The organism is Planococcus sp. S3-L1 (assembly GCF_030063085.1).
Lineage (GTDB): Bacteria > Bacillota > Bacilli > Bacillales_A > Planococcaceae > Planococcus > Planococcus kocurii.
The window spans coordinates 1-57,671 of sequence record NZ_JASISN010000002.1; the positions used below are offsets into that span (position 1 = coordinate 1).

A 57,671-nucleotide genomic window follows, 5' to 3' on the forward strand; every position below is an offset into this window, starting at 1 on the left:
ATAAACAGCGCGCCGCAGTGGAACGCGTCAACGCTTACTTGAAGGAGTATTTCGATTTGAATAATGTTCGACACCGGACAGGCAAGAAAGCGAAAGTCCATTTTGAACTCGTTTCGTTGATTTACAACGCGTCCCGATTGGCGAGCGATCGTTTGAAAGTCGCTAGAAACCGTACTTTAGCAGCCGCTTAAATTTTAAAAACAGGAAAAATGGTCCGAAAAACCGTCTACACTTTTTTAAAAGGGCGATTTATGAAATTGATTCATACAGTAAAAAAGTTCAATCAGTTATTGATTGAACTTTTTTGTATTTTATTTTGTCCGTTGTTGTAAACTGATTGGACGAAGCGTCCCCCAACGAGAAACGTCTATAGTCACTTGCAAGTCACGCGCTGCTTCAAGTTGAGGGCCCATTCCTTGTTCGACATAAAATTGTTCTAATTGTGGTGCAGTGACGTTACCATTGTAAACAGAACCTTTAATGGCCCCGAAGAAAGCTTCATTTTCAATACGATCGATAACCGCATAGCCATCATCTGCCGATTTTAAAGTAAAATAAACAGAATCGTCATTATTGATAGAAGCTGACTGCAAATCGGGGTATTGCAGCGCAACATATTCACCGTAAAATGGATCAACTGGATCAAAAGGTTCAGCCCTTAACACATACTGCTCGCCGAACCATGATGCTGCGTAATAACTAACTAGTAGAATTAAGACGACGGCTGTTTGGACGATTGGGAAGAGCCAGGTTTTCATGACGTGACACCTTCTTTCCGGCGATTGATCCACCAGGCTACAGCTGATAACAGGAACAACAGTAAAGCGCCAAGCAAGAAGAACAGCGACATGTCGAGGCGTTCCCATGCATAAATGATATAAATAACAAACTGTACAACGATGAAATAGACAAATCCTAGTCCAAGAGGTTGATTTTGGCGCTGGGCCATAATTAAGTAGGCAAGGCCACCTAATTCCGCAACAACTGCAAGGCCAATCGCTGTTTCGTCATAGAGCAATAACCCAATGGTGCCAGGAAGTGCAATCCACATGAGAGAACGGAATTTGAAAAAACTGAAAAGCAGAACGGCGATACCAGCAAAAGCTAGAGCGACGGCTTCTGCAAAATGACTTTTATCAACCAAACCAATGAACGTTTGTCCGCGAATCGCTAAGTATACGACGATTAGCATACCTGCTGTAATTAGATAAAGCGGCCGCATCATTCGCTGCTTGTTTTCGGGAATAATGGCGAACAACAAGACGAGCGCAAACAAAGTCCAAATTGGCCATAGTGTACTGTTGTAATCTACTAGAATCCATAGCATAAAACCAGAAGCGAATAGCAACATCCAACTGAATGCCAAAGAGGCAAAGGTTCGACTAAAGTAAAACCAAGCTGCTGCAATAACAATGAAGACGCTCCATTCTAGCCAACCGATTTCAGGCACAAATGAGATTAAAACAGCTGCTCCAAAGAAAAATCCGAGAACAGAATAAATAACATGCCGCCAGTAAAAGTAGTGAGCGATTGCGGCCAAAAACAGCGCCCAAGGCAAAAAGGAATTTGCCAGTGGAAAATGGAAAGTTTGTGCCACTGTCAGCAAAGTAGCACCAAACATGGCGAGACCAATGACTCTAAACAGCAGAGGATAACCAAAAGCTTGTTTCTCTGAAAAATAAGCAACACTATAAAATAACCACATTAATGACAGCATCAGCCCGACTTTAGCTCCATCAGGGATCAACTGCCAGTTTGCTGCGATAAAGCTAAAGACGGCAAGAGAGAAGAAAATGAACCCAATCATCAAAAGTAACGGTAATTTTTTAGGAGCAGGTTGACGTTTCTCGAATGCTAAAAGTCTGTCTACCGTGTCTTGATCTATTAACGAAGCTTGTTGCCATTGCTTTATTTTTTTCTCCGTATCCATAGCTAATCCCTCCGATACTCTTACTCTGATTATAGTCCTGAAATAGTAGAAATGACAGTTGTGAGAGAGGAATAAGATACATGTACCCCAAAAAAATAATGGGATGTTCAGCAAAATTAAGTTTGAGAAATTGCCTCAAATAGATTTCGGGAAAAGGACATTTTTTTAGAGTTGGCTAAGTTGAAAAGAGGACTTGGTAACCAAATTAAGAGTCAGTGAATTTTTAAAAAAGTGGTTATGCGAAAAAATTTTCAACCGAATACTTAACGTGACACTAAGTCTCTTTATAGTAAAGATTTTTCTCGCTTTCTAAAATCGCTAAGTTAATAGCTTCAAGGGGTTTTTCAATCATTTGCCCATGTCCAACTGCGAGCAACTGTGGGGTTAGCTGGAGAATTTTCTGAGCACTTTCAAGAGCTACTTGTTTGTCCCAAGTCGCAAAAGCAGGAAATGGAAATAATACGTTGACTGTAGCGGAAACGGCGATACCGCCGCGTGTTTGGAAAGCGTCACCGGCAACGAGAAATCGGTTGCGCGTATCAATTAATGAAATGGAACCAGGTGTACTTACGACTTCGAGTGAACCAATCGTGTCACCTTCTTCGAGAAGGCGGTCAGGCGGCGTTTTGATCGTTTTCGGAATGCCACCTTTTATCGGTGAATTGGGCTCACTAGAGAGCAGGCTAGTGTCATCAGCAAGCAGGCGAGCGTCGCGCGAAGACATACTAACGACAACGTCAGGCCATTCTTGCTTGATAGCATCAAGTGCACCCAAGTGATCGATATGTGCATGGGTAATGACAATCTGGGTTAACGGTTTTTTCATGACCTTGATTGATAATAAAATCTGTTTGGCAGTAAATCCTAAGGCAGCATCAATTAAAGTTAACTCTTTTCCTTCATCTACGACATAGCAATTTATAGGGGAAAATCGGGGCATAAACGTTTATTGCTAAATAGGTCTTTTTTTGGTCATCTGCATTTTCGATTCGCTCCTCCTGAATCAAGTATAGGTCACTCTATTTTATCCTATTCAGAGGGTTTGGACAGTAAATGACAGAACTTGGACAGTATTCTATCTGAACTGGACAGTATTTCGCCAGTTTGGACAGTATTTTAAGAGAATCGGACAGTATATCCATAAAATGGTAATATCGAAGTACTGCACAATGGGATTCGTTGAGAAAAACTGACTTTTCTTATTTTTCTCATTATAATAATGAGGAAGGAGATGTTCTTATGAGATATTTTGCGGTATTATTGCCCATGAAAGACGCTAACAAAAGTCAGGAGTTTCGAGCGCAGCACTTGGCATTTCTAGCAGCTCAGCGCAACAGTGGACAAGTAGTAGTCAATGGGAAATTTGTAGATGGCTCTGGCGGACTTGTTATTTATCGAGCTGAGTCATTTGCAAACTGTGAAGCATTGGTGAAGGCAGATCCGTACATCGTAGAAGGTGCTAGAAAATACGAAATCTTTGAATGGGAAGCGGTTTGGGCGGATAATGGTACGTAAAGGGATGGCAACAATTTGAGGAGGAAACCTGGTGCATGAGTTAAAAGGCGTTTTGCCTGTTTTGCGCAATATGAAAGAATTTGAACGCTTACTAAATAGCGATCATGAGTACATCATTTTTTTGGAAATACGGTTGGCGCAGTTAAAGCAATTGGTACAAGTCGCCAAAGCAGCGAATAAAAAAGTGATTTTGCATGTGGATTTGATTCAAGGACTGAAAACAGATGCTTATGGATTCGAGTATCTGGTTAGAGAAGTGAAACCAGATGGTGTCGTTTCAACACGAAGCAATGTTATCTCCTTGGCGAAGAAGAATAAGCTGCTGACGATTCAACGTTTGTTTTTGCTAGACAGTCAGGCGCTTGAGCACAACATCAAGTTAATCAATCAAGTGAAACCCGATTACATCGAAATTTTGCCGGGAATCATTCCTTCTGTTATCAAGGAAGTTTTCGATAAAACGGGGATCCCGGTTATTGCGGGTGGACTGATTCGGACAAAAGAGGACATTCAACTTGCTTACGATGGCGGAGCAAAAGCCATTTCCACATCACAACCAGAATTATGGAAAATATAACGGTTGACAGCGTTTTCATTAACTGATAACTTTATACTTACAAGTTAAGAACTGTGTTGGAGAAATGGAGACCCGCACTGAAGCAAGCACCTTTAAAAAAAGAGTGTCTGGTTCAGTGTGGGTCTTTTTGTTTTCTTCTAATCCGTTCTGAAGCTAAAAACAAAGGGGTGTAAAACGATGACGGAATTTTTAGCAGAAGTAATTGGTACGATGATTTTGATTATCTTTGGTGGTGGCGTTGTGGCAGGTGCAGTTTTAAAAGATTCGAAAGCGGAAAATGGTGGTTGGGTTTTGATCACGCTTGCTTGGGGTCTAGCGGTTACAATGGGTGTCTATGCAGTAGGGAATTTTTCAGGAGCGCATTTAAATCCGGCAGTAACACTTGGTCTTGCGTCTGTTGGTGACTTTCCTTGGGCAAAAGTACCCGTTTACATTGCAGCACAAATGCTCGGTGCCATTTTCGGTGCAGTTATTGTTTTCTTAAATTATTTACCGCACTGGAGACGGACTGAAGACAAAGCTGCGAAACTAGCGGTTTTTGCTACAGGTCCAGCGATTCGTCGACCATTCTCTAACTTAGTTAGTGAAATTATTGGTACAGCTGTATTAGTAATGGGCTTATTGTTCATTGGTGCTAATGACTTTACTGAAGGCTTAAATCCGTTAATCGTTGGTGCATTGATCGTTGCAATCGGGATGTCGCTAGGGGGCACGACAGGATACGCGATTAACCCTGCGCGTGACTTAGGTCCACGTATTGCACACGCTTTGCTGCCAATTCCAGGCAAAGGAAGCTCTGACTGGTCATATGCGTGGGTACCAGTTGTCGGTCCTGTTTTTGGTGGTATTTACGGAGCATTGTTTTATAAAGCTATGTTTACCGGTGCATACGATTTACCATTTTGGGTTATGAGCGCCGTCTTATTGCTAGTATTATTTGGAGCAGCAAGTGTAGAATTAAAAAAAGAGCATACAACTGCAGATACAATCGAAGAAAAACTTTCATAACTTATAATAGGAGGAGATCATTTTGAGCAAAGATTATATTTTATCCATAGACCAAGGAACGACGAGTTCGCGTGCAGTATTATTCAATCATAAAGGTGAAATCGTTGAATCAAGCCAGCAAGAATTTCAGCAATTCTTTCCGAAACCAGGCTGGGTAGAGCATGATGCCAATGAAATCTGGACTTCCGTACTGGCATGTATGGCGGAAGTACTACGCAAATCAGACATTAGCCCAAGCCAAATTGCAGGCATTGGGATTACCAACCAACGTGAAACGACAGTCGTCTGGGACCGTCATACAGGTAAACCAATTTATAAGGCGATCGTTTGGCAGTCACGTCAAACAGATGGTATTTGCACCGAATTAAAAGAACAAGGGTTAAACGAAGTGTTCCGTAAGAAAACCGGTCTTTTGATTGATGCTTACTTCTCAGGAACGAAAGTAAAATGGATTCTTGATAATGTTGAAGGCGCACGTGAAAAAGCGGATAATGGCGACTTAATGTTTGGAACCATTGATACGTGGCTGGTCTATAAACTGTCAGGCGGTAAAGCGCACGTCACGGATTACAGTAACGCGTCGCGTACATTGATGTACAATATTTATGACTTGGAATGGGATCAGGAATTATTGGATATTTTGACAGTGCCAAAGAGCATGCTACCAGAAGTGCGTCAATCATCTGAAGTTTATGCCAATACGATCGATTACCATTTCTTCGGTCATGAAGTACCGATTGCCGGTATGGCTGGAGATCAGCAAGCTGCGCTATTCGGTCAAGCTTGCTTTGAAAAAGGCATGGCGAAAAACACATACGGCACAGGCTGTTTCATGTTGATGAACACCGGTGAAAAAGGTGTCGATTCGGAACACGGACTATTGACAACATTGGCATGGGGTGTTGACGGGAAAGTTGAATATGCGCTTGAAGGCAGTATTTTTGTAGCAGGTTCAGCAATTCAATGGTTGCGTGATGGTTTGCAAATCATTGAAAATGCACCAGAAAGTGAAAACTACGCGATGCAAGTTGATTCGACAGACGGCGTTTATATGGTACCAGCATTTGTCGGACTTGGAACGCCTTACTGGGATACCGATGCACGCGGTGCAGTTTTCGGTTTAACACGCGGAACAACAAAGGCTCATTTCATTCGTGCAACACTTGAGGCGCTCGCATACCAGACAAAAGACGTTGTAGATGTTATGATAGAAGATGCAGGGATTGAGTTAAAGACTTTGCGTGTGGATGGTGGCGCAGTTGCTAACGATTTGCTTATGCAGTTCCAAAGTGATATTCTAGATGTTCCTGTAGAACGTCCAGTCGTTCAGGAAACGACAGCTCTAGGCGCAGCTTATTTAGCGGGTCTTGCAGTAGGATTCTGGAAAGACAAAGAAGAAATCGCACAGCAATGGAAGATCGACAAGAGCTTTACATGTGATATGCCAGTTGAAACAAGCGAAAAGCTTTACGAAGGCTGGAAAAACGCAGTAGCGGCAACACGATCATTTAAACCAGCAAAATAACTTACAAGTTAATTATGAGAGATATATGGCCGGAGACTTTGAGAGACCAAGCCAGTTTAGCAGAAAAATTCTGCAACTGTGCCTGGATCTCTCTTTTTATATGGAAAAACGGGTATACAAGTTTGATAGGGAATAGATTGAACACACCACGTCGATCGGTAGGCCCGCAAGAACACAATTTTGGGGAATCGTAGCAGTAAAAACTCATCTAAAAAAAGGAGCAGATTAACTTATGAAATTTTCAAGCTTAAACAGAAATGAACGTTATAACCAGATGAAACAGTCACAATTAGATGTACTAGTCATTGGTGGAGGAATCACAGGTGCTGGGATCGCACTGGATGCGTCCGTACGTGGCATGAATGTAGCAGTTGTAGAGATGCAGGATTTTGCAGCAGGTACAAGTAGTCGTTCTACCAAATTGGTTCACGGAGGGTTGCGCTACCTAAAGCAATTTGAAGTGAAAATGGTTGCGGAAGTCGGCAAGGAACGCGAAATCGTTTATGAAAATGGACCACATGTGACTACCCCCGAATGGATGCTTTTGCCATTTTACAAAGGCGGAACGTTTGGACCGCTCAGCACAAATGTCGGCTTGCGTGTGTATGATTTTTTGGCAGGTGTTAAAAAAGATGAACGTCGTAAAATGTTAAGCAAAGAAGAAACATTGCGCCGCGAGCCTTTATTAAAGAAAAAAGACCTTAAAGGCGGAGGGTATTACGTCGAATACAAAACCGATGACGCACGCTTAACGATGGAAGTTATGAAAAAAGCGATTGAAAAAGGCGCAATGGCAATGAATTACGCAAAAGTCAAAAGCTTTATCTACGATAACGGCAAAGTAGTCGGTATTGAAGTAGAAGATCAAATCAACGGCACAATTCATGAATTATTTGCGAAAAAAATCGTCAATGCGGCTGGCCCATGGGTTGATACATTGCGCGACGAAGATCACTCGAAATTTGGCAAAACTCTTCAGCTAACAAAAGGCATTCACTTAGTTTTTGATGGTCGTAGATTCCCGTTAAAACAAGCCATCTATTTTGATATGCCAGATGGCCGGATGGCATTTGCGATTCCGCGTCAAGGCAAAGTTTATGTAGGAACAACGGATACGGTTTACAAGCAAGATATTGCACATCCAACGATGACGTTAGAAGACCGGAATTATGTCTTGAAAGCGGTCGACTTTATGTTCCCAGAAGTCGCGATTACGGAACAAGACGTTGAATCTAGCTGGGCTGGTTTACGTCCATTGGTTCATGAAGAAGGCAAGGACCCCTCTGAAATTTCACGAAAAGATGAAATTTTTGTTTCGGATTCTGGTTTGATTTCGATTGCGGGTGGTAAATTGACCGGCTACCGTAAAATGGGCGAAAGCATCGTCAATCTAGTAGCAGAGCAATTGCAAAAAGAAGATGGAGTCAAATATCCAAAAAGTTCAACTAAACGATTGCCGATTGCAGGCGGAGAAGTGGGCGGTTCAAAAGGTTTTGAAACCTTTATGGCTGACCGCGTCCAACAAGCAGGCAGCATGGGCTTAACAGCTGATGCAATGCGTATGCTCGTAAGTCGCTACGGTGCGAATGTCGATAAAGTGTTGCATTTCTATACAGCTGGCCTCGACGAAGCGACAGACGCGGGTCTTGATCCATTAGTGTACGCGATGTTGCGTTATTCAGTAGAATACGAATCCGCCTATAAGCCAATTGACTTCTTTATCCGTCGTACTGGAGCGTTGTTCTTCGATATCCACTGGGTTCATGCACATAAAGAATCAGTCACTGCTTATATGAGCAAAACCTTTAATTGGACCGAAGAACAAACTACGGATTACCGTGATGAATTGGAAGGCTTGCTTTATGAAGCAACGCATCCAGTTGAAGTATCTTCTCAAAGCTTAAGCTAAAAAACAATCCCGCCTGAAATCCGTAAATGGATTGCAGGCGGGATTTTTATGTAGAAAACACCTTTTTTTCAACTCATGTTATAGTAAAATTAAAAGAAAGACTATTCTGAATTCTGGAGGAGCGATGAATATGAGCAACGCTGAATTAATGGAAACCTACGAAACGTCTTTACATCAATTAGCGGGGCACGGACCGAGAAACGTAGCAGTTTTAAAGGATGTCTTTGAGTCAATCGATGGCCACTTAAAGAGTGATAATTATGGAAGTGGTCCAGTTATTGAAGGTTTTCAAGAACAAATGGCGGAATTTTTAGGAAAACAAACAGCGGTGTTTTTTCCAAGTGGCACAATGGCACAGCAAATTGCTTTGCGAATTTGGTGTGATCAACAAGGCATCAAAAAAGTTGCTTATCATCCATTGAGTCATTTGGAAATTCACGAAGAAGACGGATTAAAGGAATTGCATGGTATTGAAACGATTCTTTTGGCTGATAAAGGCCGTGTGATTGAATTATCAGACGTGTTGTCTATGGATGAAAAAATTGCTTGTTTGTTACTGGAATTGCCGCAACGCGAAATTGGTGGTCAGCTGCCCAGTTTTGAAACACTTGAGGCAATTTCAGCATACTGTCGCGAACAAGGCATTAAGCTGCATTTAGACGGTGCACGTATTTTGGAGTGCTTGCCTTATTATCAGAAAACTATTAAAGAAGTATGTGATTTATTTGATTCTGTATATTTATCCATGTATAAGGGCATTGGTGGAATCGCTGGAGCCATTTTGGCGGGGGATCAAGACTTTATGGCCCTATCAAAGATCTGGAAAAAGCGTCACGGTGGCGATTTAATTTCATTGTATCCGTATATTTTGAGTGCAGAAACGTATTTCGCGCAACGCAAAGATCGCATGGCTGCATATTATGAGAACGCTGTTGAATTGGCTTCGTTTTTTAATCGGTGTACTGGGATTTCCACGATTCCAACCGTGCCAGTTACGAATATGTTTCATGTGCATTTTCAAGACACGGCAGAGCAAATCGCGCCTCTATTGAGTCAAGTTCAGCAGATGATGAATATTGGACTGACAAGGTATTTAAGGGCTGAAAATACAGGTTGTTCATTTGAACTAAGTATCGGAGATCAATACGAAAAAATTCCAAAAGGTAAAGTCATTGTCACATTCGAGTGGTTAGCCGAGAAAATGCGGAATGAATTTAACCAAAAGCTTTAAAGAAAGCTTTTTCTACTAATTAAACAGTAGGTGAAGTAGTCCTTTTAGAAACCCTCTACGGATTAAAAATTTAGAAAAAATGGCGGTGATCGGGTAATGTGGATTCAGCAGAAAAGTGGATGGCAAATAGCGACGTTAAGCGGAGCTTTAAGTGTCCTCATTTATATGGCTCACGTCATTATGGGCAGTGTGTTATGGGACGGTTACAGTCACGTCAGACAGACAATTAGTGAACTGACCGGCAACGGAGCACCAGACGCCGAAATGCTGAGGGTCTTTACCATTGGCTACGGACTGCTTGCGCTGCTTTTTTCAGTTACTGTCTATGTGTTATTCCGCAAATACCAAGTTCAAAAAACTGCGCAGTTGGGAGCTATACTTTTGATTGTGATGTACATAGCTTCGTTGATTGGCTTTGGGTTATTTCCATTAGAGCAAGGAGGCGATGTCCTGACTTTTGGCAATTTTATGCATTTGGCAATAACTGCGATCGTTTTGATTGCAACAGTGGGTGCTTTGTTTATGATGGGTCATGGTCTGTTGCTGACCAAAAACTTTCGCGGCATCGGACAGTTTACGCTAGCTTGTGCCATTGTAATTGTCTTAGCAGGCATCGCAACTCCATTCGTTTTAAACAGCGATTTTCCCTATCCAGGGCTGCTCGAACGTCTATTAATCTTCACTTTTCAACTATGGATGTTCGTCTTATCTATCTATCTCTTCAGATTGCCTAAAATTATGGATATGGAATTAAAGCGTGTCGGCCTTGTGGAAATTTACAAAGAGCGATGAAAGACTTTAGTGCAGCAGTAAAAGCAATTGCGTCCGAACGTTACAACTAGCGTTCACAACGATTTTGTAATCCATATCATTACTACTATTTCATGCACTCGGTCCTATTCGGAAAATTTACAAAAAGTTAAACAAATTTCACATAATGTCCTGCGATAATGGGTAAAGAAGTATATTGAATGGCAACGACAGTTTGCCAAGTTGAAACTAGGGGATGAGCAGATGAGAAAGATGAACCGAGGAATGATTACTTCATTAAGTGCGATTGCTGCGGCACAAGCATTAAAAATCGTCACTCACAAAACCGTAACAGGTCAATGGGATTGGAGACAGGCCTTTACAACAGGTGGCATGCCAAGCTCCCACTCAGCTGGTGTTTCAGCACTCGCCTCGTACGTAGCTGCCAATAAAGGCGCACGTCATACAGAGACAGCCCTTGCAATCGTATTTGGTGTCATCGTGATGTACGATGCACAAGGAATACGTCGCCATACTGGAGAAATTGCTCGACTAGTGAATGAATTAGAAGACAGCTTTGTGAAATTCTCAGGCGAATTTCCAAGCTTTGAATTTGTGGAGCGTGAAAAAGACTTGAAAGAGTTACTTGGTCACCAGCCGGTTGAGGTAGTAGCTGGAGCTGCTTTTGGAACAATTCTTGGCTTGGTGTCAGCCGCAATCGAGAACCGTGTACGTGAAATCGAAGAAAAAGAAAAACGTTCAAAATCTCAACTGGCATACGATGGTCGTGGCCGCAGATCGACAAGAGCATAGAAAAAAATACAGCCATTCCAGTGGAATGGCTGTATTTTTCTGTCCAAATTATGTGACCGCACCTCGGAAGGAGAGAAGCGCACCTCGGAAGGAGAGAAGCGCACCTCGGAAGGAGAGAAGCGCACCTCGGAAAGAGAGAACCGCACCTTGGAAAGAGAGAACCGCACCTCGGAAGGAGAGAACCGCACCTCGCCAAAAAACAAGAATAGGCGCGTAGCCTATTCTTGTTAGTTTGGAATCCGCGCTGTCCACCGTGACAAATCAGGATTGCTGACTTGAAGTGTATCTTTCGGGAAAATGAAAGTCCAAGGTTTTGTTGTATTAGCTTTGACAGTGAGCGGTGCTAGTTTAAAGGAGCCTTTTACTACGGAGGAGCCCGTTGCATCTATGATTTCCAAAGGCAAATTTTCTAATTCGATCTGTTTTGAATAACCGTTACGAATAAAAACGGAAACCGCTAAATTTCCATCTTCCGAAAAGCTTGTCTGAAACCCTGTAAGATTCAATTCCTGAGAATTTAACTTAGGGAGTTTTTGGACTAAATCTCTCAATACGGATTTTTTTTCAGCTGATAATGCCTCTTCCCAGGAAATGTCTAAATCCAACACATGTGGCACAAGAGATTGAACATTAAAAGCTAATGACCAATCGGCAGTTGGAACTTGTGCCGTTTGAATCGAATCTTTTTTGAATTTGAAAATCCAAGGGCGATTGGACAGAGCGGGAATTGATCCCAATTCCGATAAATCGAATTCTTGTGACGCAATGGTTTCTTTGTTGCCATCTTGCAATACCAACTCGGCTTTTTCCATCGTAAATGGACGTTCGAGCGATGAGCGGAAAAAGGCTTGGACGTTCCAATCGCCTGTGTATGGATCTGCTTCGATATCAATTCCTGCCAACGACAATTGGTTTGCTTGCAAAGGTGGGAGGTCATTTGATAGGAATTTTAGGACGTATTCTTGTTCTTTGCTAATCTCCCACTCTTGAGAAATGGATAAAGTAGGTGTCACTTCTTGTGTTTCTAAAGATGCTGTTTCGGAACTGGCTCCTAGTTCTGTAGAAGACACAATGGAATCTTTTCCAGTTTTCCCGGTTTTGTTGAAGAAAGAAAAAATACTCAATTTTTTTACCCCTTTTCGTGGCGATTCAAGTTGCGCAGAAATCCAAGTATCTCTGAAGCAACAGAATAACGCAGGTTCTGGAAATTCAAAGCGAATAGCTCAAGGCCTTCTTTTTGATAAATTCGCATAGGATCTTCTTGTTGATAAGAACGAAGTCCGATGCCTTCTTTCAGGTGAGCCATCGACTCCAAGTGTTTGATCCACATGGCATCAATTTGTGATTGCATAACGAGTTGAACAGTTCTAGCGACTTTAAGATCGTCTTGATTGGAGCCAATAAACTCGGAAATGCGGTGCAAATAAGGTTCGATTTCCGCGTCAATGACTTTTCGTTTGCTTAAATTTTCGGAAAGCGTGATGGATTCTCCTAATAGTTGTTGCAAGTCCTGTTTGATAGCAGCAAGATGAATCAATTGAATGTCGTCGTTTTCAGGAAGTGTTTCAGAGATGACATAATCAGCGGCGTCTCGAACCATGCCTTGCACGATTGAGAAGTTTTCTTGTCCGCTGAGCACGCGATTTCTAAGGTCATAAACGATTTTACGTTGCTCGTTAATGACATCATCAAGTTTCAGGTTATACTCGCGCATGGAAAAGTGAGAACCTTCTACAATTCGTTGCGTACGATCAGTTAGTTCATGAATGTCTTTATTGGTAATTTCTCCAATTTTCGACGTTTTCATTTTTTTCTCGAATTTTTCAACGTCTTCTTTTGCAAAACGTTTGAACATATCGTCTTCAAGAGAAATGATGAATTGAGATGAACCTGGATCGCCTTGACGACCAGATCGCCCACGCAATTGATTATCAATTCTCCGATTTTCATGCTTTTCGGTACCAATCACATGTAAGCCGCCAAGTTCTGCCACTCCATCGCCTAGAACGATATCGGTGCCGCGACCCGCCATATTGGTGGCAACTGTAATTTGGTTTAACTGACCTGCTTGCGAAATCAACTCAACTTCTTGTTCCATGCTTTTCGCGTTAAGTAATTGAAAAGTCAAATCGTGCTTTTTCAAATAAGCAGCAACGGCTTCTGATTGCAGGATGGATGTAGTACCAATAAGAACAGGCTGACCAGTTTGATGAAGCTTGCCAACTTCCTCAGCAACGATTTTGTATTTATGGTCCGCAGTTTGAAACACGCGATCAAGCAAATCGACCCGAATTTTCGGATGATTAGTCGGTACTGCTATGACATCCATGCCGTAAACTTCACGGAATTCTTTTTGCTGAGTTTTTGCTGTGCCCGTCATGCCGGAAAGATGCGGATACATCCGGAAAAAATTCTGTATCGTAATTTGAGCCTGTGCTTTGTTTTCTTCGGTAATTTCTACTTTTTCTTTTGCTTCGATTGCCTGATGCAGACCATCAGAAAGAGTTCTACCGTCTAAAGTACGACCCGTGAACATATCTACCAGAAGAATTTTGTCGTCTTTGACAATATAGTCGACATCTCGTATAAACATGACGCGCGCACGAAGTGCCATAATCACATAATGATAAAGCGTCTGGTGTTCGAGCTCATATAGATTGTCGACTCCAAATGCTTTCTCCACTTTTTCGATGCCTTTATCCGTCAAGGAAGTGGCTTTTGTTTCATCATCGTATTCGTAATCTTCATCTTCAATAAAACGCAGAGCCAGCAAGGAAGCAATTTGATGAAGCTCAGCGCTGACTTTCATCTTTCCAGCGACGATAAGAGGTGTTTTTGCTTCATCAATCAAGACACTATCGACTTCATCGATAATTGCATAATGATAAGGTCGCTGTACTTTTTCTTGCAAGCTGGGTGCCATATTGTCTCGTAAATAATCAAAACCAAATTCGGTGCCGACACCATACGTTATATCTGCTTGATAAGCTTGTTGTTTTTCATCGCTAAGCATCATTGGAAGGTTTAACCCAACCGTCAATCCTAAAAAGCGATGGATTTGGCCTATTTGGTCGTAGTCTCGTTTTGCTAAATAGTCATTGACAGTAATAATATGTACGCCTTTTCCTTCTAGCGCTCTAACATATGCAGAAAGGGAGGATACTAATGTTTTTCCTTCGCCGGTTGGCATTTCAGCGATATTTCCTTCAGCTAGTACTAATCCACCTAGTAACTGAAAATCGAAATGGCGCATATTTAGTACACGCTTTGAAGCTTCGCGAACGACAGCAAAAGCGTCTGGAATAATTTTTTCTATAGTCGTTCCTTTTAGTAGTTGTTCTTTAAAGATAGCCGTCATTTGCTGAAGTTCCTCATCGGACATGCCTTGGTATTTCGCTTCTAGTGCATTAATGGCTGCTACAATCCGATTGTACTTTTTCAACGGTCTTGTAATCGATTTAGTTGATCGCTTGAATAACGTTACCATGAATACTAATCTCCTTCTTCTCTCCAATTGCTACCTGCTTATTTTATCAAACTTTCCCAGTAAACTCCACATTACTTTGTATGGATAACCGTCTCTGCAACAAGATGGCCGCTTAAATTTAGCTTTTTTTAAAATGAATAAAACAAACTGTATCAGTAATAATATTTTGATTATATAAGAATTTTTCAGCTGAGGATAGTATAGCAATAAAACAGCTATGGGGCTCTGTAAACTTGTACTCAAGTCTATCCTAAATTGATGTAAAGCGTATATTAAGAAATTCTAAAGTCTTAGGAAAAGGTGTTGCCTCTATGAAAAGATAGGATAAGCTGACTGTAATATCTAATTAGTTTAAAGGAGGAGACACATTTGAGAACCTTGTTTTTGAAAATGTTCATTTCCATTCTTTTTATTGGATTGTTCTTGACCATGAATGTTGATAGCCATTACATGGCAGCAGAAGCTCCGGCAATAGACGAACAACAAACACTCAATGAACTAGAGGCTGAAATTACAGAAAAATTAGTTCCTTACGAGAAACAATTAGCTGATGTAGAAGAAGCACTACACCGTTTGATTGCAAAGCTAGAAAGACAAGAAACGATTAGTTTTGAACAATACCAGCAATATCAGTCGACTTTAGATGAGTTAATACGAAGACTAAATACTATATCTCAAGAAATAGCGGCCGAATCGACTCTTTTAAGCAATAAGTTTGAAGATTTATTGCGAGTACAAAAGAAAATAGACGAGATGGATGTGAAATAAAAATGGTAACCAAAGGGAACTATCTTAAAAGGAGTCGCCATCTGCATTGCCATCAGCCCTTGAGGATAGATCGATGAGGAATATCTATGGCAGACGCCAAATTGTGGCAGATAGTTTGTTCTGTCCTACAAAAGGCAATCGATCGTTCCGGTGAATTTACCTTGGAGATTTCGAAAAAGTGCACAACGACTTCAATAATGTGGGCATCAACTCAAAAAACAGAAAAAGAAAAGATTTCCTTTTTCTTAGTCCGTTTTAGGTTAGAGAGGTAGAAACAGTCTCTTAGGTGTTCCTAACATGTTTAGACTTTTAACTAAGTCTCTAAATTTTCCATATTTATCAGCACACGAAATTTTGTCACGCAAAAGATGTTTGGAAAAGTAGTTTGCGAAGCTGAGCTTATTTTTTCATGTGAATTAATTTACATATTCTAAAAAAATGAACATTATTTAAATATAAATATGATTTTCATGGTAACATTATGTTCTGAATAGATAGAATTATTACAAATACGAAGAGTTCATTACATCTTGCAACCCTGAGTAGTTGTTTGACGTTATAAGGTTTATAATGGAAGAAAATAAAGAAATTTATGCTAGTTCATCAAGGGGGTTCAGCTATGACGTGCAATAAATGTGGAAAAGAAAATGAAGAAGGCTCAAAATTCTGTAAGCATTGTGGGCATTCACTTATACAGAAAAGAAGTAAAAAGCAAAAAAAACGTAATTTTATTTATGCAATCGTACTAGTTTTGACATTACTCGGAGTTGGGGTTGGATCGGCCCAATTAATGGCAGATAAATCAGCTCAAGAAGATCAAACAGAACCACCAAAACAAGAAAAACCGGCTGAAAAAGAGCCAGAAGCAACAGAAGAACCAAAAACAGAAGAACCGGGTGTAGTAGAGAAAATTGAAGAACCTGAAGAAACAGTTCCAGCGGAAGAACAAGTCGCAGGTACTGTAACGAAAGTGGAAAATGTTGTGCCACCTTCTGAGCAAACAGAAAAAGTGGAACCGAAGAAAAAAGAGAAAACGGCAATCATTAAAGAATCACAGCAAAAAGTTTACACCATAATGACTGAAGGGGGACAAGGGTCGGGATTCTTGTTTTCTGACACAGGGATGGTTGTGACAAATGCCCATGCAGTAGCAGGTTTTACAGATGTCGTAGTTCGCAACATTAACGGACAAGATCATCCAGGCACAGTCGTTGGCATTTCCGCTGAATCTGATATTGCGTTGATCCATGTAGAAGCGTTTGAAGGCATCACACCATTGCCAGTTGAAATGGAAGCAACTGATGTAGGCACTGAAGTCATTGCACTCGGGAGTCCTGCGGGTATGGAAAATACCGCTTCAATTGGTTACTTAACAGGCATTGATCGCGACTTTTATCAAGAATTTACGTACGAGGATATTTACCAAATGGATGCGAAAATTGCGCCTGGTAGCAGCGGGGGACCATTAGTAGACGCAACGACCGGGAAAGTGATTGGCATTAACTCATTAGTAATCGAAGAAGGCGATTCAATTGGCTTTTCGATTCCTATGTATTCAATGCATGATCAATTGAGTCAGTGGGTTACTACGCCGATGTCCGCAGAAGAAGTAGCCGCTTTATTCAAAGTGTACGACGATTTTAGCGGGTACGAAGATGAAGATTATGAATACGATGTTGATTTAGAAATGAAATTCGATGAAACTAATTTAAGCGAGTTTATCGGTGATTTCCGTTATTATTATGAAACAGCTTTAAAAGAAGAAGACTTCTTTTATGTTCAAAATCTATTGGTTTATCAAAGTGATATTTACAATGGTATTTCTGAATACATTGCAGACATTGCTGGGCAAGGAATGGAATTTAACTTTACGAAGCTGGAAATTTCAAGTATCGAAATTTTAGACGATCATGCTGTTGTTCAAACGGAAGAGGCATTTGACTTTAAAGATGCAAGCGGCAAATGGTCTGTTCAAGAACGCAGCAAAACCTATACGATTGTCATGGATGAATATGGCTTTTACTATATTTCGGATATTGTCAATAAGGAGTAATTGTTAAAGCAAAAGACAAAAAAAGAAATTCCCGAAATTTGGGAATTTCTTTTTTTAATTGCTGGAAACGAGATCTGCTACTAGGATATATCGATCTGGAGCATACCCCACGTAATCGAATGGATAGCAGGTGGAAACAATTAAAGTGGCTCTTGGTTTTGGAACAATGACGGTTCTGTCGTCTTCATCCACAATTCGAACTTGACGTACTTTGTAGGTAAAGGTGCCTGAATAGGTTTCAACAATCAGCAAGTCTCCTTTGCCAACATCGCCAAGTTCTCGAAAGACCGTATCGCGATGTCCAGACAATACGGAATTATCATTTTCACCTGGCATCACGCTTTGCGCAAAATGCCCAACGCCCTGTTCAAGTTCGTCTTCATCGGTGCCATGTATAATCGGTAGCGTGGCTTCGAGCTTCGGAATAATCAATTCTCCCATTAAGTCTCCGATTTCGGGCGTTTCTGGATATTCAGAATGGGTTGTTTCTTTTGATGTGTGTTTGTCGCTATATGCAACAAAAAGAGACTCAGGTTTACTGCTAAAGTCCGTTGCTTCAACGTTACCTGTTTTATAAAGCAGGTAGCCTTTTACGAAAGTGGCAGTGCTTGTCGTACTAAACCATAGACCCGAAACGATAAGGACGACAGAGAAAGTAAGAAAGAACCGTTGTATGTTCTTCTTTTTTTTCGGTTGGTTGATCAGCATTCATTTTTCCCTACTTTAAAGCGACGGAATAATGCTAAACCGCTTAAAAGTAGTACGAATCCAAAAATTGCTTGGGCTGCAAAATCAGAAGCTGTTGCGGGTAATTTTGCACCTTTTAAAGTTTGAGTAGCAGGAACTTCTACTGGCTTTTGAACGACAGATGGTGTTGCGATGATTGTTTCAACAGCCCCCAAGTCTTTCCCTGTATCTACGATTAAATCAGATCCGAACATGTCGGCAGTCAAAAGAACGTCAGCCAAAAATACATCTTTTAAATTATAAATTTCAATTAATAAATCAGCGCCTTCAGTTGATTCAAGCGTCATTAAAGTCGCTAATGAAACAGCTGTTTTTTGACCATCTTTTACAAAGAAATAAGCGGTTCTTAACTCAAATAAGTCAATCATGTCGCTGTAAATATCCAGAACTTCAGCAATTTGTTCAGCGGTTAACTCATCTGCCGATTCAAATTCTTCCATTGCCATCATGCGATCACTTAATTGTGTTAGTTTTTGCTCGAAAGCAGGATCTTCGAAATCCAATGTTTCAAGGTGAGCAACCAGCCGTTCTACTTCTTCGTCTGTCAAACCTAGTTCAGTAAAAAGTCCATCAAGTTCTAGTTCGTAATCATCCATTTCTGTATAAAAAACAATCGAAGACTCCAAGTCTTCGATAAAATCATAGTTTGAAAGAGAATCCGAATAGTTTTGCAAAAATTCTTCAAGTTCTTTTTCAGAGGTGAATCCGAATCTATCCATTAACTCTTGAAGATTGATCGCATCAATCGGAGTTCCTGCACCGTCATTTAGATAAAATTCAATGGAGTATTCAACATCCTCTATAAAAATTAAGTAAACGCCATCAAGAACATCTTGTCCATACTCGAGGTCACCGTATTCATAAAGAATTTCATTCAATTCTGCGCGAGTTAAGTCTAGTGTTGCAGTCAACAATTGAACGCCTTCTTCAGTTAAAGGGGTGCCTAATTCGTCAACTGTATCAAATTCGTCTAAAGACCAATTTTTGCTTTTTAAATACGCTAAATAATCTTGCTTCTCCCAATTGATGCCAGCTAAAAATTGTTCAAATTCAGCATCGTTTGATTTGATAGCAGATGCAGAAAGTGGCATTGTACTAAATGCAAATACTAACAGTAATAAAAATACAGCTAAACGTTTCACTTTTTTTCCTCCTGTATTAAAAAATGGAATATCCATATTATTATAGAGTTGCATTCATTCTATTAGAATAGGTATATATAACTTGTTATTTTAGACAAAAAAAGAAGCCGGAAAACAAATTCCAGCTTCTTTCTATCGTTGTGCCGTAACCTTCTAAGTTTTAACTCTGCTAGTTTGGTATCACTAGCACTTGTCCTACACGAATGGAGTTGACGTTCGTTATGCTATTGGCTGTTGCGATTTTTGCGACAGTCGTTTTATAGCTACGAGCAATACTGTAAAGCGTATCCCCAGCTTTGACTGTGTATTTAATAGAAGTAGCAGGTGGAGGGGTAGATTTTCCAGGAATCATTAATACTTGACCAACTTTGATCAAATTATAGTTGGTGATGTTATTAGCTTTAGCCAATGCGGAGACCGTTACTTTGTATGTTCTTGCAATGCTGTAAAGCGTATCCCCAGCTTTGACTGTGTATTTAGTTCCACTGACAGGTGCTGTAGGCAACTTCAGTAATTCAGAAATAGTAACAAATTTATAGCCTTTCGCTTTCAATTTGCTGATCATGCCGGGTAAAGCACTCGGAGTTCCAGATGCTCCTGCGCCCGTATGCATCAAAACGATGGATCCTGGTACGATGTTATTCATAACTTTATTGGTAATTTGTGTTGAAGAAACACCTTTCCAATCGACAGTATCAATGTTCCACTGGAGTGTATGGGTGTATCCTGCATTACCGACTGTTTTCAGGACGGAGGCATTGGATGCACCAAAGGGAGCTCTGAAAATGGGTTTGGTCGATTTTCCGGTAATGTCCTTAATGGTTTTTTCTGTTGTGCTAAGCTCGCTTGTTATTTTTGAGGCCGACAGTTTGGTAAAATCAGCGTGAGAATAAGAGTGATTGCCAAGCTGATGATTTTTTGCTGAAATATTTTTAATCCAAGACGGGTGATTTTTTGCTCCGGAACCTGTTAAAAAGAACGTCGCTGTGACCTTATTGGCAGACAGAATGTCTAGGATTTTATTGATGTTCGTGCCATCTGAACCGTCATCAAAAGTCAAAGCGACCACTTTTTCGGTCGTGTTGCCTTTAGTGATGTAGGCGGAACTCGCTGCTTGTGACTGACTAGAGAAAGACAAGACAGTAAACAGGATTAATACGAAGGCTGCTGAGACTTTAAGCCATTTAGAAAGCACCTTTCTCACCCCTTTAGTTGGTGCGCTGACTAGAGTCAACGTATGTATAGGGATCCGGGTGATAGAAGATTTTTCCGACAATACTATACACCTAATATACCATGAATAGAAATAATTTTCCTTGATTATAACTGAATATTAAGAAATTTTTATTGGGGAGCTGAATTAGAATTTAGTGGGAGTGAGGTGCGGTCTTTGCTGTTTGAGGTGCGGTTAGGAGCCTGCGAGGTGCGGTGTTGCCCGTTTGAGGTGCGGTTATCGGTAAATGAGGTGCGCTTTTCACCGAATAAGGTGCGGTCAGCCAAAACTCCGTAAAAAAACAGGCAGCTCGGGTTATGAGCTGCCTGTTTTGCTATTAATGTACCACTTAGTCGACGCGTTTTTTACGGAATTTCGATACCACTTCATAAACGATTGGCACGATAACCAATGTCAGTAAAGTCGAGCTGATCAATCCGCCGATAACTGTGATTCCAAGACCTTGGGAGATCAATCCGCCACCGCCGCCTTCTACACCAAGAGCAAGTGGAATAAGCGCACCAATTGTAGCTAAGGCTGTCATCAGAATCGGACGCAAACGTGTAACGCCGCCTTCTAGTAGAGCCTCACGTGTAGTCAATCCGGCTTTTTCCATATGGATAACGCGATCAATCAAGACGATAGCATTCGTAACCACGATACCGATCAACATCAATACACCGATCAACGCGTTGACACTCAATGCTTCTCCAGTGATCCATAATGCCACTAGAACGCCAATCACTGTGAATGGCAGTGAGAACAGAATAGCGAATGGAGCAAGCGCGCCGCCGAATGTGACGACTAGAACAAAGTAAACAATCGCGATGGCTGCAAGCATAGCCAAGCCAAGCTGAGTGAACGATTCGTTGATTTGTTCAGTGATACCACCATGATCGGTTGTGACACCCGCTGGCAAGTCAAGCTCTGCTACTTGCTCATCAATTTTTGTCGTGATTTCAGCGGCATTGTTACCGCGTACATCTGCAGTTAGAGAAGCAAACATTTGACCGTCTCTACGGTTAATTGTATCGGGTGATTTGCCTTCTTCTACTTCCATGACTTCGCCAACTGTGACAGTCGTGCCAAGTGCTGTTGGAATTTCTACAGCTGTTACATCTTCAATGCCAGCGTATTGTGTTTCTTCTGTTTCGATGTAAACATTTATGTCTTTTTCTTCATGAGTCACTGTCGTTAATACAGGTGCTTCAGCAACACTGCTTAGTGCCATGCCGACTTGTGCTGCAGTCAATCCATTTTTGCTTAAGCTTTGTTGACTTGCGACTAATGTGAATTGATCATAAGCTTCGGTTAAACTCGATTCTGTATTTTCCAGCCCTTGGTTGTCTTCCATAAATGGCTGAATTTGATCAATCGCCGATTGGATATCTTCTAGGTTGTCACCGTAGATGAACATTTCTAGACCACTTGCTCCTGTAGCAGCAAAGTCGAGACTCGCCCATTCACCGGATTCAGTAGAGCCGTTTAATTCGTCAATTAAATTAGTGCTTTCCTCACCGAAAGCTTCGAATTCATCCTCATACTCAATATAAAACAGTGCGGAATTATCTCCTCCGCCAGCCATTGCTGTCAGTGGGTTGCCACCGCCGAGTGAATATTGGTAAGATGTAACACCTTCACGTCCATCAATGGCACTTTCTGCATCTAATGCGATAGCTTCTACATCTTCACGAGTTTGACCTGGTTCAGGACTATAAGTTGCCATCACCATTTTTTGTTCTTCTTCAGGCAAGAAGCTGACACCAATAACAGGAATCAAGAACAAACTCGCCACAAGAACCGCTGAAGCACCACCAAATGTAATGATTTTATGGTTTAATGACCATTGTAAAATACGTTTATAGCTTGCTGCCATTTTACTTGGCTTATGTGCTTTTTTCGTGGATTTATTGGCATCCAAGTTTTGCAATTGTTTGCGGTACATCAAATGTGCCATCATTGGTACGATGGTAACAGCAACAAGCAGCGACGCAGATAACGCAAAGACAACGGCTAAAGCGAACGGCAAGAACAATTCGCCAATCTGTCCGCTAACAAGTGCAAGTGGTAGGAATACCGCGATGGTAACGACAGTAGATGAGAAAATGGGTACGAACATTTCGCGTGTTGCTTCACGAATCAATTCTTTGCCACGTAATTTCTCACCAGGCAAAGCCATCCGGCGGTAAATGTTTTCAATTACTACAATCGAGTCATCAATAACGCGTCCTATCGCAACAGTCAGAGCACCGAGCGTCATAATATTCAAAGTGATATCCAATTGGTTCAGTAGGAAAATCGCCATTAATAACGACAAAGGAATAGAGATAATTGAGATTAGCGTTGTTTTGAAACTACGAAGAAATAGCAAAATGATGACGACAGCAAACAAAATACCGAATAACGCTTTGCTGAGCATCGTTTCAACTGATTTCTCGATGGGTTCACCTTGGTCAAATGTAGAAGCCACGGTCAAACCGTATTCATCTTCAACCTCAGCAACGATGTCTTTTACGCCATTAACGACTTCAACGGTATTGGCATCTGGTGATTTGACAATTGAAATCCCAATCGATTCTTCTCCGTTCGTGCGCGAAATCGACTCTGCCTCACTAACAATTTCAATGTCAGCTAGTTCGCTTAAGGCTACAGTTGGAATCGCAGACGGGGTAGCTGGCGTTTCAACAACAGGTGTTTCGGCACCTGGTGCTTCAGTTCCAGGCGTACCAGGTGTTGCCGGTGTTTCACTTGGTGCAACCGGTGCAATTTGAGGGACAGCTGGGATTTGCAGGTTTTTCAAATCATCAACGGACGTAACGTCGCCGTCAATCACTAGATTTTTCAACTCGCCATCAAACTCAGTCAAGCCTAACGGGAACGTCAGATTGGATCCTTGAATTAGTTGTTGAATGGTTTCTTCAGTCAAGCCGTATGTTGCTAAAGCTTGCTGATCAAAGGACATGGTCACTTTTTGTACACGCTGACCAGAAACTTGAGCATCGGATAAGCCGGCTACTCCTTCAAGTTCAGGTAGCACGTTTTCTTCAACAGTTGCTGTTAGTTCTTCTAGTGAACTGCCAGAATCGCTGATGCTCAGTGACAAGACCGGGAAGGCATCTAAACTAAGACGCGAAACTTGAGGGTCATTCGCCGATTCCGGAATGGCTACTTGCGATAGCGCATCTTCTAACTCACGTGTTGCTTCATCCATGTCGACTTCAAAATCGTATTGAACTTGAATGGTTGACGCATTTGCTAGTGATGAAGAAGTCATTAGCTCAACGCCGTTCATGTTTTGGATGCGCTGTTCCATCGGAATCGTAATCTCTTCCATAACTTCATCGGGTGCAGCTCCCGGATAAGTTGTTACGACAGTAACTGCAGGTAAGGTAATACTTGGAATTGACTCTTGTTTCATCGTTAAGCCTGCGTATAAGCCTGCCACGACGACCATAATAGTCAAAATCCAAATCGCAAATTTGTTATTTAATGAAAAGTCGATAATTTTCTTCAAGTTGTAGACTCCTTTTTTATATAAAGTTTTCTAAATACGATACTTCGTTCTTAATAGAAGGATGTTGCTTCAAATAAACGAGTAGGGCTTCAATTAAAAATTCTTTTGACTCTTTATTGGCAACTTGTTCTTTCAACATATCCAGTGAGGCTAATAATTTATCAGGATATTCTTCGGACGCTCTAATTTTATGAGCGACTTGCTGAAAAGCTTCTTCAAGCGTTGCAGCGGGAGAACGTGCCTCAGTTAAAACTGGCTCCATGGTTTCTAAATTGTCCACTATGGCATCGATCGCACTCGTGATAAAAGTAACGAGCTTTGGAATTGGCACTTGTTTCTTTTCGAATACGAGTACGAAAATGTATTGCTGCATCAATCCTTCAAGTAGTGCTACTAAGTCAGGCAAAAAGGGTTCGATTTCTACACCATACGTGTCTATTAAAATGGTTTTGTGTAAAATCATCGTCGACTGCCTTAACTCCATGAACACCGATTTTAATTGTCCGCTTTCTGTCAGTGTGAAATCTTTGAAAATCATCATGAAAAATTCCTGATTAGAAAGTGTACGTTCAATTTCAATGGCTAATTTCTTCTTGAAAACGTCTTTGTTATTAGACCCTGGAGCATGCTGTGATTCGGAAATTTCTGTCGTGATTTCTTCGTGGTATTGCTTTAAAATTTCAATAAACATATTTTCTTTCGAATCAAAATGCTTATAAAAGGCTCCTTTAGAAATACCAACAGCTTCTGCTACTTCCTGTACAGAGGTTTGATGAAAGCCTTTCAATGAAAAAAAATGCACAGCTTGATTCATTATTTCTGTTCTTTTATTCATTTGGACCCTCCCGAACTACCTAGTCACTTTTAGTGACCGCTCAGTCACTCTTTTTAGATTATCTTTTAGTTTACCTAAAGTCAATTTGGAGAGATGTTGATTTTGTGACAATCAAGTGGCTTCTTTAATTTACCTAACACCTTTTCAAACAGATTTTAAAAGAGCTTGCGGGGGTATAGAACATATAGGAGTAGTTGTGTAAATTGTTCATAAAGGAGATGGTTGGATGGTGCAGAAGTATATCAGTGAACCATTTGTAGAAGAACGTACAGAACAGCCGTATGTAGGAATTTCTGTTCTTGCTGGTTCATCGGAATGGGAAGCAATTAACAGGCTTGTGGGGGAGTTGTTTGACTGGCTAAAGGTGAATAATAGTAAACCGGCAGGAGCTCCATTTTTTCGCTATTGGTGCATGGCTGATTCGAATGGCAACTACAAGATGGAAGTAGGTGTGCCAGTCAAACGAATGGTAACGGGAGATCATCATGTAGTTGTGGGATATATTCCGGGAGGGTCCTATGCGACGGCTTTGCATAAGGGACATCCCGATCATTTGGAAAAGTCGCTGATCGCACTAGAAGAATGGGCTGTGAAAGAAGGATTGGATATCGACAAACGTTGGGAAGGTAGAGATGAAATTTGGAACGGTCGTTTTGAATTTTACGTAACCGATGCGGACAGACAAACTGATCTAAACAATTGGGCAATCGAAATCGCCTTTTTACTCGTTCGCGATGATGCAGCTTAAGGTTATAATTCCAAGGAATTGTAAAGATGAAAAAAGACATCTCTCTCTGCACTAGCATTCTAGCTAGTGCAGAGAGAGATGTCTTTTTATAATTAGGACTTGTTTCTTTCGCGAACGTAAGTATAGAAGATGCAGGTGACTTCGTTGCTTTTGGAGGATACGAGTAGAGACATCAATTTCTACCAAGACCTTTTATTCATCAAACAGCATACGCAATCTGGATTACTAGATGATTTTGGGGGATATGCGGCCAATCGGTCTTTAGAGATGAGAAGTGTTATTTTTTGTATGAAGTCTTGTTGCTTTTACACGACCCTCATGCATAACTATCAATCAAGATCTGAACCGAATGATTGGAATAGAATAGACCATTTTTAGGCACAATTCCAGCCTTTTTTCCTTCCTTATTAAAATAATTTGTTTCAAAAAATACTGCTCAACCAATCAAATGATTATCATACGTCTCCATTATTTCAAGCTCTCCTTTCACAATACATGAAAATTCTACCACTTATAACTTTTAGAAAAAATATTTTTTGAAAATATATACTATTTTGACAATTAGATAAAATGAATAATTTATTTGTGATGTGTAAAGAGGGAATTTAAGTGAAGGAAACCGTTTGGTGGCCAACTGGCTACAATTATTTTTTTATTTTATTCTGAACAGACCCGGGAATTAACGAACGTTCAGAAGGACAAAACAATGAAAAACTTTGAAGAAGTTGCTGTACAGTATGCCCCTATGATTTCTGCGATGATTCGCAAACTTCATATTCATCGTGACTACGATACCTTTAAACAACTTGGCAATATCGCATTGTGGCAAGCATGGCAACGCTTTGAAGAGGGAAAAGGACATTTCACTCCTTTTGCTTATCGTAGTATTAGAGGAGCAATGCTTGATGAATTAAAAAGAGAAACGAAGAGAACAAATCAACTCTCTCTACTAGAAAGTATTTTAATAGAAGAAGGCATAGAAGAAGAGATGGAAACTTTGCCGGAATGGTTAATCCTAAACAAATTAGACGCAAAAGAAAAATGGTTGCTAGAGGCACTTTTTGTGAGAGGATACAGTCTTTCTTATTTAGCTGATCAACAAGGTATTTCACTTGCTGGCATGAAAAAGAGACGCGAACGACTATTGAAAAAGGTGAGAGATGCAATAGACCATCCATTTAAGACATAAAAAGTGGTAACATTAATGGAAATGACCCTATGAAAGAAGTGACAGAAAAGGATTAAACCTTACAAAAATGAGTGGCGCGGTGAATAGCGCAGGACTAAAAAAGGGGGTGACTTTCTTGGAAGCAATGATGACGGGTATGATTAATAATATCTTTTTTATTGTGTTTCCACTCATCGTTTATCAAATGTTGGCGACAGCAGGCCAACGAAATTTCTTTGTTAGTCATCGCTTTATAATGACTGTCCTTTTTTCAGTATCGCTTGTACTGTGTATGCTGTTTCCTTATCAGTTTATAACCGATGGCTATATTTTTGACTTGCGCCAAGTTCCAATGATCGTTGGAGCCCTATACGGAGGTCCATTGGTTTCAGCCATTTTGTTCCTTGTGGCTTCGATCAGTCGGATTATTATTGGTGGAGACGGAATGTACATCGCTCTTTTGAATCAATTTGTCATTGCGGTAGGAGTGCCATTTTTGCGACCGCTCTATATGCGCATCAATCGTTCTCGAAAAATTATGTTGATATTTAGCATTTCAATTACTTCACTCCTTTTCAATTTGTTCGCAGGTGCTTTTTTCTTTGGAAATCCGATTCACGATATTGTGGGTATTTGGATTATGTTAATGATCAATCAAAGTACCATTATTGCGTTAACGGCTTTAATGATTGAACATATGCAGCGACAAGAATACATGTATGAAGCTTTTCTGAAACACGAAAAAATGGAAACAGTTAGCCATTTTGCAGCAGCCGTTTCGCACGAATTGAGAAATCCTTTGCAAAGTATTAAAGGGTTTGTTCAGTTAATGAAGGAATATGAGTACAGTCGCGAAAGACAGATAGAATTTCATCAAACGATTTTGAGAGAAATCGAGGCAGCGGAAGAGTTAATCGAGGATTATTTAGTATACGCTAAGCCTACGTATGGTCAGCTTGAACCAATCATTGTCGCTTCAGAAGTCAGTCATGTGCTGAAAATTATGGTGCCTTATGCAAATGGAAAAGATGTAGAAATGCATACAGATGAACTGGACGAAAGTGCTGAAATTCTAATCGATCGTTATAAATTCCAACAAGCGCTAGTCAACATTATCCGAAACGGTATTGAAGCGATGCCAGAAGGCGGCAAGCTAGTCCTTACCGTCAAATCGTCTCCAACAAAAGTATGGATTCGGGTAACCGATACAGGAGTGGGTATGACAAAAGAACAAGTCAGACGTTTAGGGGAACCTTACTTCTCTAGTAAACTTAAAGGAACCGGACTCGGAATGATGGTGACTTATAGCATCATCAGTCAAATGGAGGGTCAAATTTTAGTAGACTCTGAAAAAGGAAAAGGTACCGAATTTACTTTGGAATTTGCAAATCTTGCTACAACGAAAAGTAAATAAAACAGCAGCCTGTATATAGGCTGCTGTTCAGATTGTAGACAAAGTCTTATTAAACTGAATAGTGATGTACAATCTCCAACTGGGCTGGCCACTTCGCTTTCCATGGGCTCAGCTTCAGTTTCCTCGTTACTAACGGGACCTGCAGCCTTCGTCGCTTTGCTGCTTCCACAGGAGTCTGCGTGGCCATACGGGTTGTCAGCAGGTGGCTCAAATCAGCAAGAGTACCCAACAAATCTACTTTTCATCAGTACTCTCTCAAGGATTCGGAGCGCAATGCGGCGACTCCTGCGGAAGAACGAAGTGATGAGACCCCGCAGGAGCTTGCGACGAGGAGGCTCAGCGCTTCGCGGAAAGCGTCCGCATGGAGTGCAGAATCCTGTATACCTAAGATGAAACGACTACTTATTCTTTAAGTTTGTCTACAGTGTAAACAGCAGCCTGTAAATAAGCTGCTGTTTTAGTTGTTCATTAATTGACGCACGAATGGCAGAACAGACTGCTCTTTCAGTTTAGCTTCGAACATGATATCAGCATCTATGCCGTTTAATTGTCTTATTAATTGTTGGAAATCGGATTCAGAAACCAATTCGTGATGGCGTAAATCTGTAAATCCTTCTTTGCCTGTACTAATATGAACTTTCGGTGTGCCAAAACCTTGCCACGTTTTTAGAATTTCAGAAAAATCAACGGGCTCACCGTCGGTATTGCAATTATGATGATGGATATCAAAGCATACAGGAACGCCACACATGCTGTGGACGTCTAAAACGTCTCTAACGGTAAAGGTTTTATCATCATTTTCCAAGCGTAACCACTTCCGAATGCTAGGAGACAGCGACAAATAGACAGCAGCGAAACGCTGTTTAGCTACGTCTTTATCCCCATAAGCACCACCGGTATGAAGGATGATATCAGATCCACCGAGCAATTGAATCAATTGGTCATGATACTCAAGATCTTCTATCGATTTGCGAACAACTTCAGGTCTAGGTGAATTGATGACGGTATATTGACCAGGGTGTACAGAGACTCTCATGTTATGTGTGTTAACAAACAAGCGGATTTCATCTGTTATGGCCAGCACTTCTGGATCTTCCCACCAGTTCCAATCATTTATAGGGTGAGTGGACAGCGGAACGATCGAACTAGAAGCTCGGTAAAAGTAAATATCGTTTTTTAAATTCCAGCGAAGAATTTCCAGTGTTGTCTCGAAATTTTTCATCGTCAATTCCTTTATTTTGCCGGTGCCTTCTGCCTCTGCAGTCGCGACACGTAAAGTTCTAAATACCGTTTTCAATTCAGTGTTCATACAGGCATAACCTAATCTCATGTTGTTCAGCTCCTTGCTATACGTATACCCTTCCAGCATAGCGCACATGCCTCGAAATTGAAAAAGCTGTGTGCGAATTTTGAGGGAGTAACTCGACTTCGTAACCGCGTTGTAAAACCAGAATTTTCTATAGTATAATAATACCAAGGAAATCTAAAGAAGAGGTGACTCAAATGACTCATTTAACGCTACATACAGGCTATCAAGAAGAAGATACGTATTTTATGAAATACAAATTAATTACGCACAATAAGAATTTAATTGATTACACGGAAGAAGAGAAAGTCAATTTTATGTTAAAAGATGAAGAAGAAAACATTCTGGGTGGACTTGTTGGACATATAGATTGGGAATGCTTTTTCGTTGATATATTGTGGGTCGACGAGTCACTGCGTGGTTTAGGAAAAGGGCAACAACTAATTCAAGAAGCTGAGGATTATGCACGCAAAAAAGATTGTCGTCTTATTCGGTTAGAAACATTCAGTTTCCAAGCACCAGCATTCTACAAAAGATTAGGATTTAAAGAGATGGGGAAACTCGAAGATTTCCCTAAAGGGTATACTCACTATTATCTATACAAAGAATTGACGTAAAATGTCGCAAGTTTCAACAGAATGTAAATTGATTTTGAATAGATGCTACAAAAGAGAAAGAGCACCCAAATGGATTCAGAGGGCGCTTTTTCTCTTTTTACTTTATCTTGAAATTGAAAAGACGATCCTCTTTAAACTGGCCATTTTCATAATTTCGTTCAGCAAATGTAAGGGTGTTGTCATGCGTTATTAAGACGATTGTTGAAGAACGAGTGCCGTATTCAGGAGTTTTAATAAATATCGGAGACAGCATTCGTTCTAAGTCCAAGCTAACACCGGTAGTGGGAAGAAGAGCGTCGTGTGCTTGTTCAGCATCTGAAAGTATCGCAAAAATTTCTTCCAAGTCAACTGTAGAAGTACGCGCCATATAAGAAGTGAGACTTTCTTTTCCTTTCGACACTTTTGGCCAAGGCGTGTTCAAAAAGTGATTGCTGAGTCCATGAGTACCCAGGGGAACTTCGTAAGATTTATTTTGAATATTGTTATAGTACATCAATTGTTCAACATCTCCTACAATCAGATTAAAACCCGCATAGTCTTTCGGATTGATTGATCGCAAATAGTCTTTAGGGGAAGTTGAAGCTGCTAAAAAATTTTTGACGACGGCTCCTCTAGAAAAAGTAGCTGCTTCTATATTAGTGGGATCGCGAAAATTTGTTAATGCAGCAATGCGTCCTTGCTTTGTGACACCTAACCACGTACCCATTTGTGTCAAGTCACGACCGGCTAGTATATGGGGCTCATCTTCCCAAAAATGAGCAGCTGCAGTAGGACGACTATAAAATTCATCTCGATTAGCAGCAATAATTAATTTGTAAGTTGGATGATTTCGAAATTGGAGGTTGATCAGGCACATAGTATTCTCCTTTTAGATTTAGTATATCCAATAGTTGAAGTCAATGGTAAAAATAGTTGCGACACGATGCTTTTGCTATTTTTTAGCCAATAATAGACGGGCTTGTAAGCAAGAAAGTACGTAAGAATAGCAAGAAATTCGAAGCTTTGTTTGTAAAAAAGGATTATTTGTATCAATTAAATAAAACTTTTGTAGGAAAAATATTTTTTTATTTAGGTATAAAGCTTCAATCTAATTTTATCTCTGATACACTATAAAAAGAGTTTTGAAAAGAACATATGTATTCTCAAGGAGTGGGGGGAGCAGAGATGGAAAGCGAAGTAGCTTCATTGTCTTTTGCGCGCGTATTAATGGAAGGAATTAAAGAAATGGTGTTTGTTGTAAGAGTTGATGGAGCGAATTCTTTTACGTATGATTTCCTTAATAATGCAGTAATAGAGAGGACTTCACTAGTTTCTGCTTCAGTTGGCAAGAAGTTAAACGAAGTCCATTCCACATCAATGACAACATTTTTAACTGAAAGATACAATGAAGTCGTTCAAACAACTCAAAGTATAAGCTATGAAGATTCATTTTATTGTAACCGAAATAAGTTGCTGTATTCAAAAACTGTTATGACACCTTTTTTAGATGAAAAAGGTATATGTACCCATATTGTTAGCTTAGTCAAAGATATAACGAATGAGAAAATAGCCAAACTAGAAAGTGAAGGAATTCGTGAACGCCTAGAAGAAAGCAACGCACGATATCGGTCCCTCTTTGATAATAACGCAGATGCTATTTTCACCGTTGATTTTAACGGACATATTACAGGAGGCAATTCCTCAGGCAGCATACTCAGTGGATGCGCTATGAAAGAATTAGCAGGTAAAAGCTTTTTTGACTTTGTTATTACGGAGGATGTAGAACGGGCAAAAAACTATTTTCACTTGTCCATTTTAGGTGACAATAAAGATTGGCGTTTTAGCATATCTAATAAGTCAGGTAAATCGATTGCTTGCTTAGTGAAGTTTATTCCAATAAGTGTGAAAAACAACATCCCGGGATTTTATATGATTGTCAAAGATATGACAGAGTTGGACAAAATTTCAGGTCTCTATGAAGCTGGAGAAGAGAATTTCCGAATCATTGCGGAAAATGTCCACGATGTCATTATATTAATGGACCAAGACAAACAATACCTCTATATGTCGCCGTCATGTGAAAATATTTTTGGCTTTAGAGCAGAAGGTATTATTGGAAAAAAACCATTTTATAATGTTCATCCTGAAGATACGTCAGTTGCTGAACAAGCCTTTAATCAAGCAGCAAAAGAAGGTTCTACGTTTCAATTACAAATTCGTCTTTTGCATAAAAGTAGAGGCTGGATTTGGACAGAAGTCAGTGGAATGCCGGTTTTTGGAGAAGATCAAAAATTTAACCGGATGGTTATGGTTGCAAGAGATATTTCGATTCAAAAAGAATATGAAAGTCAACTTCATCATTTTGCTTATTTTGATTCGTTAACCGAGTTACCAAACCGACGTTATTTTCAAGCGTATGCAACTGAAAAATTGGAACAGAATGACACAAGCCAAAGAAACTTAGCTATTCTACTTATTGATATTGATGATTTCAAGGACATTAATGATCAGTGGGGACATGAAATTGGTGATGCGGTTATTCAAGAGTTCGGTTATCGCTTGAACCGTTGTATGGTTGGAGAAAATATGGCTGCCCGTTTAGGGGGAGACGAATTTATCGTCTTACTGACGGATGCAGCCGATAAGGAAAAAGTATCAGAAGTTACAGATGCTATTTACCGTATCACGAAAGAACCAATCAATGTGCAAGAGTTATCATTGTACATCACGATTAGTATGGGTGTTGCATTAGCACCAACTGAGAAAACTTCCATTTCTACTATTATGAAGCGTGCAGATATGGCGATGTACAAAGCCAAGCAACTGGAAAAAAATTCGTTTTTCGTAAGTCCAACATGAGCAAATGCAGCTCGTGTTTTTTTGTGTTCAGAAACAAACCGACGATTTATCGTAATAAATCGTATATGTGGTATTTGAATTTTCAGAAATAAAATAAGTATGCTTTCAATTTAAAAAATGGTATGCTTTTGTCAAACCATAAATCCTGATTAAAATACAAAAAATGGTTCTCTAAGTAATTATATAGACCTTTAATGGTTATATTTTTTGGAAGCATTTAATAATAATATGTACTCTAGACTATCGCTATATTTTAATATTCTCTTATAATTCCCTACTTATTTGATTAGTTGAGGTGAGAAAATGAACAATTTCTACCAAAAAACTTCTATTAGTGTGAAAGTGTGTTGCATTTTCTTGGCGTTCTTTTTTTTGAGCGATACTGAAAAAATTGCTAGTACGAATGACAGCGAAAAAGTAGTGTTGTTAAGTGAAGAGGATAAGAAAAAGACGCTTTCAAAAAATCTTCAGATTCTTGAAGATGTAGAAGGTACGCTTAAAATTAGTGACCTGCAGTCTCCACCATACAGTTGGAAATTTAGTTTAAATGAAAATGGAATTCCGAATATGGGATTTTCATCTGATGTTTATTGGGTAAAGTTTACGATTGAAAATCATGCAGAAACTGAAGAATGGCTTCTTGAACTTGCAAATCCTTTTCTCGATCATGTCATTCTTTATTCACCAGAACCTTCTGGGGGATTTTCGATTACGGAATTTGGAGAAACAATGTCAGATTCGAAAAAACTTTATTCAAGCCGTTCTCCGGTTTTCAAGTTGCCTCTTCTAAATAAAGGTGAGAATACATTCTTTATGAAAATTGAGTCACAAGGAGTCCTATACTTTCCTGTGACTGTTTGGGAACACGCAGCATATGATGCTAAATCCCAGCAAATGACGGCGATGATTGGACTAGTAAGTGGAATAAGCCTGATGTTTTTTGGCTGGTGCATCTACTCATTTTTTAAGTATCGTCAGAAAAATTTTCTTTATTTATTAATTTTGGCGGTTTCGTTACTGTTTACTGCTGCTGAATGGACAGGTTTAAATTTCACTTATATTTGGCCGGATTTCAAATGGGGAAGTAATCAAACGATACTAGTAGCTTGTGGTGCAGCGAGTTTAATGACGTTCTTTATCCTTAAAGAATTGTTGTCAGGTGTTCTCAACATACACTGGCTTTCTATGGTTATTAAGTGGATGGTAGCGTGTGTCTTGTTTTCAGTGATGGTTTCTTTCTTTTCTTATTCACTAACAAGCCTGTTCAGCTTTGCATCTTCTGCTCTAACAATCGTCTTAACGTGTGTTCTTGCTTTTTCCGCTTGGCAAAAAGGAATTTCTTATGCTGCTCCATATACTGCCGCCTTGTTCGTATCGATAGCCATCCTCACCATTTCCTTTTTAACGGCTACGGGGGTTTTACCCTATATCGAAACTGTTCAATACGCCGTGTACGTTATCAGCTGGAGCATACTCTTACTTGCTGCTAAAGCATTGCTGAAAAAAGAAAAAATGAAGCTTGAAAAAACACAACAGTTGGAACGTCAAGCGAATGACCGTCAACTGCTGAAAGTCACAACGCTAAAAAATGACAACAAAAGAAAAGATGAGTTACTGGCGCTTGCATCAAATGGCTTGCGAACACCACTTTATGGTGTGATTGGCATTGCAGAATCACTTCAACAATCTGCTAGTGGTAAAATGTCTCCTCAGATGATAACCCAATTGGATGAACTGGTGACCAGTAGCAAAAATATGGCGCATTTGATCAATGATGTTGTCGATTTTTCAAAACAGAAGCCGTCTTCTTTACAGCGCCATACGACAGCGATTGCGCTTGATGAACTTTGCACGAATGTGATCGCAATTTATAAGCCACTTTTAAAAAATGAGGCCGTCAAGCTTTATCACACAGTACCAGCCTCGTTGCCAAAACCATGTGCAGATCCTGATCGACTGCGACAAATTTTAAGTAACCTTGTCAACAATTCTATTGAGCATACCCGTGTAGGTGAAATCGTGCTATCGGCGAGGATTTTTGAAGGAGATTTAGAAATTTCAGTAAAAGATACAGGAAATAGTATAGAGGAAAAGAAAATCCCAATTTTTTTTGAATGGAATATTCCGCAAGAAAAACCGTTGAGAAATCATGGGATGGATTTGAAAATCACTAAAAATCTAATTGAACTTCAAGGGGGGACGTTGAAACTTGAGTCTTTAAAAGAAAGTGGCTCTCTTTTCATTGTTACTTTACCCATTTGCACGGATGCATCTAATGCTCCGTTGCTAGGAGACTCTAAAAATCAGACGAAAGAATTGACCGCTTCGCAGTTAGCAGATTCCTTGTTAAAGCAGCGTCCTACTAAAAAAAATCTGCACGTTCTGGTGATTGAAACAGACGAAATCAATCGGCTTGTTTTATTGCGGCAACTGATATCAGCAAACTATCAAGCAGTCGGTGTAGAGGATGGCAAAGCAGCGCTGCATTTGTTGTCGCATCAATCAATAGATTTGATTGTGATGGATGGTAGTTTACCGGACATGACAAGCGATGAATTATGCAAACTTATACGCTTGGAGTATACATTAACAGAAATGCCGATTTTGATGTTATCGGATGCAGACAGTCTTCAAGAGAAAAAAGATGCTTTTACAGCAGGGGCCAATGACTATTTGCTAAAGCCTTGTGATAAAGAAGAGTTTTTGTTGCGTGTTAAGACTTTGGCAAATATGCGCAGCTTGACTCAAGAAATTACGAATCTGAACTACTTTCTTGAACGTAATGTGAATGAGCGAACAATGGCACTTGAAATTACCAATATGAATCTACTGACAGTGAACGATGAAATTCAAGAAATTGAAAAGTCTCGAAATGAAATGTTGTCAGCAATTTCACATGAGTTAGGTACACCCATTACGCTAATCCATAGTTATATACAAGCAGTGAAAGAAAGTTTAATCGAAGAAAACAACCCACGCTATCTGGATATGATTCATAAAAAACTACTACTGCTAGAAAGACTCACAGAAGATCTTGTAGAGTTGACTAAATACAAGTCTGGACATATGACTCTGCGTTTCTTGGAAAAAGATTCGCTCGTGTGGATCGCAAGGCTTGCAGAATCAATGGCTTCTGATGTTACTCAAAGTGGCCGTATTTTCGAATTTTTCGGTACAAAAAATCCCGATAATATTAGTCACTCGCTGTTAGTAATTGATTTAGATCGTCTTGATCAAGTAATTTCCAATATTTTATGGAATTCTGTTAAGCATACTTCTCCAGAAGAAGGCAAAATTACGTTATCTATGGAAATCGTCGCTAATAACAACGACAATGCATTATTAGACGAGGAGTCTGATGGAGAACTGGTGGTTCGCATTGCTGATAATGGAAGTGGGATCAAGAAAGAGGCCTTGCCCTATATTTTCGACCGTTTTTACAAAATCAATCGTTCTGCTAGTTACAAAGGAAGTGGACTTGGATTGGCAATCGCCAAAGAAATTGTATTAGCGCATAAAGGACAAATATGGGCGGATAGTATAGAAGGACAAGGAAGTGTTTTCGTCATTGTATTGCCGCTAACTTTTCAGTAAGGATGGGAGGAAAACAGATGAATGTTGCGACTGTGTTAATTGTTGAGGATGATGAAGGCATCCGCGAACTGATGCGGTTGTTTCTGCTAAAAAAAGGATATGGTGTTATCCAAGCTGAAGATGGCTATCAAGCTTTAACATTAATAGAAAAAGAAAAGCCAGATCTCATTTTGTTGGACGTAGAAATGCCTGGTATGAATGGACTGGAAGTATGCAAAAAAATCCGATTAAAAACGACTTTGCCAATTTTGTTCGTTAGTTACCGAAAAGAGTTGGCTTATAAAATTCAAGGACTTGAAGTAGGGGGCGATGATTACATTACCAAACCCTTTGATTTTAATGAGTTAGAAGCTCGGATTCGTGCAATTCTTCGACGAAATGGTTGGAGGAGCGGTGAACAAGAACAGCTAACGATTTTGAAGTATAACGACCTGCATATTCATGTGGATGCCCGAGAACTTTACGTTGCAGGAACGCAGGTCAAACTGTATCATAAAGAATTTCAATTATTGTTGTTGCTCGCGCAGACTCCCAACCGAGTTTGGACCGCTGAACAACTATACGATCAAGTGTGGGGCTATTATTCTGAAGGAGATGTCCAAACAGTCAAAGTACACATTAGTAAATTACGGAAAAAAATTGAGCAAGACCCAGCCAACCCAATTTATATCCAAACCGTACGGGGTTTTGGCTATAAATTTATACTAGCGTAAGAGGGACTGTCCCATAAGCCTCTAACAGAAAACAGACGGAGAAAAAGAAACTCTTTTTCTCCGTCTGTTTTCTCAAAATCGCAGGCGAGAATACAGAACTTGTCAAGACCCTGGAGGTAAAGTTTTGGAATGACCAGTTGCTTTTGATAGAAATAGAACATCTTTGTATTTTTTAAATTCAGCAAGGTTGTAGCCGAAAAGTCATTGTTTATGATTTTTTTACTACATCCTTTTTTTTATTAAAAAAATAAAATAAGTAGTAAGAACTACGAATAATTAGTTTTCTAAATTTTTAGATTATTTAACGTCTATTTAACCTAGTCACTTCAAAATAAGAAGTACAAAGGATAGACCATAGGAGGATTTAATTATGGAGAGTACATTCAATCTGAATAAATTCCTGAAAGCGATGCAAAAGAGAAAGGCGTTAATCATTTTTGTTACGCTTGCGTTCGTTGTCTTTAGTGCAGTAGCAAGTTATACCCTTATAAAGCCGGTTTACAAGGCGACAACTCAAATTTTGATCAATCAAAATACCGCCATTAATCAGGACTTTACTAGTTTGGATATTGATACGAACTTGCAATTAATTGGGACGTATAACGTCATTATTAAAAGTCCTGCGATTTTAACAACTGTAATTGAAAAATTACAGTTGGACGAAACGGTTCAATCATTGACCGATCGGATAACTGTCAACAATATTGAAAGCTCACAAGTAGTAACTTTATCGGTTGAAGATTCTTCTATGGAAGGAGCGGTACTGGTTGCTAATACGACTGCACAGGTTTTCCAAGAGGAAATTCAGCGAATGATGAAAGTGGATAATGTCAGCATTTTAGCTGCAGCTGAAACTACTGCAAATCCTAATCCAATTCGTCCCGATCCGATTTTCAATATGGTGATTGGTGCAATTGTTGGTTTGGCTTTTGGCGTCGGCATCACGCTAATTTTGGAGCAGTTAAACACGACAGTGCGCTCGGAAGAAGACATCGAAGAAATGGCTGGACTTCAGATTTTGGGGGTCGTTAGTCAAGTAGACAGTAATTTAAAGATGGAAAAGCCGTTAAATCTAACAACTAGATTGGAGAAGGATCATTATGCGGACAGCGAACAAGACAAAAAGGTTAATGCCGCGAAAATTGGTGGCTCGTACTAATCCGCATTCCATCGCAGCGGAACAATACCGAACAATAAGAACAAATATTAACTTCTCGACGCCTGATTTGCATTCGAGAGTCATTTTATTTACGTCTGCTGCAAAAGAAGAAGGAAAGTCGACAACGGCTGCAAATATGGCCATCGTTTTTGCCGAAACTGGAAAAAAAGTACTATTGATTGACGCAGACATGCGGCGTCCAACTTTATATCGAACATTTCAACTCGGCAATAACACAGGCTTATCCAATTTATTGTTGAGAAAAGGAAGCCTGAAGCAATCAGTCAAAGTGAGTGGCATAGCAAATTTAGACCTACTTATGAGTGGACAAATCCCACCAAATCCGGCCGAGTTACTCGAAGCGGATGCTTTGGATGAATTGATCGCAGAGATGCGTGAAACCTACGATTATATTCTTTTCGATTCACCGCCAATCCTTTCTGTAACAGATTCTAAAATTTTAGCCAATCGATGCGACGGTACGGTACTGGTCGTTAATACCGGCAAATCAGAAAAAATAAGCGTTGAAAAAGCACGTGATTCTTTAGCAACGGCAAAAGCCTTAATTTTGGGAGTGGTGTTGAATAATTACCCGATGAACAAGGAAAATTACTATTACCATAATTATAATGAATGACCAAATGGAACTGTAGGAAAGGAAGAAAGTGAATGAAGATTAGCAAACAGCAACTACTTGGAAATCTTCATCGTTGTCTCGTTCCTGTTCTTGTCCTCTTTCGCCATTTCCATACATTTGTGCTCGTAGGATTTGAAAACCTGGAAGAAAAAATGGAACACGCAGTCTTGCCCCAAGCACCTCATCTTACTGACAAAATAGTGATGGTAATCGGAGCGGGAGGAATGATTGGTTCAGAAATTAGCCGTCAGCTCATTCACTATCAACCCGCTCGAATTTTACTGCTCGGACATGGACCGCAATCGATTTATTCGGTTGAGTACGAAGTAAGAAAACTGATGAAAAAACAGATAGAAATTATCCCCATTATCTTAAATATTCAAGACAAAAAACGTCTTTTTGAAGCAGTCGAACGATACAAGCCCGATATAATCTACCATACAGACGGTCAACAGCAAATTGATGTCACAGAAGAAATGCCATTAAAAGAAGTATACACCTCAGTGTTTGGAACAAAAAATAGTGCAGAAGCAGCCACTCGCTATCACGTTGATGCGTTTGTGTTAGTATCTTCTGAGCACGCAGCAAAGCCGTTAAACCTCAAAGAAGCGAATAAAAGATTGGCTGAAATAATCATAAATACTATTTCAACAACTAGTTTGACACGGTACGTCATCATTCGATTACCAGCACATGTTTTTAAAGAACAACTACCAGGAAACTTCTTTCCGCTGTTCGAGCAAAAAACAAAAACTAGTTACGCAGTTCAGCACATTCTTCATGGTGGAGGACTAAAAACAGCTATAGATAAAAGTAGCTTGTTTCAACTACAAGGGAAGTCTATCTACAAGGTACTCCAAAAATCACAAGGGCTTAGTCAACTAGACATGGCCCGTTTGTTGAAAAAGTTGAAAACAGCATCTGAAGATGAGGCGCGTAAACTGGTTATTTCAATCATCGAACAACAAAAGAATTTCTAACCGGTACCTGAATGATTGCGTTTGAAGATTTCCCTTTTTAAGCAGCGATTTTTTTGTTGCTCAGTAGAATAATAAAACAGGAAAAGGGTGAATTCGGATGGGTGTAGAAAAATATCGAGATGAATTTAGTTTTGAAGAACTAGTGAGAAGCAACATACCTTTTCAAGATAGAGACATGATAGAACAGCATCCTTTCTTAAATAAAATCTATCCGTATGCTTTAAATACGATTCATCTTGTAACGTATTGCGAAAACAATACGGTATCGTTATTATCTGGCAGTTTGGAAATTGGGGCGGTTGAAAGCGATAATGGATTTGTGGAAAAGCTCGGTGAAATTTCATGTGGTTTGGATCAACAAGGAAATTTAAAATCGCATGCATATAAGTTGAATACGCTTGAGAAAATTGATAAACATCCACAGACACGTTTTGTTTTTGGCGGAAGCCAAATTCCGCATTTTGATCGGCTTAAAGCTTTTGTCATCAGTTTGCATATTCAAAACAAAGTTGAAGATGTTGTGTCATGGAAACTAGCGTTAACTTCAAAAGGACAAGTCATCTTACTTACCTTACTAACGGAAAAAGAGAATTTACTTTAACAAATTTCAAGTGTCTTATACTAGCTGCTTTATTTTTTTGACATTCTACTATAAGAATTGTGCAAGATTTGACAAATTGGCACGGGCAATCCGAGAGCATATGGTAGAGGCAGGAGAAAGGGGATATCCGTCATCATGTTACAAAATTTAAAAATAGCAGTTGTTGGATTGGGGTATGTCGGATTGCCCGTAGCAATTGCGTTTAATCATAAATACCCAGTTACCGGCTACGATACGAATACCGCTAGAATTCAGGCTTTGATGCTTGGACTAGATAAGACAAACGAAGTAAGCCGTGAGGAATTTGAAAAAGCAACCATTGTTTTTACGGCGACTCCTTCAGATTTAAAAGATGCAGGGTTTATTATCATAGCCGTACCATCAGCGATTGATGAAGACCATCTGCCAGATTTATCCGCTTTAAAAAAGGCTAGTAAATGTGTCGGGGAACATATGAAAAAAGGCGCGGTTATCGTCTACGAATCCATTGTGGCACCCGGTGTAACTGAAGACTTGTGTATTCCATTACTCGAGAGGTATTCTGGGTACGAAAGTGGCAAGGAGTTTTTTGTCGGGTATTCCCCTGCAAGAATTTTTCCAGGAGATAAAAAAAACAACTTTAAAAAAATAAAAAAAGTAGTTGCAGGACAAAATGAAGAAGTCACAGAATATCTGGCGATGGTTTATGGCAGTATCGTTACTGGAGGTATACATAAAGCCCCTTCCATTCGTGTTGCTGAAACAGCACAGTTGATTGAAAATATTCAACAAGATGTTAATATAGCATTGATCAACGAATTGGCGCAGATCTGCGAGCAGTTGGGCATCGATACACAAGAAGTGCTAGAAGCGGCAGGAAGTAAACGCGGTTTTTTAAAAACAATGCCAAATTTAGTTGGTGGACAGGGAATCGGACTAGCTTCACATTATTTAGCGGACAAAGCAAGAAGTTTGGGGCAGCGTTCGGAAGTGATTGTGTCAGGACGTAAAATTAATGACGGAATGGGTCGTTTTATTGCGCAGTCGTTAATCAAAAAAATGAATCAGGAGAATACTAATGTCGCAAACAGTCGTGTGACGATTTTGGGACTTTCTTTTAAAGAAGAAGTTCCCGATTTACGCAATTCTAAAGTAGTCGATATCGTCAAGGAACTAAAAGAACACGGCATCGATGTGCAATTAGCAGATCCTTATGCTTCCGCTGAAGACACCACTCTCTACTACGAGTCTCATCTTTCACCTCACCACCAACTAAAACCAGCGCATGCAGTTATTTTGGCTGTTCCGCACAAGCCTTATAGAGAAAATGGTTGGAAGCAGTTTGACAGTTTATTGATTGAGCAACAAGGAATAGTCTTTGATCTAAAAGGGGCGCTTGATGTAAAAAAAAAACCTGAAAAGATTCAGTTATGGCGCCTATAGTTATAAAAAAAGGATGAATGTCAGTTCACCGAATTACACTAGTTGACCTATTTGCTTCTTGCAAATGGGTCTTTTTTTGTCAACGAAAAACAAGAGGTTTACGCACTTACAGTTTTTTCGAGTGACTTGACGGGTATGGAACAGTATAAAACTGGAGGAGGGCGAAGTTATGGAAATTATTCCGAAAAGAGATTTGTTGAAAGATCGTTACGGAAATTTTTATATGGTGTCTTATGCTTCTAAAAAATCGTTAACAATCGTCAATGCAGCTATGTATCATGCTTTCAACCAAACACTCGATGAAGAGCTGGTAGCTAAAGTAAAGGCAAAATATCCGAATGATGTCGCCTGCGGAAAATATTTCGCCGATTTGGTTCATGAACAAGTAGAACAGATGAGTACGGCTGAACACGCTGGCACTATTTACGACATCGAAGACGTAAAAAAAGAATACGATTTGCACATGAAACCGCTATACGACGATTCGTTTCACTTGTAACAGTTTATAAGTTTGTACCAATGAAAATTGCCAAGTTAGCACAAAAGGATTCCTGCTAGTTTCAGTTTTAGAAAATAGTAAAACGGAGCAAATGAAAGAGTAAAATTCCTGCTGTTGCCTGCAGGAATTTTTACTGCGACTAAACACAAGGGATGCTAGAAAAGTAGTTATAGTGTAAGCTAGAGTTCGATATTAGTGGAAAAGGGTTGAAAAGAATGAAGTCTACAATCAATGCAAAAGATGTTGCAAAGCTTGCAGGTGTCTCGCAATCGTCTGTTTCTAGAGTCTATTTTGAAGGTGCAAAAGTTTCTAAAAAAACACGTCAAAAAGTATTGGCTGCAGCAGAAGAACTGGGCTATCGGCCAAATGAGTTTGCCAGAAGTTTAATCACCAACCGAACAAAAATTATAGGCTTAGTAATGAAAGGCGTACAAAATCCTTTTTATCCTCAAGTCTTAACACAGTTTACAGCTTCATTTAAAAAATTCGGCTATAGCATTCTATTCGTCCATACGAATAGCGATGAAATTCAAACTGAAGATATTGAGACCTTATTGAATTACAATGTTGCTGGAGTGGTCATCACAGATGCAACGATGTCGCTAAATGTTGCAGAAAGCTTCAGAGCAAACCAGATTCCGTTGGTGTTTTTTAACCGGAAATTGAGCCGTTCTAATTTCTATTCGGTCTGCTGCAATAACTTGAGTGCAGGTCGTGCAATAGCAGAATATCTGATTGCTAAAGGCTCGAAAGATATGGCTTACATTTCGGGCAATGAAAATACATCGACTAGTCAAGAACGTGAAGAAGGATTTAGCGAAGTAGTGACTCAACACAATTTGAATTTCAAAAAGTATTCGTCAGATTATACATATGAAGGTGGCTATAAAACAGCCCTTGCAATCATGAAAGAAGAGGCACTGCCGTCCGCTTTTTTTGTAGCGAATGATATTATGGCGCTAGGTGTTATGGATGCTTTACGGAAAAAAGAAATTCAAGTTCCAGCACAAGTTAAAGTGATTGGCTTTGATAACATTGGCATGTCTTCTTGGCCTGCTTATGAACTGACAACTTGGGAACAACCGATTGAAAAAATGGTAGAAGAAACGGTGACTTATTTATTAGCTGAAATGATTGACTATACAGGCACAGCAGAGGCTGTAGAAGTGGATGGGGTATTTATTGAACGGAAAACGACATAATAGGTGTTGACATTTATCGAAAATGCGCATATTCTCTAAATAGTTTCATTTTTGCATACGTATTCAAAAATAAATTTTTGGAGGAATTATGATGAAAGTATTGAAAGCAGGAAGATCTCAAGAAGAAGTAAGCGCTAACGATTCGAAAGTTTCGCAAATAGTGGCAGAGGCATTATTAGCCATTGAAAAAAATGGCGATCAAGCAGTGCGTGAACTATCAGGTAAATTTGATAATTGGCAGCCAGAATCTTTTCGCTTGTCTCAAGCTGAAATAAATGAAATCGTTTCCACTGTTCCTGATCATGTTATCGAAGACATTAAGTTTGCCCAAAAAAATATTCGCGACTTTGCAGAAGCACAACTGGCTTCTATGAATGACGTTGAAGTAGAAAACATACCAGGAGTTATTCTTGGACATAAAAACATTCCAGTGAACAGTGTAGGCTGCTATATTCCAGGTGGACGCTATCCAATGGTTGCTTCCGCTCATATGAGTGTGCTAACAGCAAAAGTTGCTGGTGTTAAACGTGTAATCGCTTGCACACCGCCAATCAATGGAGAAATTCCAAACGCGACAATTGCCGCAATGTCACTTGCTGGAGCAGATGAAATCTATTTACTTGGTGGAATTCAAGCGATGGCAGCGATGGCGATTGGAACGGAAACAATCAGATCAGTTGATATGATCGTCGGGCCGGGAAATGCCTTTGTAGCGGAAGCGAAGCGTCAATTGTACGGACGCGTTGGAATCGACTTATTTGCTGGACCGACTGAAACGCTAGTGGTAGCAGATCATACAGCGGATGCCGAAATGGTGGCGACAGATCTTCTAGGTCAAGGAGAGCACGGCCCCACTTCACCAGGAGCATTGATTACAACTTCAGAAGAACTAGCAAATGAAACAATTAAAGAAATCGAACGCCAATTAGAAACATTAGTAACGGCCGATGTTGCACGCGTTTCATGGGAAGATTACGGCCAAATTTTACTAGTCGATTCAATAGAAGAAGCACGTATTGAAGCAGACCGTTTGGCATTTGAGCATGTTGAAATCCTAACAGAAAATCCTGATTATTTCCTTGAAAATATGACGAATTATGGCTGTTTATTTTTAGGACCCGAAACGAATGTTGCATATGGCGACAAAGTAATTGGGACTAACCATACACTGCCGACAAAAGGCGCTGCTCGTTACACAGGAGGATTGTGGGTAGGTAAGTTCATCAAAACCGTTACGTATCAGAAAGTAACACCAGAAGCGAGTGCTTATATCGGTGAATATGCAGCACGTTTATGCCAGCTTGAAAACTTCGCAGGACATGCAGAACAGGCGCTTCTCAGAGTCAGAAGATACGGCAGTAAATAAGTTACTCTAAGGGGTATAGGGGGTTGTTTTATGCTTGGCATGTTGGGAATGTTTGGTGGCTTAATTTTATTGATCATTTTGACGATGCGCGGGATGAACTTGTTGATCGCAGCACCGTTAACTGCTTTGTTTGTTGCGTTATTAAATGGATTGCCGTTGTTTCCTCAGCTTGCTGAGGAAGGGGCAGCTAACTTTTTAACAAATTACATGACCGGTTTTACAGGCTTTATCGCTTCGTGGTATTTGATGTTCTTGACCGGTGCCATTTTTGGTAAAGTGATGGAAGACAGTGGTGCAGCTGACAGCGTATCAAAATGGATCGTTAGCAAAATTGGGATGAAACGTGCGGCTCTAGCTGTTGTTCTTGCTTGTGCGGTTTTAACTTATGGCGGCGTCAGTTTGTTCGTTGTCGCTTTCTCTGTGTATCCGATGGCACTCAGCCTATTTAGACAAGCTGATTTGCCGAGACGTTTTATCCCGGCGGCGCTTGCTTTTGGATCGACCACTTTTACGATGACTTCTGCTGGTTCGCCTGAAATCCAGAACTGGATTCCCATTGAATTTTTAGGAACGACACCATATGCAGGGTGGGAGGTCAGTATCATCGTAGCCTTATTTATGATGATTTTTGGGTACTGGTGGTTGAAGAAAATGATTTCCAAAGCGTTAGTAAAAGGGGAGCGATTTATCGCTCGGAAAACCGATCCGGCTGCAGAAGAACGCATAGAATTACCAAATCCTTTACTCAGTATGATTCCACTGGTTGTCGTTCTAGGCATTTCATTTCTTTTCCACAATTCGCTTGGAACTTCGGCATTGATTATTGCGTTAAGCGGCGGTATTGCAACAACTTATTTTCTTAACAGAAAATATTTCCGTAATATTGGGCATGCCTTCAGTGAAGGTGCAGTAGGAGCTGTTATCGCGATTGCTAATACGGCAGCAGTGGTTGGTTTTGGTGAGTTGTCAAAGCGACACCTTCTTTTGAAACAGCGGTTGATGTTATGACGGGTATTCCAGGAAGCCCGTTAATTGGGGGTGCACTGGCGGTGGCGGTCATTGCCGGATTAACAGGTTCGTCTTCGGGTGGACAAGCGATTGCTTACCCCTGCTTGCACCTCATTATTTAGATATGGGAGTCGATCCAGAAGCCTTACACAGAACGGTTTCCATTTCTTCAGGTTCACTCGATTCAATGCTGCAGGGTGGTTATGTCGTAACGACTATTCGCTCAATTGCAGGTGAAACACATAAAGATGCGTATCCTGCATTTGGTGCATTAACCGTTGTCGTGCCACTCATTGGTGCTGCACTGGCAGTTGTATTATTCTCACTTGGATTATAAGATGAAACTGCCCAACAAACTTTCGGTTCCTTGTTTGTTGGGCAGTTTGCGTGAGACAGTCAAACGACAGAGGGGTGTAAGGGATGGAAAAAATTTCAATTCTTGGAGCAGGAACGATGGGACATTCAATTGCCTTATCGGCAGCATGGGCCGGCGAAACTGTAACGGTTTATGGCATCGATGAACAAGATCTTAGCAATGCGGATAGAGGATTACATAACAAACTCAAAGTCATGACAGACAATAAACTGGTTACTGTCGACCAAGCAGAAGAAATTAGACAACGAATTCAATTGACCACTTTTCTTGAAAAAGCTATTTTGAACTCGACGTTCATTATCGAAGTTGTACCCGAAGTATTGGAGCTGAAAAAAGAACTTTATAGTCGATTGGAGACGTTGATCAGCGATGACGTGATCATTGCCAGCAACACCTCTGGATTTAAACCGAGTTTATTGGCTGAAGAGATGCGGCTACCCGCTCGCTTTGTCGTAACGCATTTTTGGAATCCAGGACATCTTATTCCTTTAGTAGAAGTAGTTAAGGGAGAGCAGACAGATGCAAAGACTGTTGAGCGAGCAATGGCTGTTTTAAAAGAAATGAACAAAAAAGCAATTTTGCTCCATAAGGAAATTCCAGGATTTATCGGCAATCGTCTACAATATGCCTTGTTCCGTGAAGCGCAAGCTTTACTGGATGCTGGAGTTGCTTCAAAAGAAGATATTGATGCAGCTGTCACGTATAGCATTGGGCGAAGGTTGCCTGTAACCGGACCACTTATGACTGCGGATATGGGAGGGCTTGACGTCTTCTCGGCAATCTCTAATTATTTGTTTGAAGAGCTAGCGACAGATCAGCGATCAGGCGAAACGCTGTCCACACTTGTAGTTGAAAACAAGCTTGGGGATAAAACAGGAGAAGGGTTTTATTCGTGGGAGCCTGATGTTTCGGCAAAATTAAATAAAGAACGAGAACAGACCTTAATTCACTTTTTGAAAAAAGATTTAAAGGCAGGTGCCTCAGAATGACTGCCTATTTTTCTGAACTTGAAAACAAAACAGTAATTGTCACAGGTGGCAGCAAAGGAATCGGTAAAGACATTGCGTTGACTTTCGCAAAACTAAAAGCCAATGTGGTGATTTCTGGACGAGACACAACAGTTCTCAAAGCGTCTTTGAAGGAACTACAAGAATACAATCCGAAATGCATCGCAGTTTCCGGGGATTTGAGTGATATCGGGGAAGTTCAGAAACTGATTGATAAAGCTGCGTCAGAATTTGGAACTGTTGATGTATTGGTTAATAACGCGGGTATTAACATTGCGAAACCGGCAATGGAAGTAACAGAAGCGGACTGGGATGCGGTACTCGACTTGAATTTAAAGACGGCATTTTTTGCTAGTCAAGCAGCAGCTAGATACATGCTCGAACAAAACAGTGGACGAATCATTAATATCGCGTCGCAAATGGCCTTTGTTGGTTATGTGAAGCGAGCGGCGTATTGTTCAAGTAAAGGAGGTCTCGTGCAACTGACAAAAGCTCTCGCAGTGGAGTGGGCAAAGCAAGGAATTCGTGTCAATGCGGTAGCGCCGACCTTTGTCGAAACCGAGTTGACTGTCAATATGTTCAAAGACGAGACGTTCAAACATGAGATTGACAGTAGAATTTTACTGGATGGCTTGTCTCAACCAGCAGATATCTCGGGAGCCGTGTTGTATTTGGCTTCTAACTTAGCTAATTTTGTAACCGGTGAAACCATTAAAGTCGATGGTGGCTGGACAGCTATCTAACTAAAAAAGAGAACTGAAGAAAGTTCAGCAGCTTGTAGACAAAGTCTTATTAAACTGAATAGTGATGTATAATCTTCAACTAGGCTGGCCACTTCGCTTTCCGGTGGGCTCAGCTTCAGTCTCCTCGTCACTGAAAACCCATGCTCCTGCATCGCTGCGCTAGCTTCGTCGCAAAGCGTCCGCTTGGTGCAGAAAATCCTAAATGCATACAAAAAAATGAATAAGTATTCTTTTGTCTACAAGCTGAACTGAAGAAATTTCAGTTCTCTTTTTGTTAGCGTTTTTTAACCAGTAGATACAGAAAAACTTTACTACTGTATCCGCCTAAAGTCTGAACATTGATCAAATTAATTGAAAACTCTTTCAATTATCAAAATACTCTTTATAATAAACAATTATGAACAAAGGGAGATGAGGCACATGTCTAAGCTAAAAAACGATTCGTTGCAACTGCACAGGACGCATCAGGGGAAATTGGAGATTCGGTCAAAAGTAGCAGTGGAAAATGAAAGGGACTTGAGCCTCGCCTATTCTCCAGGAGTAGCAGAACCTTGTAGAGAAATCGCAGCAGACCCGTCAAAGGTTCACGACTACACAATGAAAAGCAATATGGTCGCGGTAGTGACAGATGGGACAGCAGTTCTTGGCCTCGGCAACATTGGTCCGCTTGCCGCATTGCCGGTTATGGAAGGAAAGGCTATATTATTTAAAGAATTTGCTGGAGTTGACGCGTTCCCGATTTGTTTGGATACAACCGATGCGGAAACCATTATCCAAACGGTTAAATTGCTTGAACCAGGATTTGGCGGCGTCAATCTTGAGGATATTTCGGCCCCGACTTGTTTTATTGTGGAAGAGCGTTTGAAAAAGGAAATGGGAATTCCCGTGTTTCACGACGATCAGCACGGTACAGCAATTGTTACTTTGGCAGGCTTGATCAATGCATTAAAACTGGTCGGAAAAGACGTACAGGAAACCAAAATTGTCGTTAACGGTGCGGGAGCTGCAGGAATTGCCATCGTTAAATTACTGAGTAAATTTGGCTTTGGTCACGTGATCATGTGTGATACAAAAGGAGCTATTTTCAAAGGACGCAAAAATGGCATGAATCCGTTTAAAGAAGAAGTAGCTGAAATGAGCAATTACGAACGCAAAGAAGGTCTACTGGCAGATGTCATCCAAGGAGCAGACGTCTTTATCGGCGTATCAGCAGAAGGTGCATTGACTGGAGATATGGTCCGAACGATGAATGATGATGCCATCATTTTCGCTATGGCCAATCCAAACCCTGAAATTCTTCCGCACTTGGCGAAACAAGCCGGTGCCAGAGTAGTTGGCACGGGACGTTCTGATTTCCCAAACCAAGTCAATAACGTATTAGCCTTCCCTGGACTCTTTAGAGGTGCTTTAGACGTATTGGCTACTGACATCAACGATGCGATGAAAATCGCTGCAGTCGAAGCGATTGCGGGATTACTAGAGGCAAATGAGCTGAATGAGGACTATGTTATACCCAAACCGTTTGACTTGCGTGTGGCCTCAGCTGTTGCGGCGGCAGTAGCAAAGGCTGCTATGGATACGGGCGTTGCTCGGAAAGCAATTGAAATAGAAGATGTGAAGCAAAAGACAGAAAGCTTGTCAGTCGTCGGCGAACACAACACCTTATAATAGAAGAAACCCATTCGATTTTTTTCGAATGGGTTTTTGTATGGGTTTAGTAAACCACTCTATTGGAGGGCTGTTTTTAAATACGAACTAATTCTTTTTCTTCTACAATAGTAGGTGCGTTGCGAGCTTCTTGACGATAAACATCGAGTAAATCACAAGGACGACCAATAAAATCAGTACTGCCGTCTTTGATCTTAACAATTCGATCAGCTAGAATATGAGCATCTTTCTCGTCGTGTGTTACGAAGATAGAGGTGATATTGGCTTTCTTTAAAATATCACGCAACTCTTTCCGAATTTTCTCTTGAAGTTCGGCATCTAAATTACTAAAGGGTTCATCGAGTAATAATAGATGTGGATTTGGCGCGAGCGCTCTAGCAATCGCAACACGTTGCTGCTGTCCACCACTTAATTGGTGCGGATAACGTTTTTCATAACCCTGTAATTCCACGAGTTCTAAGACTTCTTGGAGCCGCTTTTGCTTAGCCGCTTTTTTCATGCGGAACAGTCCAAATAAAATGTTATCGGCAACCGTCATATGAGGGAAAAGTGCATAATCTTGGAATACCATGCCGATGCCACGTTTTTCAGGTTGAACGAAAGTATGTTGATCACAAAGAACTTGATCTTGAATCGTCACTTTTCCAACTGAAGGATTTTCAAGTCCTGCAAGTAAGCGAAGGACAGTGCTTTTTCCACTACCGCTTCGCCCAAGGATGGAAATGACCTCTCCTTTTTCAATCTCTAAAGAGAAATTATCAAGTGCTACAGCTTTTGTATTTGGGTAAGAAAAGCAAAGATTTTCAATGGTTACGAACATATTAATCCAACTCCTTTTCCAAAAACTTATAAAAGACCACAATTGCTAAGGCACTAATACCAACAATCAGCAAAGAAGCTTGAGATGCTTCCATGATTTTTTCGTCGCTGGCATATTGGAAAGCTTTTGTAGAAAGTGTATCGAAATTAAAGGGTCTCAAAATTAAAGTCAATGGAATTTCTTTTAATACGTCAATGAATACGAGAATAAATCCACTAATGATGGCACCTTTCATCATTGGCATGTCTACCTTAAAAAAGGTTCTTGTCAGTCCGGCTCCAAGAAGGCGAGAAGCATCTTGGAAGTCGGTGCCGATTTTGTCGTAACCCGTTTCAATGGAACTGTAGCCAATGGCGAAAAATCGGATGATGTAAGCTGTGACGAGCAAGATGATGCTCACACTAAGTACGAGTGTCGTGTTCATGCCAACTAGTTTATATAGTGGTGCTAAAAATTCATCTAATGAAACAAAAGCAGTTACTACGGCAACTGCAATAACAGCTCCTGGAATAGAATAACCTAAAACTGTTAGTTTGGGCAATAATTTAGCAAGTCTGCCATGAACGAGGCGGGCAAAATTGCCGACAATCAGTGCGAAAACGATAATGACTGCAGCGCTGAATCCGGCTACGAAAACAGAATTTCTTATATAGGACATAAATTCATCTAATGGAATGGTTCCAAAAGTTAAAATGGTCCAGTCAATCAATTGCGCAACCGGGATGAAAAAACCTAAAGCCAAAATAGCGAAGCCATAACTAGCAGCAGCAAAAGCTTTCCAACCGGTTAATTTAACAAGTGGCAGCGGTCTGACTTTTGTAGAAGCGTAGCTATATTGACGTCTGCCGCGCAGAATTTTTTCAATCAGCAGAATAACAATGACAAATCCCATTAAAGAAGCGGCTAGTTTAATAGATGTTTCGATGTCGCCTAAGCCAAACCAAGTTTGAAAAATCGCTGTTGTAAAGGTTTGGATGCCGTAGTATTTCACTACACCGTAATCATTTAATACTTCTAAGACGACCAAACTAGCACCTGCGATAATCGAAATCCGCGATATCGGAACGACTACTTGGAAAAACGTTCGCCATGGGCCTTTGCCAAGTAATCGTGTACTTTCAATGAGTGAAGCCGACTGCTGTGCCAAAAAAACTTGTGTGATGGTGTAAACATAGGGATACAAGAAAACCGTGTAAATGAAAATAGCACCTGGCAAGTTCATGATGTCAAAATATGCTGGATTTAGTTCCATATTAAAGCGCTCACGGAGTGTTGTCTGAATCACACCCGTATAATTAAAAATCCCGTGGTACGTGTAGGCCCCAATAAAAGGTGGGATTGAGAGGGGGAGAATCAGTGCCCATTTTAAAAATCGGCGGAAAGGAAACTGATACTGGGCAATCAGCCAAGCTAAGCTTAGACCGATAAAAATTGTTGAAGCAGCGGTGGCTACAACGAGTATTAAGGAGTTTTTTACAAACGACCAAAGGACAAATTCTTTCATATGTGCCCAGTTCTCGTTAGAGGGGGTGAAAAGACCTGTCACAATCGTTAAATTCGGTAAAAACAATGCAGCGATAATGGCGATGGCTGCAACCGTCCAAATATTTATATTAGCTAATCTTCTTTGCATGGTTAAGCCACCTTCTCCAATCGCCAGAAATCCCTTGCTGTAAACATACAGCAAGGGCACAGCATATTCATTATTTCCAGCCAACTTCATTAAAAATCAGAATTGATTTCGCATTATTGTCTCCTAAAGCAGAAAGCGGAATGTCCTGTTCTTTAAATTCACCCCATGATGTTAGTAACTCAGAAGGTTCGACTTTTTCATTTACTGGGTATTCGTAATTTGTTTCTGCAAACGTTCCTTGTGCTTCAGGTGCAGAAAGGAATTCAAGAAGTTTTATAGCATTTTCTTTGTTTTTAGCTGTTTTCACAACACCCGCACCACTAACGTTCACGTGAGTACCAGTCGTATCTTGGTTCGGGAAGAACAATCCAAGTCCTTCTGCTACTTCTACTTCAGCAGGATCTTCAGAGTTCAACATTTGTCCAAAATAATAGCTGTTCATAATAGCAACGTCGCCAACTCCAGCAGCGATTGCTTTAGCTTGGTCCCGATCTCCGCCTTCAGGATCACGTGCGAAATTATTTACTAGACCTGCAGCCCATTCTTTCGCTTTTTCTTCACCCTCTATTTCAATAAACGAAGCAAGTAGTGATTGATTGTAAATATTTTCAGAGCCACGAATCAATACACGGCCATTCCACTCGTCTTCTGTCAAAGCTTCATAAGTAGATAATTCTTCAGGTTTTACAGTTTCTTTGTTGTAGACAAGTACACGTGCGCGTTTTGTTAAGCCATACCACATTTGGTCTGTATCTTGGAATTTTTCAGGAATTTGTTCGTCTAGTATGTCACTTGATACGGACTGTAGCAAGCCATCTTCTTTAGCACGGTACAAACGTCCAGCATCTGCAGTCAAGAACAAATCAGCTTCAGTGCCATCTCCTTCACGCTTAATGCGCTCAAGCAACTCATCTGCGTCACCTTTAATTAGATTTACTTTGATACCCGTTTCTTCTTCAAACTTTTTGTATAATTCATCATCTACATCGTAATGTCTTGCCGTATATAAATTAACTTCTTTGCTTTCAGCTGTTTCTTCAGGTGCATCTGTTGCCGGTTCGGATGCATCATTGCTTCCGCATGCAGCTAAAACAAGAACTAATAAAGCGATAACCAGATAAAAAAGTTTATTCATGGATGTCTCTCCCCTTAATGTGTAATTGAGATTTCAAATGAAAATCATTCTCATCATCAATTATAAAGTTCCAATTGAGAATGTCAATCATTATCAATACAGTCTCTTATTTTTTTTTATAGTTGTGTCTAAAAAATGAGTGAGTAGTTGTTAATCAGTATTCATTTGCGATTCCCTGTTGTTGCAAAAATGGAAATGAGCGAAAAACAAGAGGTAGCTTAAAGCCAAGAAGAATTTGATAGAGGACTGCAAGATGAATCGAGTTCTCTATTCATAAGAAACCCTCTTGCCAGATGAGGCAAGAGGGTTTCTTAGAACAAAAGTTCTTTCTATAGAAGAAACATTAATTTGCGATGCTTAATCCTTTTCGACGGGCTACTTGTAATAGTGCTTGGTTTAGATCTTGCACCAAATCATCACAATGTTCTAAGCCGACAGAAAAACGTAGCAAGCCGTCGGTGATTCCGCGTTTTTCGCGTTCTTCTGGAGGCATTGAGCCATGAGACATCGTTGCAGGATAGGACAAAATCGATTCGACTGCTCCTAAACTAACTGCAAACACCGGAATTCTCAGATATTCGACAAATATACGAACGGATTTTTTATCAGCTAACCGAAATGATAGAAGCGCTCCTGCATTTGTAGCTTGGCGTTCGTGAATTGGGTTCCCAGGATGGAACGAAAATCCGGGGTAGTATACTTCTTCAATTAACGGATGGTTCTGCAAGTATTCAGCAATAACGCGAGCCGATTGAGACGACTGGCCTAACCGAGCACCTAAAGTTTTTATGCCTTGGATTAACAGGTAAGAATCTTGAGCTCCTAGAACAGAGCCAAACGTGTTTTGGATAAAGCCCAAACGGTTTCCAAGTTCTTCATCTTTGGTCACAGCAAGACCTGCGATGACGTCGCTATGACCTGACAGAAACTTCGTTGCACTGTGAAGAACGATATCTGCACCAAGCTCCAGTGGATTCTGGTAAAGCGGTGTCATAAAGGTGTTGTCAACAAACGTTAAACAGTTATTGGCTTTTGCTAGTTTTGCAGCGATTTCAATATCCGTAATATTCATAACAGGATTTGATGGCGTTTCCAAGTAAATCACTTTTGTATTTGGCTGGATGGCATTAGCCATTTCGTTCAAGTCCGTCATATTCACAAAGGTATACTCGATATTGAATTTGTCCAAAATTTCCGTGATAAAACGATAAGTTCCGCCGTAAACGTCTTCTGACACTAAGACATGGTCACCTGAAGACAGCAGCATAAAAGCAGAGGAAATAGCAGCCATCCCTGAAGAAAAGGCGAACCCACGCTTGCCTCCTTCTAGCTTAGCGATGGTTTCTTCTAACGCTAGGCGAGTGGGGTTTCCAGAACGGCTATAATCAAACGGTCCAAACGAATCCAGGCTTTGTTGGTGGAAAGTGGATGATAAATAGATAGGTACATTGACAGCTCCAGTTTGTGGGTCGACTCCAGTAGAGTGAATAAACTTCGTTTCAATGCGATCGGTCATATTCGACTACCTCCTTATTTAGTTCTGAAAATGCTTGTGCTAAGTCAGCAATTAAATCTTCAGCAAGTTCCACCCCGACTGAAAATCGCAATAACCGATTGCAAACGCCACGTTTCGTCCGTTCTTCAAAAGGCATGTCTGCATGAGTTTGGGTGGCGGGGTAAGTAATAAAACTTTCAACACCGCCAAGACTTTCCGCAAAGGTGATGAGTTTAATGTGTTCAAGAAAAGGAGCTATCCATTCTTCTTTTTGCAAACGGAAGGACAACATGCCGCCTTTTCCAGGGTACAACACATCAGACACAGACGACTGCTGAGACAAAAACTCAGCAATGGTTTTCGCGTTTGCGTCATGCTGTCGCATCCGTAAAGGCAATGTCTTTAATCCGCGAACCAGTAACCAAGAGTCAAAAGGGGACAAAACGGCACCAACCGAGTTATGGAATGTTGCCAGTTTTTCGCAAAGGCGATCGCCTTTAGCGGCAACAAGTCCAGCTAAAACATCATTATGACCACCAATATATTTCGTCGCACTATGGATAACAATGTCTGCACCCAGTAATAGGGGCTGTTGAAAGAATGGCGTTAAAAATGTGTTATCGACGATTAATAGAAGCTTATGCTTTTTAGCCAATGCGGCATAAGCAACGAGATCAATTTCTTGCATCAGTGGATTGGTGGGCGTTTCAATAAAAAGTGCACGTGTATGAATGGTTATTTTTTGTTCTGTGTCTTGGACATCTTTGAACTCGGCGTAGTTGGGGTGAATATTATAAGCTGATGCAAAGTGATCTAATAGGCGGTATGTTCCACCATAAATATCTTCCGGTAGTAACAATTCATCACCTGGACGAAAAAGAGACAAAACGAGTTGAATAGCTGCCATTCCAGAACTGCAAGCAAATGCAGCATCTGCGCCTTCAAGTTCTGCAAATCCTTCTTCCAGAACAGAGCGAGTCGGGTTTTTCGTGCGCGTATAATCATAGCCAGTTGAGTGGCCAAGTCCTTGATGTTCGTAGGCTGTCGATAAGTATATGGGCGGATTAACGGCTCCTGTTGTGGGATCGCTGTGATTGCCTAATTGAACTAATAAAGTTTCCAAGCTGTGTTTTGTCATATTACTCATCCTCTCAATAAGAAAACAGGGGCTTTTCTTCATAAAGAAGAAAGCCCCTGTCCGGAAATGCATTCTTCTCATCTGTTAGGCAGAAGCCTATTGGAATTAGCACCGTAGTCTTCATCAGACTGGTTGCTGAGACTTCACAGGGCCAAATCCCTCCGTCTCTCTAGATAAGAAATATCTTATTAAGTTTAGTGTTTCTGTTTAGATGTTCCTAATCATAAATCAATTAATGACAGAAAGCAAGTGTTGAATTTTAAATAATGCAAATATAAGAAGTGGGTAGGCAACTAGCTTGACTAGTAAAGGGAGGATGGGAAAAGAAAAATTTCTTTAGGCCTGTCGAATCTACATGGCTGCTTACGCTTTTCGGTGTCCAGTTGCAAGTGCCTAGCTCTTCGGGACATAAGTCAACCCAGCTGCGTAGCAAAGAACGCCACACTGCTGGTCTGTCTTATGCCTGTCAGAGCTGACGAGGCACTTTCACTTTTCATGTTGTCCAGACTCCAGCAGCCAGATTCTCGGGACATAAGCCACTCCGGCTGTGTGGCTGAAAACACGCCACTTCGCCAGAGCGTCTTATGCCCGTCGAATCTACATGGCAGCTTGCGCTTTTCGGTGTCCAGTTGCAAGTGCCTAGCTCTTCGGGACATAAGTCAACCCAGCTGCGTGGCAAAGAACGCCACACTGCTGGTCTGTCTTATGCCTGTCAGAGCTGACGAGGCACTTTCACTTTTCATGGTGTCCAGACTCCAGCAGCCAGATTCTCGGGTCATAAGCCACTCCGGCTGTGTGGCTGAAAACACGCCACTTCGCCAGAGCGTCTTATGCCTGTCGAATCTACATGGCTGCTTACGCTTTTCGGTGCTTGAGCAAAAAAAGGGACGGTTCAGATAAACATCGCTACAATGGAAGAGAATAGGAGTGAACGTAATTATGCACATTAAGAAATTTGAAAATATCCCATTGGCGGTGCTTGATTTAGCACCAATAAACGAAGGCGCAGAAACAGCACAGACCTTTAAAAATAGTGTAGAGTTGGCACAGCATGTGGAGCGATTGGGGTTTAATCGCTATTGGCTAGCTGAACATCATAATATGCCGGGTATCGGCAGTTCTGCGACATCTGTCCTTATTGGACATATTGCAGGCGCAACAGAGTCGATTCGTGTAGGTTCAGGTGGAGTTATGCTACCGAATCATGCACCGCTTGTCATAGCAGAGCAATTTGGTACATTGGAAACTATTTATCCTGGACGCATTGATTTAGGTCTAGGGCGTGCACCTGGTAGTGATCAAGCTACTGCGCATGCGTTACGTCGAAATTTGAATAGTAGCGGAGATGATTTTCCCCAGCAAGTTGC

At 40.5% G+C, this 57,671-nt stretch carries 46 protein-coding genes, 2 pseudogenes and 1 riboswitch (1 of these 49 running past the window's edge); of the genes and pseudogenes, 31 read left to right on the plus strand and 17 right to left on the minus strand.

The window, feature by feature from the left end:
• Positions 1-191 (plus strand): annotated as a pseudogene (locus tag QMF37_RS02135) (IS5/IS1182 family transposase); the annotation flags it as partial.
• Positions 192-311: 120 nt separating this feature from the next.
• Here the strand turns inward: QMF37_RS02135 and QMF37_RS02140 are convergent.
• The 3 genes from QMF37_RS02140 to QMF37_RS02150 form a co-directional block, all read right to left on the minus strand.
• Positions 312-758: a GDYXXLXY domain-containing protein gene (locus QMF37_RS02140; RefSeq protein WP_058384617.1), complete on the minus strand. Its 447-nt coding sequence runs from the start codon at positions 756-758 to the stop codon at positions 312-314.
• On the minus strand, positions 755-1,930 hold the full coding sequence (locus QMF37_RS02145; RefSeq protein ID WP_283476336.1) for a DUF2157 domain-containing protein: 1,176 nt from the start codon (positions 1,928-1,930) through the stop codon (positions 755-757). The genes QMF37_RS02140 and QMF37_RS02145 overlap by 4 nt, the downstream gene beginning before the upstream one ends.
• Before the next feature lie 274 nt (positions 1,931-2,204).
• The gene (locus QMF37_RS02150) at positions 2,205-2,870 is read right to left on the minus strand and encodes an MBL fold metallo-hydrolase (RefSeq protein ID WP_283476337.1); all 666 of its coding nucleotides are present in this window, start codon (positions 2,868-2,870) and stop codon (positions 2,205-2,207) included.
• 299 nt (positions 2,871-3,169) lie between these two features.
• Here QMF37_RS02150 and QMF37_RS02155 point away from each other — a divergent pair, with 299 nt between their 5' ends.
• The 8 genes from QMF37_RS02155 to QMF37_RS02190 all read left to right on the plus strand — a co-directional run bounded on the left by QMF37_RS02155 (position 3,170) and on the right by QMF37_RS02190 (position 11,258).
• Entirely contained in the window at positions 3,170-3,445 is a 276-nt protein-coding gene (locus QMF37_RS02155) for a YciI family protein (RefSeq protein ID WP_071153312.1), read from the plus strand.
• A 31-nt stretch (positions 3,446-3,476) separates the two neighbouring features.
• Positions 3,477-4,022, plus strand: a complete 546-nt coding sequence (locus QMF37_RS02160) for a glycerol-3-phosphate responsive antiterminator (RefSeq protein WP_058384621.1) — start codon at positions 3,477-3,479, stop codon at positions 4,020-4,022.
• A 177-nt stretch (positions 4,023-4,199) separates the two neighbouring features.
• A complete protein-coding gene (locus tag QMF37_RS02165) occupies positions 4,200-5,030 on the plus strand; it encodes an MIP/aquaporin family protein (protein WP_078080625.1) in 831 nt (276 codons plus the stop codon).
• 22 nt (positions 5,031-5,052) lie between these two features.
• Complete coding sequence (gene glpK / locus QMF37_RS02170; protein ID WP_071153310.1) at positions 5,053-6,555, plus strand: glycerol kinase GlpK; 1,503 nt, start codon at positions 5,053-5,055, stop codon at positions 6,553-6,555.
• A gap of 232 nt (positions 6,556-6,787) precedes the next feature.
• A complete protein-coding gene (locus QMF37_RS02175; protein ID WP_078080624.1) occupies positions 6,788-8,464 on the plus strand; it encodes a glycerol-3-phosphate dehydrogenase/oxidase in 1,677 nt (558 codons plus the stop codon).
• 130 nt (positions 8,465-8,594) lie between these two features.
• Positions 8,595-9,695, plus strand: a complete 1,101-nt coding sequence (locus QMF37_RS02180; RefSeq protein WP_151897515.1) for a threonine aldolase family protein — start codon at positions 8,595-8,597, stop codon at positions 9,693-9,695.
• Between the two features lie 96 nt (positions 9,696-9,791).
• Positions 9,792-10,487 (plus strand): DUF998 domain-containing protein, encoded by a 696-nt coding sequence (locus QMF37_RS02185; protein WP_058384626.1) that lies wholly within the window; start codon positions 9,792-9,794, stop codon positions 10,485-10,487.
• Positions 10,488-10,709: 222 nt separating this feature from the next.
• On the plus strand, positions 10,710-11,258 hold the full coding sequence (locus QMF37_RS02190; protein WP_058384627.1) for a divergent PAP2 family protein: 549 nt from the start codon (positions 10,710-10,712) through the stop codon (positions 11,256-11,258).
• 227 nt (positions 11,259-11,485) lie between these two features.
• Here the strand turns inward: QMF37_RS02190 and QMF37_RS02195 are convergent, their stop codons facing one another.
• Together QMF37_RS02195 and secA2 are read right to left on the minus strand one after the other, a co-directional pair.
• Positions 11,486-12,382 (minus strand): accessory Sec system S-layer assembly protein, encoded by an 897-nt coding sequence (locus QMF37_RS02195; RefSeq protein ID WP_283476342.1) that lies wholly within the window; start codon positions 12,380-12,382, stop codon positions 11,486-11,488.
• Between the two features lie 5 nt (positions 12,383-12,387).
• Positions 12,388-14,745, minus strand: coding sequence for an accessory Sec system translocase SecA2 (gene secA2, locus QMF37_RS02200; RefSeq protein ID WP_283476343.1), 2,358 nt, complete (start codon positions 14,743-14,745; stop codon positions 12,388-12,390).
• 369 nt (positions 14,746-15,114) lie between these two features.
• Here secA2 and QMF37_RS02205 point away from each other — a divergent pair, with 369 nt between their 5' ends.
• Together QMF37_RS02205 and QMF37_RS02210 are read left to right on the plus strand one after the other, a co-directional pair.
• The gene (locus QMF37_RS02205) at positions 15,115-15,513 is read left to right on the plus strand and encodes a hypothetical protein (RefSeq protein WP_283476345.1); all 399 of its coding nucleotides are present in this window, start codon (positions 15,115-15,117) and stop codon (positions 15,511-15,513) included.
• Positions 15,514-16,132: 619 nt separating this feature from the next.
• Positions 16,133-17,566 (plus strand): trypsin-like peptidase domain-containing protein, encoded by a 1,434-nt coding sequence (locus QMF37_RS02210; protein ID WP_149455839.1) that lies wholly within the window; start codon positions 16,133-16,135, stop codon positions 17,564-17,566.
• Between the two features lie 54 nt (positions 17,567-17,620).
• On the opposite strand, the gene QMF37_RS02215 is transcribed toward QMF37_RS02210, so the two are convergent.
• From QMF37_RS02215 to QMF37_RS02235, 5 genes are all read right to left on the minus strand, one after another.
• Positions 17,621-18,274, minus strand: a complete 654-nt coding sequence (locus QMF37_RS02215) for a class D sortase (protein ID WP_283476348.1) — start codon at positions 18,272-18,274, stop codon at positions 17,621-17,623.
• The gene (locus QMF37_RS02220) at positions 18,268-19,455 is read right to left on the minus strand and encodes a processed acidic surface protein (RefSeq protein WP_283476350.1); all 1,188 of its coding nucleotides are present in this window, start codon (positions 19,453-19,455) and stop codon (positions 18,268-18,270) included. Before QMF37_RS02220 ends, QMF37_RS02215 begins: the two co-directional genes overlap by 7 nt.
• A gap of 169 nt (positions 19,456-19,624) precedes the next feature.
• Positions 19,625-20,650 (minus strand): LysM peptidoglycan-binding domain-containing protein, encoded by a 1,026-nt coding sequence (locus QMF37_RS02225; protein ID WP_283476351.1) that lies wholly within the window; start codon positions 20,648-20,650, stop codon positions 19,625-19,627.
• A gap of 367 nt (positions 20,651-21,017) precedes the next feature.
• Positions 21,018-24,182, minus strand: a complete 3,165-nt coding sequence (locus QMF37_RS02230; protein WP_283476353.1) for an efflux RND transporter permease subunit — start codon at positions 24,180-24,182, stop codon at positions 21,018-21,020.
• 16 nt (positions 24,183-24,198) lie between these two features.
• The gene (locus QMF37_RS02235; RefSeq protein ID WP_283476355.1) at positions 24,199-25,017 is read right to left on the minus strand and encodes a TetR/AcrR family transcriptional regulator; all 819 of its coding nucleotides are present in this window, start codon (positions 25,015-25,017) and stop codon (positions 24,199-24,201) included.
• Between the two features lie 226 nt (positions 25,018-25,243).
• Between QMF37_RS02235 and QMF37_RS02240 the strand changes: the two genes are divergently transcribed.
• The 3 genes from QMF37_RS02240 (at position 25,244) to QMF37_RS02250 (ending at position 28,347) form a co-directional block, all read left to right on the plus strand.
• Positions 25,244-25,765: a GyrI-like domain-containing protein gene (locus QMF37_RS02240; protein ID WP_071153870.1), complete on the plus strand. Its 522-nt coding sequence runs from the start codon at positions 25,244-25,246 to the stop codon at positions 25,763-25,765.
• A gap of 706 nt (positions 25,766-26,471) precedes the next feature.
• The gene (locus QMF37_RS02245; protein ID WP_071153869.1) at positions 26,472-26,954 is read left to right on the plus strand and encodes a sigma-70 family RNA polymerase sigma factor; all 483 of its coding nucleotides are present in this window, start codon (positions 26,472-26,474) and stop codon (positions 26,952-26,954) included.
• A gap of 124 nt (positions 26,955-27,078) precedes the next feature.
• Entirely contained in the window at positions 27,079-28,347 is a 1,269-nt protein-coding gene (locus tag QMF37_RS02250; protein ID WP_283476693.1) for an ATP-binding protein, read from the plus strand.
• A 457-nt stretch (positions 28,348-28,804) separates the two neighbouring features.
• Here the strand turns inward: QMF37_RS02250 and uvsE are convergent, their stop codons facing one another.
• On the minus strand, positions 28,805-29,677 hold the full coding sequence (uvsE, locus tag QMF37_RS02255; protein ID WP_283476359.1) for a UV DNA damage repair endonuclease UvsE: 873 nt from the start codon (positions 29,675-29,677) through the stop codon (positions 28,805-28,807).
• 173 nt (positions 29,678-29,850) lie between these two features.
• On the opposite strand from uvsE, the gene QMF37_RS02260 reads away from it, so the two are divergent.
• Complete coding sequence (locus tag QMF37_RS02260) at positions 29,851-30,270, plus strand: GNAT family N-acetyltransferase (RefSeq protein WP_058384642.1); 420 nt, start codon at positions 29,851-29,853, stop codon at positions 30,268-30,270.
• Between the two features lie 97 nt (positions 30,271-30,367).
• Here the strand turns inward: QMF37_RS02260 and QMF37_RS02265 are convergent, their stop codons facing one another.
• Entirely contained in the window at positions 30,368-31,126 is a 759-nt protein-coding gene (locus tag QMF37_RS02265; protein ID WP_058384643.1) for an NRDE family protein, read from the minus strand.
• Positions 31,127-31,434: 308 nt separating this feature from the next.
• Here QMF37_RS02265 and QMF37_RS02270 point away from each other — a divergent pair, with 308 nt between their 5' ends.
• From QMF37_RS02270 to ystJ, 15 genes and pseudogenes are all read left to right on the plus strand, one after another.
• Positions 31,435-33,108, plus strand: coding sequence for a sensor domain-containing protein (locus QMF37_RS02270; RefSeq protein WP_071153865.1), 1,674 nt, complete (start codon positions 31,435-31,437; stop codon positions 33,106-33,108).
• Positions 33,109-33,480: 372 nt separating this feature from the next.
• Positions 33,481-36,702, plus strand: a complete 3,222-nt coding sequence (locus tag QMF37_RS02275; RefSeq protein WP_283476364.1) for an ATP-binding protein — start codon at positions 33,481-33,483, stop codon at positions 36,700-36,702.
• A gap of 17 nt (positions 36,703-36,719) precedes the next feature.
• Positions 36,720-37,415 carry a response regulator transcription factor gene (locus QMF37_RS02280; protein ID WP_283476365.1) on the plus strand — a complete coding sequence of 232 codons (696 nt, stop codon included), beginning with the start codon at positions 36,720-36,722 and terminating at the stop codon, positions 37,413-37,415.
• A 370-nt stretch (positions 37,416-37,785) separates the two neighbouring features.
• Positions 37,786-38,574: a YveK family protein gene (locus QMF37_RS02285; protein WP_071153862.1), complete on the plus strand. Its 789-nt coding sequence runs from the start codon at positions 37,786-37,788 to the stop codon at positions 38,572-38,574.
• Entirely contained in the window at positions 38,516-39,211 is a 696-nt protein-coding gene (locus tag QMF37_RS02290; protein WP_058384648.1) for a CpsD/CapB family tyrosine-protein kinase, read from the plus strand. The genes QMF37_RS02285 and QMF37_RS02290 overlap by 59 nt, the downstream gene beginning before the upstream one ends.
• 32 nt (positions 39,212-39,243) lie before the next feature.
• Complete coding sequence (locus QMF37_RS02295) at positions 39,244-40,191, plus strand: polysaccharide biosynthesis protein (protein WP_283476367.1); 948 nt, start codon at positions 39,244-39,246, stop codon at positions 40,189-40,191.
• A gap of 97 nt (positions 40,192-40,288) precedes the next feature.
• The gene (locus tag QMF37_RS02300; RefSeq protein WP_071153860.1) at positions 40,289-40,792 is read left to right on the plus strand and encodes a sugar-transfer associated ATP-grasp domain-containing protein; all 504 of its coding nucleotides are present in this window, start codon (positions 40,289-40,291) and stop codon (positions 40,790-40,792) included.
• A gap of 135 nt (positions 40,793-40,927) precedes the next feature.
• A complete protein-coding gene (locus QMF37_RS02305; RefSeq protein WP_283476370.1) occupies positions 40,928-42,214 on the plus strand; it encodes a nucleotide sugar dehydrogenase in 1,287 nt (428 codons plus the stop codon).
• Between the two features lie 169 nt (positions 42,215-42,383).
• Positions 42,384-42,713, plus strand: coding sequence for a hypothetical protein (locus QMF37_RS02310; RefSeq protein ID WP_071153858.1), 330 nt, complete (start codon positions 42,384-42,386; stop codon positions 42,711-42,713).
• Between the two features lie 215 nt (positions 42,714-42,928).
• Positions 42,929-43,915 (plus strand): LacI family DNA-binding transcriptional regulator, encoded by a 987-nt coding sequence (locus QMF37_RS02315; RefSeq protein ID WP_283476373.1) that lies wholly within the window; start codon positions 42,929-42,931, stop codon positions 43,913-43,915.
• 88 nt (positions 43,916-44,003) lie between these two features.
• Positions 44,004-45,281 (plus strand): histidinol dehydrogenase, encoded by a 1,278-nt coding sequence (gene hisD / locus QMF37_RS02320; protein WP_283476374.1) that lies wholly within the window; start codon positions 44,004-44,006, stop codon positions 45,279-45,281.
• A 30-nt stretch (positions 45,282-45,311) separates the two neighbouring features.
• Positions 45,312-46,626, plus strand: a pseudogene (locus tag QMF37_RS02325) (GntP family permease).
• Positions 46,627-46,709: 83 nt separating this feature from the next.
• The gene (locus QMF37_RS02330) at positions 46,710-47,654 is read left to right on the plus strand and encodes a 3-hydroxyacyl-CoA dehydrogenase family protein (protein ID WP_071153854.1); all 945 of its coding nucleotides are present in this window, start codon (positions 46,710-46,712) and stop codon (positions 47,652-47,654) included.
• Positions 47,651-48,415, plus strand: coding sequence for an SDR family NAD(P)-dependent oxidoreductase (locus tag QMF37_RS02335; RefSeq protein WP_071153853.1), 765 nt, complete (start codon positions 47,651-47,653; stop codon positions 48,413-48,415). The genes QMF37_RS02330 and QMF37_RS02335 overlap by 4 nt, the downstream gene beginning before the upstream one ends.
• A gap of 420 nt (positions 48,416-48,835) precedes the next feature.
• The gene (gene ystJ, locus QMF37_RS02340) at positions 48,836-50,083 is read left to right on the plus strand and encodes an NADP-dependent malic enzyme (protein ID WP_058384658.1); all 1,248 of its coding nucleotides are present in this window, start codon (positions 48,836-48,838) and stop codon (positions 50,081-50,083) included.
• A 76-nt stretch (positions 50,084-50,159) separates the two neighbouring features.
• On the opposite strand, the gene QMF37_RS02345 is transcribed toward ystJ, so the two are convergent.
• From QMF37_RS02345 to QMF37_RS02365, 5 genes are all read right to left on the minus strand, one after another.
• On the minus strand, positions 50,160-50,903 hold the full coding sequence (locus QMF37_RS02345) for an ABC transporter ATP-binding protein (RefSeq protein WP_058384659.1): 744 nt from the start codon (positions 50,901-50,903) through the stop codon (positions 50,160-50,162).
• A 1-nt stretch (position 50,904) separates the two neighbouring features.
• Positions 50,905-52,536 carry an ABC transporter permease gene (locus QMF37_RS02350; RefSeq protein ID WP_071153881.1) on the minus strand — a complete coding sequence of 544 codons (1,632 nt, stop codon included), beginning with the start codon at positions 52,534-52,536 and terminating at the stop codon, positions 50,905-50,907.
• Positions 52,537-52,606: 70 nt separating this feature from the next.
• A complete protein-coding gene (locus QMF37_RS02355) occupies positions 52,607-53,671 on the minus strand; it encodes a Fe(3+) ABC transporter substrate-binding protein (protein ID WP_058384660.1) in 1,065 nt (354 codons plus the stop codon).
• A 343-nt stretch (positions 53,672-54,014) separates the two neighbouring features.
• The gene (gene metC / locus QMF37_RS02360) at positions 54,015-55,187 is read right to left on the minus strand and encodes a cystathionine beta-lyase (RefSeq protein ID WP_071153852.1); all 1,173 of its coding nucleotides are present in this window, start codon (positions 55,185-55,187) and stop codon (positions 54,015-54,017) included.
• Positions 55,171-56,304: a methionine biosynthesis PLP-dependent protein gene (locus tag QMF37_RS02365; protein WP_071153851.1), complete on the minus strand. Its 1,134-nt coding sequence runs from the start codon at positions 56,302-56,304 to the stop codon at positions 55,171-55,173. The genes metC and QMF37_RS02365 overlap by 17 nt, the downstream gene beginning before the upstream one ends.
• A gap of 74 nt (positions 56,305-56,378) precedes the next feature.
• A riboswitch (SAM riboswitch) is annotated at positions 56,379-56,484 on the minus strand.
• Between the two features lie 759 nt (positions 56,485-57,243).
• Between QMF37_RS02365 and QMF37_RS02370 the strand changes: the two genes are divergently transcribed.
• On the plus strand, positions 57,244-57,671 hold the beginning of the coding sequence (locus QMF37_RS02370; protein ID WP_078080617.1) for an LLM class flavin-dependent oxidoreductase. Its footprint extends 580 nt past the window's final position; the window shows 428 of its 1,008 coding nt (coding positions 1-428); it begins with the start codon at positions 57,244-57,246; the stop codon falls past the right edge of the window.

What these genes read in the sequence shown, in the direction of transcription:
- QMF37_RS02140 (WP_058384617.1), bottom strand. Translation starts at nt 758, where the DNA reads ATGAAAACCTGGCTCTTCCCAATCGTCCAAACAGCCGTCGTCTTAATT.
- QMF37_RS02145 (WP_283476336.1), bottom strand. Translation starts at nt 1,930, where the DNA reads ATGGATACGGAGAAAAAAATAAAGCAATGGCAACAAGCTTCGTTAATA.
- QMF37_RS02150 (WP_283476337.1), bottom strand. Translation starts at nt 2,870, where the DNA reads ATGCCCCGATTTTCCCCTATAAATTGCTATGTCGTAGATGAAGGAAAA.
- QMF37_RS02155 (WP_071153312.1), top strand. Translation starts at nt 3,170, where the DNA reads ATGAGATATTTTGCGGTATTATTGCCCATGAAAGACGCTAACAAAAGT.
- QMF37_RS02165 (WP_078080625.1), top strand. Translation starts at nt 4,200, where the DNA reads ATGACGGAATTTTTAGCAGAAGTAATTGGTACGATGATTTTGATTATC.
- QMF37_RS02175 (WP_078080624.1), top strand. Translation starts at nt 6,788, where the DNA reads ATGAAATTTTCAAGCTTAAACAGAAATGAACGTTATAACCAGATGAAA.
- QMF37_RS02180 (WP_151897515.1), top strand. Translation starts at nt 8,595, where the DNA reads ATGAGCAACGCTGAATTAATGGAAACCTACGAAACGTCTTTACATCAA.
- QMF37_RS02185 (WP_058384626.1), top strand. Translation starts at nt 9,792, where the DNA reads ATGTGGATTCAGCAGAAAAGTGGATGGCAAATAGCGACGTTAAGCGGA.
- QMF37_RS02190 (WP_058384627.1), top strand. Translation starts at nt 10,710, where the DNA reads ATGAGAAAGATGAACCGAGGAATGATTACTTCATTAAGTGCGATTGCT.
- secA2 (WP_283476343.1), bottom strand. Translation starts at nt 14,745, where the DNA reads ATGGTAACGTTATTCAAGCGATCAACTAAATCGATTACAAGACCGTTG.
- QMF37_RS02210 (WP_149455839.1), top strand. Translation starts at nt 16,133, where the DNA reads ATGACGTGCAATAAATGTGGAAAAGAAAATGAAGAAGGCTCAAAATTC.
- QMF37_RS02215 (WP_283476348.1), bottom strand. Translation starts at nt 18,274, where the DNA reads ATGCTGATCAACCAACCGAAAAAAAAGAAGAACATACAACGGTTCTTT.
- QMF37_RS02235 (WP_283476355.1), bottom strand. Translation starts at nt 25,017, where the DNA reads ATGAATAAAAGAACAGAAATAATGAATCAAGCTGTGCATTTTTTTTCA.
- QMF37_RS02240 (WP_071153870.1), top strand. Translation starts at nt 25,244, where the DNA reads ATGGTGCAGAAGTATATCAGTGAACCATTTGTAGAAGAACGTACAGAA.
- QMF37_RS02245 (WP_071153869.1), top strand. Translation starts at nt 26,472, where the DNA reads ATGAAAAACTTTGAAGAAGTTGCTGTACAGTATGCCCCTATGATTTCT.
- QMF37_RS02250 (WP_283476693.1), top strand. Translation starts at nt 27,079, where the DNA reads ATGATGACGGGTATGATTAATAATATCTTTTTTATTGTGTTTCCACTC.
- uvsE (WP_283476359.1), bottom strand. Translation starts at nt 29,677, where the DNA reads ATGAGATTAGGTTATGCCTGTATGAACACTGAATTGAAAACGGTATTT.
- QMF37_RS02260 (WP_058384642.1), top strand. Translation starts at nt 29,851, where the DNA reads ATGACTCATTTAACGCTACATACAGGCTATCAAGAAGAAGATACGTAT.
- QMF37_RS02265 (WP_058384643.1), bottom strand. Translation starts at nt 31,126, where the DNA reads ATGTGCCTGATCAACCTCCAATTTCGAAATCATCCAACTTACAAATTA.
- QMF37_RS02270 (WP_071153865.1), top strand. Translation starts at nt 31,435, where the DNA reads ATGGAAAGCGAAGTAGCTTCATTGTCTTTTGCGCGCGTATTAATGGAA.
- QMF37_RS02280 (WP_283476365.1), top strand. Translation starts at nt 36,720, where the DNA reads ATGAATGTTGCGACTGTGTTAATTGTTGAGGATGATGAAGGCATCCGC.
- QMF37_RS02285 (WP_071153862.1), top strand. Translation starts at nt 37,786, where the DNA reads ATGGAGAGTACATTCAATCTGAATAAATTCCTGAAAGCGATGCAAAAG.
- QMF37_RS02290 (WP_058384648.1), top strand. Translation starts at nt 38,516, where the DNA reads ATGCGGACAGCGAACAAGACAAAAAGGTTAATGCCGCGAAAATTGGTG.
- QMF37_RS02295 (WP_283476367.1), top strand. Translation starts at nt 39,244, where the DNA reads ATGAAGATTAGCAAACAGCAACTACTTGGAAATCTTCATCGTTGTCTC.
- QMF37_RS02300 (WP_071153860.1), top strand. Translation starts at nt 40,289, where the DNA reads ATGGGTGTAGAAAAATATCGAGATGAATTTAGTTTTGAAGAACTAGTG.
- QMF37_RS02305 (WP_283476370.1), top strand. Translation starts at nt 40,928, where the DNA reads ATGTTACAAAATTTAAAAATAGCAGTTGTTGGATTGGGGTATGTCGGA.
- QMF37_RS02310 (WP_071153858.1), top strand. Translation starts at nt 42,384, where the DNA reads ATGGAAATTATTCCGAAAAGAGATTTGTTGAAAGATCGTTACGGAAAT.
- QMF37_RS02315 (WP_283476373.1), top strand. Translation starts at nt 42,929, where the DNA reads ATGAAGTCTACAATCAATGCAAAAGATGTTGCAAAGCTTGCAGGTGTC.
- hisD (WP_283476374.1), top strand. Translation starts at nt 44,004, where the DNA reads ATGATGAAAGTATTGAAAGCAGGAAGATCTCAAGAAGAAGTAAGCGCT.
- QMF37_RS02330 (WP_071153854.1), top strand. Translation starts at nt 46,710, where the DNA reads ATGGAAAAAATTTCAATTCTTGGAGCAGGAACGATGGGACATTCAATT.
- QMF37_RS02335 (WP_071153853.1), top strand. Translation starts at nt 47,651, where the DNA reads ATGACTGCCTATTTTTCTGAACTTGAAAACAAAACAGTAATTGTCACA.
- ystJ (WP_058384658.1), top strand. Translation starts at nt 48,836, where the DNA reads ATGTCTAAGCTAAAAAACGATTCGTTGCAACTGCACAGGACGCATCAG.
- QMF37_RS02345 (WP_058384659.1), bottom strand. Translation starts at nt 50,903, where the DNA reads ATGTTCGTAACCATTGAAAATCTTTGCTTTTCTTACCCAAATACAAAA.
- QMF37_RS02350 (WP_071153881.1), bottom strand. Translation starts at nt 52,536, where the DNA reads ATGCAAAGAAGATTAGCTAATATAAATATTTGGACGGTTGCAGCCATC.
- QMF37_RS02355 (WP_058384660.1), bottom strand. Translation starts at nt 53,671, where the DNA reads ATGAATAAACTTTTTTATCTGGTTATCGCTTTATTAGTTCTTGTTTTA.
- metC (WP_071153852.1), bottom strand. Translation starts at nt 55,187, where the DNA reads ATGACCGATCGCATTGAAACGAAGTTTATTCACTCTACTGGAGTCGAC.
- QMF37_RS02365 (WP_071153851.1), bottom strand. Translation starts at nt 56,304, where the DNA reads ATGACAAAACACAGCTTGGAAACTTTATTAGTTCAATTAGGCAATCAC.